A 57671-nucleotide genomic window follows, 5' to 3' on the forward strand; every position below is an offset into this window, starting at 1 on the left:
CGCCACTACTTACGGAATCTCTTCGATTTCTTTTCCTCCGGGTACTTAGATGTTTCAGTTCTCCGGGTTTGCTCCTCTTACGAGGTGACTAGTCTTCAACTAGCCGGGTTGCCCCATTCGGACATCTCGGGATCAATTCGTGTGTGCCAATCCCCCGAGCTTTTCGCAGCTTACCACGTCCTTCTTCGCCTCTGAAAGCCTAGGCATCCGCCATACGCCCTTAACGATTTCTTTCCTATTTTTAGGTTACTCAAGCACTTATAAGTGCTCGGTTTTCTCTTTGTGATGTCTTTACCGTTAATGTCAATGATCTTAATTTCTTCTTTTCCGACTGATGAACAGATGTTGTTTTTGGCTCCATCCGTAACTTTTAAATCAGTCTTCCAAAACTGTGGAGAATAAGGGAGTCGAACCCTTGACCTCCTGCGTGCAAGGCAGGCGCTCTAGCCAGCTGAGCTAATTCCCCCTCTAGTTGCTGTTGGCTTATTGCTAATTGCTTCGGGCTTTTTTGCCATAAGCTATAAGCCATTTGCCAGCCGCCTTAATTAGTAGTCTCGGGCAGGCTCGAACTGCCGACCTCTACATTATCAGTGTAGCGCTCTAACCAGCTGAGCTACGAGACTTTGTATGAGCAATGGGTGATGAGTAATAAGTAATCCTTTTCCTCCTGTCCATTTCTCAATCTCTTTCCCTTTTACTAATTTCTAGTGGGTTTTATTTTTTATATATTTATAAGTAATTAGTAATGAGTAATTTTTTACGATCCAATTACTTGGCTCTTTTTACTTTTATCTTTTTACTTATAAACCAACCAAACAAAAAACTAAAGCTTTACTTTGAATAAGTACTTTGTGTCTAGGACACTAATTTTGTTTTACGTCTAAAGACGCTCTAAAATGAGATGTTCCAGCCGCACCTTCCGGTACGGCTACCTTGTTACGACTTAGCCCTAGTTACCTGTTTTACCCTAGGCAGCTCCTTTTACGGTCACCGACTTCAGGTACCCCAGACTTCCATGGCTTGACGGGCGGTGTGTACAAGGCCCGGGAACGTATTCACCGCGCCATGGCTGATGCGCGATTACTAGCGATTCCAGCTTCATAGAGTCGAGTTGCAGACTCCAATCCGAACTGAGACCGGCTTTCGAGATTTGCATCACATCGCTGTGTAGCTGCCCTCTGTACCGGCCATTGTATTACGTGTGTGGCCCAAGGCGTAAGGGCCGTGATGATTTGACGTCATCCCCACCTTCCTCTCTACTTGCGTAGGCAGTCTCACTAGAGTCCCCAACTGAATGATGGCAACTAGTGACAGGGGTTGCGCTCGTTGCAGGACTTAACCTAACACCTCACGGCACGAGCTGACGACAACCATGCAGCACCTTGAAAATTGCCCGAAGGAAGGTCTATTTCTAAACCGATCAATTCCCATTTAAGCCTTGGTAAGGTTCCTCGCGTATCATCGAATTAAACCACATAATCCACCGCTTGTGCGGGCCCCCGTCAATTCCTTTGAGTTTCATTCTTGCGAACGTACTCCCCAGGTGGCTAACTTATCACTTTCGCTTAGTCTCTGAAGCCGAAGCCCCAAAAACGAGTTAGCATCGTTTACGGCGTGGACTACCAGGGTATCTAATCCTGTTCGCTCCCCACGCTTTCGTCCATCAGCGTCAGTTAAGACATAGTGACCTGCCTTCGCAATTGGTGTTCTAAGTAATATCTATGCATTTCACCGCTACACTACTTATTCCAGCCACTTCTACCTTACTCAAGACCTGCAGTATCAATGGCAGTTTCACAGTTAAGCTGTGAGATTTCACCACTGACTTACAGATCCGCCTACGGACCCTTTAAACCCAATAAATCCGGATAACGCTTGCACCCTCCGTATTACCGCGGCTGCTGGCACGGAGTTAGCCGGTGCTTATTCGTATAGTACCTTCAGCTTTCCACACGTGGAAAGGTTTATCCCTATACAAAAGAAGTTTACAACCCATAGGGCCGTCGTCCTTCACGCGGGATGGCTGGATCAGGCTCTCACCCATTGTCCAATATTCCTCACTGCTGCCTCCCGTAGGAGTCTGGTCCGTGTCTCAGTACCAGTGTGGGGGATCACCCTCTCAGGCCCCCTAAAGATCACTGACTTGGTAGGCCGTTACCCTACCAACTATCTAATCTTGCGCGTGCCCATCTTTATCCACCGGAGTTTTCAATATCAAATGATGCCACTTAATATATTATGGGGTATTAATCTTCCTTTCGAAAGGCTATCCCCCTGATAAAGGCAGGTTGCACACGTGTTCCGCACCCGTACGCCGCTCTCTCTGTTCCGAAGAACAAATACCGCTCGGCTTGCATGTGTTAGGCCTCCCGCTAGCGTTCATCCTGAGCCAGGATCAAACTCTCCATTGTATGTTTGTCTGACTCACTCAAAGTTTTTAACGCTTTAGTTTTTCCTTACTTGGTTGTTATATTGTATGTCAATGATCTTCCAATCTTTCGCTTTTTCCGAAGCACTCTCTCTGTCAGTGGCGCTCCGTATTTGCGAGTGCAAAAGTAAAAAATTATTTCTTTATGACCAAATGTTTTTTGAGAATTTTTTAAAGTTTTTTGATGACCTTAATTTCTTTATTTACCATTCAATCCCACTCCTGCGCTTCCCGTTTTACCGGACTGCAAAGATACAAAAATTTTTAACTCCCGCAACTTTTATTTCTAAAAATTTTTGATTGTTTCTCTTCGTATCCTAAAGTGATTTTCTTAATCTTTTTGCCCATCTAAAGGCTCTTCTGCGCTTACTGATATACTCTCGTTTTCAGTGGGGCAAAGATAAAGACTTTAACCCTACACTTCCAAACTTACTTAACATAAAATTAAATTTAAATTCATATTTGAACTTAACTAGCTGACTCCGTGACCAAATATTTTTAAACTAACGTTTAGAGGTTATGAGTAGAAAGAAAATCATGCTCAAACTAAGAAATAAAAAAAGCAAAGTTTAATTACTTTGCTTATGTTCTTTATATATTGTACTTAGAAATTCTGCGTAAGATTTCTCCAGACCAACAATATCCCCACTTTTTAAATTTAACCCTCCTCTTCCTGAGTCATCGGATTTTATTTTTGTTGAAGACATCTGAAAGTATTGATTTCCATCATTAGATCTCGGTTGCAGTTTTATAGTAGAACCTAAAAGCTTTCTGGTAGAAATAACATACACCTCTTCATTCTTAGGTTTTAAAACAAAAAAACTTCTGGGTTCTAGAATAAGGTCTTTTTTATTAATGCTTATTTTTTGCTCTTTATCTGAAGAAGCAAACAAATAAATATTTCCGGTTTGATTTAAAAGCTTGTCTCTTGAAATAAAATAAAGGTTGAATCTGTAATTAGAGGGATTAAATGATTGAGTAGAACCATCAATATTTTCGAAAAGTTTTAATGAAAAAGCGTTGGCACCGATTTCCTTTGCTTTTTTATATATTAAAGAAAACACAGCCGCATCATCTTTTGAAAAACCCTGAACTTCTATTTCTCCCAAATAAGATGCCTCTTTTATCTCGTCATTTATTTTAAATAAAGTCTGATCTGTATTATCATGTGTCTTTTCAACTTTAGTAAGAAAAACACTTTGAGCATTTACAATCTGGACAAGAGTAATAAAACTTATTATCAAAAAATTCTTCATAGTACTATTTTATTTTGTAAGAACTTCAACACAATCTTCTAAGCTATTTTCCCAATGCTTAGGTTCTATTTTATAAAATTTCTCTATTTTATCTAAACACATAGTACTTCTCTTCGGTCTTTTTGCCGGAGTTGGATATTGCTCGGTTGTCAGTGGATTTAGTTTAATACTTGATTTTGAAAATTCTGCAATTTTTTGAGCAAATTCAAACCAAGTAGTTTCGGGGTAGTTTGAAAAATGGAAGATACCAAATGTTTTGTTTTTAGTTTCGATGATTTCCATTATTGCTTCTGCCAAGTCGTTGGCATTAGTTGGCTGCCCAAACTGATCTGCCACAATTCCCAACTCTTCTTTTTGAGAAAACAAATTCAACATTGTCTTTACAAAGTTCTTATTAAACTCTGAATACAACCAGGACGTTCTTAAAATGATTGTCTTAGGATTGATATCTAGAGCTAATTCTTCTCCTTTAAGTTTCGATTGTCCATAAACTCCTATTGGATTGGTAAAATCATCTTCTGCATAATCCAGGTTGGTTTCTCCATCAAAAACATAATCTGTGGAAACATGGATAAGAACAGTTTTAAACTCGGCACAAGCTTCTGCGATATTGGCAACACCTTCCGCATTTACAGCAAAAGCTTTCTCAGGTTCTTTTTCTGCAAGATCTACTGCGGTATATGCGGAAGCATTGATACAAAAGTCCGGTTTATTATCGTAAAAGAAACTTTGTATCTGCTCTGAATTTGTCACATTAAGAGCTTGTGAATCTGTAAATATAAATTCATATTTATTTTCAAAATTCTCTGCAATATGTTTTATACAGCTTCCTAATTGTCCGTTACTGCCTATTACTAATATTTTTTTCATCTTTATATTATGAGTTTTTTGCGTTTTGAGATCTTAAAAATTTAACCCTTGATTGGAAGTCTTTTTGTTCCAGGTCCATATAGAATTTATGGAATGTTTCTTTTATGTCTTCCGGGTGTACTTCAGATCTTCTTGTTTTTACATTAAAATAAATAACAGTAACCCATAATACTGCATGAATTGTTTTTTCATCCAAACTTTTCATTAGAATTTCAACTTTGGCAGTTCTATCCTGAATATCGATTGTTTTACTGCTAATAACAACAGATGTATTGTATCTAACTTCTTTCAGATATGCTATTTCGTTCTGAATGGCGATCCAAGTACAGCCAGTTTTCTTTGTATATTCTTCATAAGTAAACCCGTAAAATGTCTCCACATGATCCTCTCTTGCATTGAACATATAATCCAAATATTTCACATTGTTTAGGTGACCTATTGGATCACAGTCGCTAAAGCGTACTTTTACCGTTGTTGATACTTCTTTTTCCATTGTGCAAAAATAAAAAAACCACCCCGATTAGAGGTGGTTGATTTTATAAATCTTTGTTAATTTCTAAAATTATTTAAGACCTAATTCTTTTTTAACATCAGCTGTGATGTCTGGACCATTTTTGTAGATAAGAGCAGACGAATTAGCATCTAATACAAAATCAATTGTGTTTGCTTTTGCTACTTTTTCAATAGCAGCATTTAATTTTGTTTCAATCGGAGCATATAAAGCATCTTGTTTTGCCTGACTGTCTTTCATTGCTTTATCCTGCATTTGAGCAATTTCTTCCTGAATTTTTTGCAATTCTGCTTCTCTTGCTTTGTTTTCTTCAGCAGTTTTTTTAGAAGCTTCTTCAGAATATTGCTTTAATTTTGCTTGACCAGCATCTCCTTTCTTTTTAATCTCAGCTTGTTTGCTATCGATAAATGTTTTTAGGTCAGCATCTGCTTTAGTTTTTTCAGGCATCGCATTAAGAACAGCCGCAACGTTTAAAGTAGCCGATTTTTGAGCTTTTGCCATACCTACAGACACAACCATCATTATTGCTGTAAATAATACACTTAATTTTTTCATAATTGGTAAATAAATAATTTAATTTTTAAGATTGCAAATTTCAATAAAAGTTAATTTCAAAACAAATTTAATTATACTTTTTAAGGAAATTCTAATTCTTTTTCTCTTTTGTTGTTGTTCCTTTTAGTAAAATATCTAAGACTTTATCTGTATAATCAAATCTTTTTTGAAGGAAAATAACATTAACGTCGTTACTTTTATCAAGAACTATGCCCAATCCATTTTTTTCAGACATCGTCTTAATCGCGTTCCAGATCTGATCCTGAAAAGGCTGAACTAGATTGGCCCTCAGCTTACTAATTTCTCCATTGGTACCAAAACGTAAGCTTGTCGTTGTTTTAATATTTTTATCCAGATCCATCACTTCTTTTTCCCTAAGCTTTAACTGATCTCCTATCAACAGAACTTTTTCGTTCTCAAAAGCAGACCTTTTTTTCTCATACTCTGCCTGAAGGTTCTGGAGATCTGTCTGCCAAGTATCAATCTGCGAGTTTAATCTCGCTTCTGCTTCTTTATACTGCGGAAGTTTATCTAATATGGCCTGAGTATCTACAACACCTACTTTTTGGGCATTTGAAATTCCAAAACATATCAGGAAAAAAATAGCGAAAATGGTCTTAAAGTTCTTCATATTATTATAAAGATTGGTTCATCAAGAAATGGGTCTTCCAGCCTGAAGGATCTGTTGAATTGATTGTTTTATCAAATCCATATGCAAAGTCAAATCCGATAAGTCCAAATGCTCCCATATATACTCTTACCCCAACTCCGACTGATCTCTTTAGCTGGAAAGGGTTATACTTACCCCAAGAGTTCCATACGTTTCCTCCTTCAGCAAAAGTAAGTGCATAGATTTTAGCCGTCTGACTCATTGAAATCGGATATCTCAATTCCAAAGTAAATCTGTTATAGATAGTTCCTCCTCCTCGTTGAGTAATATCTTCAGATGTTCCTCCGTAAGTAGATGCATTTTCATATCCTCTTAGTGGAATAAGTTCTCTACCGTCATATCTTCCTCCGAATAAACCTGTACCTCCTACATAATATCTTTCGAAAGGCGGTGCACCAAGTTCTTTGTTATATCCATCCATGAATCCCATCTCAGCAGAAGACCTTAACACAAGTTTCCCCGCAATTTCGTTATAAATATCTGCTTTGAATTTCACTTTATAAAATTCCATCCATTTATACTTATCTACAGGACTCATTGTTGAATAGTCTTTGTTACTAAACAATGAATACGGTGGTGTAAACTTAGCTGTAAGTTCTACATTTGAACCTACTGTTGGGAAAATTGGATCAATACCCGCAGAGTTTCTGCTTAATCCTAAATTTATACTGAGGTTATTTGCATTTCCATAATATTCAGTAGTATTACCAAATTCAAATGGATAATTACTAAACTTATATTTCTGATATTGTAAACCTGTATACAATGAGAAGTAATCATCCGGCCAGCCCAATCGTCTGTTAAGCCCTACTGAAGCAGAGAAAATATTCAATTTCTGAGAGTTTCCGTATGCATCACTGTAATTTACTCTAGAAGTATTCAAACTTACAGAAAGTGCAGTCGGTTTTGTTCCGAACAACCATGGCTCTGTAAATGAAATACCATAGTTTTGGAAATACTGTCCTGCCTGTGCCTGGATAGACAACGTTTGTCCGTCACCCTGAGGAACAGGTCTAAAGTCTTTGAACTTAAGGAAATTTCTTAATGAGAAATTATTGAACGTTAATCCTAATGTTCCAATGAAGCTATTTCCTCCGTATCCGGCCTGTAACTGTACCTGTGAAGATCCTTTTTCCACAAGTTTCCAACCGATATCAACAGTATTATCCTGTGGATTTGGCTGAATATCCTGTCCTACCTGCTGAGGATCAAAGAATGACATCCCGGCCAGGTCAAAATACGTTCTCTTAATATCGGATTTCCTGAATAGTTCTCCCGGTTTTGTCATTAATGATCTAAGAATAACGTGGTCATGAGTCGTTACGTTTCCACTCCAAGTTACTTTATTCCAAGTAGCTTTTTCGCCTTCGTTGATACGGATCTCAAGATTAATCTTATCTCCATCTACTGATTTTTCAACAGGAGTTACATTAGAGAATAAATATCCGTTATTCATATAGATTGACTTGATATCAGAATCATCTTCTTTACCACCGTCTTCTCCTACTTTCTTATTGAATCCTACAGCATCGTAAATATCTCCTTTCTTATATCCTAAAATTCTTTGTAAATATTCTGTTGCAAATACAGTATTTCCCGTGAAAGTAATATCCCCAATATAGTATTGTTTACCTTCACTCAATTTTACGTTGATCTCGTAATTGTTTCTTTTGTTTCTCCATACGGAATCTGAAACAATTGCAGCATCTCTATATCCCAAAGAGTTATAATAACTGATAAGGCTTTGCTTATCTTCCTGGTATTTATCTTCAACAAATTTGGAAGATTTTAGAATCCCCCCAATTCCGAATCTTTTCTGCTTCGTTTCTTTGAACGCTTTTTTTCTTAGCTTAGAATCGGTAACATTCTTATTTCCTTCAAATTCAATATGATCGATTTTGACTCTTTTTCCTTTATCAACTTCAATCGTCCAGTCCACTAAGGCAGGATCACTTGCATTTATTTTATCCTTAATGGTAATTTTAGCATCTGCAAATCCTTTCTTAACGTAATCTTTCGGAATATTTGTTTTCAAACTTGAAACCAAATTCTGTGTGATTTTAGTTCCAGGTTTTAGATTATTATCTTTAGCAAGTTTCTCGTTTTTAGACTTACCAATTCCTTTTCCTGTAAATTTTACTTCACCAAGTTCTTTTAAATCCTGCAGATAGAATTTTAAAACAATCGTTTCTCCTTCAATACTTTCAACATATACTTCCACTTCGGAAAATGACTGAGTATCCCAAAGTTTCTTTACAGCAGTACTGATCTTCTGCCCCGGAATATCTACAGACTCACCTTTCATTAATCCTGTAAATCTCAGAATTTGAGCGGGTGTATATTTTTTAACCCCATCAACGACGATATCCTTTAACGTATATGTCCCTGCTTGATTTTCTGCATGTACAGAAGAGCTTACTCTTGTACTATCCTGCGGTGTTACTTGTCCATAAAAATGTGCAGAAGCAGCAAACATTATGATGGGTAATAATCTAAACTTCATTTTATCGTAGTCTTTCTTTTCTTAATTCTTTTACTGAACGTTTATTTGTTCTCCGGTTTTCCCGTATCTTCTTTCCTTATTCTGATAATTTAAGATACATTGGAAGAAAATCTCTTTTGTAAAGTCTGGCCAAAGTATATCTAAAAACTGTAATTCAGCATAGGCAATCTGCCAAAGTAGAAAATTACTGATCCTTACTTCTCCACTTGTCCTGATCATTAAATCAACAGGTGGGAAATCTTTTGTATACAAATAGCTTTCAAATACTTTTTCATCTATTTTATCTACCTCAAGCTTCCCATTTTTCACATCGGTACTGATTTCTTTTACCGAATTCAAAATTTCATTTTGAGAGCCATAACTAATTGCAAGAATCAGATTTCCTTTTGAATTATTTTTGGTGAGTTCTATAACTCTTAACAGCTGATCTTTTACAAGTGGGGGCAATTTTTCCAAATTCCCGATCACATGCATTCTTAACCCTTTGCTAAAAATCTCTTCAGCTTCAAGCAATAAAGTTTCCATAAGTAAATTCATTAATGTATTTACTTCGTCATCTGGTCGGTTCCAGTTTTCCGAGGAAAAAGTATAGAGGGTTAAATAAGGAATATTAATTTCGTTACAAGCATTAATAGCATTTCTTACCGCATCAATGGCATTCTTGTGACCAAATGTTCTTTCTTCTCCCCGAGATTTTGCCCATCTTCCGTTTCCATCCATAATGATGGCAACATGTTGTGGGAGGTTTTCGGGATCTATTTTATCTTTTAACAACGACATATTTTGATTAATCACAATAACACGGAGGTCTTCCAAAAGAATAGGTCAATCCTAAACTGAAAGTATTCAACCAATCTCTGGAGTCTCCATCTCCGATAGTTCTAGTTCCTTTGTAAGCAGCTTCTCTTTCCTGAGACACAATGTAATAATTTCCTGTTCCCAACAGTGAACCTCCTCCCGGAGATAAGATATCAGAATTATATGTTGATTTCACATCTTTTGGTAAAACCTTACTATAATCCAACTGGTCTGTCAGAGTCAACCTGAATGTTGCTTCCGCAAAAACAGCCCAGTTATGATTGAATTTATATTTCAAACCAACTCCAAAAGGAACGTGCATTGCTATTTTCTTCCCTGTTGAATATACCGGAGTGGTAGTAAAATCCTGTTCATTAATTGGCGCTTGTGCCACTCCATCTGCATCTCTTCTGAAATCATTCACTAAAGTAGTTTTCGGAGCATCATACATAATAGCTCCTACCCCAGCAAAAATATAAGGGCTCAACATTCCCATCTGCTCATTATTCACTGGTAAAAAGTTATATTCAAAGCTTAAACTAGCCTCATAAACATTATTTTTACCAAAAGCATTTCTATTTCTTCTATATTGTTCTTTAGCAGCTTTATCGCTAAACTGAATTTGATTGTATCCCAAATCTAGTCTTACCGTTTGATAAGGGTTAAAATTAAATCTATATAATAAACCACCATAAAACGGAACTCCCCAATCAGAAACTCTATCCATACTCAACGGTTTTTGTAAAATATAATTGGTATTTCCTACATCACCTACCAGGTTACTCATACCCAGTCGGATTCCCAATTCATTTCTTTGTGCCTTCATGCTTACCATTGTTCCCATAACGGTAAGAAAGCTAAACAATAATTTTTTATTCATAAAAGAATATGGATTTATGGTTATTTTAAAAATTAATTTTTGCAAATATAAAACATTTTTATATTAATGATATTCTTAATGTTTAGTTAAAAATAAACAAAAAAACATAATTTGTTATAAAGTAAACGGCAAAGTCCTCAAATTATTTCTTTTTCTGCATAAAGAAGAAATTCATTTCAAAAATTCACTTATTACAGCATGCTAAAATATTACTTCTTTCTCAATATTTGCTGTATTTTATTTCTTATTCTAATTAATAGTGGTTCTTTATAGTTTTTATCTTCATCAAAATAACCATAACCATAGCCGTAACCATAGCCATAACCGTAGCCATAACCGTAGCCATAACCTTGTTTTGTATTATAGTCGTTATAAACAAGACCCAAATTTCCTACTTCTTGATTATGGTATTTCTCAGTAATCATCTTAAGCATATATTTTTCGGTATACTCATGACGAACTACATAAATATTAGCATCAGAATATTTCATGAGTTCGTAAGAATCTGCTACTAATCCTACCGGCGGAGAATCTATAATGATAAAATCATACATTCCTTTAAGCTTTTCAAGAAACTCAATATTTCTTTCACTCATTAAAAGTTCTGAAGGGTTAGGTGGAATAGGCCCTGAAGTAGCTACATCTAAATTAGGAATCTTTGTTTTATTAATAATCTGATCTATCGAAACCTCACCAGTAAGGTAGTTAGAAATTCCGTATTTATTATCAATACTAAAATCCCCGAAAATCTTAGGCTTTCTCAGGTCCATTCCAAGTAAAATGGTTTTTTTATCACTTAATCCTAATACAGAAGCTAAATTAATCGAAACATATGTTTTACCTTCTCCTCCAATAGAGGAAGTAATCAGGATAACCTTGCTTTTCTGGTTTTCATTTAATAAAAATCTGATATTGGCTCTTATTCCTCTAAATGCTTCTGAAACAGAAGATTTTGGAGACTGAAGAACGGTAAGCATATTTTCGTTATTATTATTACCGATTACTCCCAGCATTGGTATTTTTGTAACATTTAAAAGCTCTTTAATATTTCTAATTTTATTATCCAGAACTTCACCTACGAAAATAAACAGTAACGGTAAAAATAAAAAACCTCCTATAATTCCTAGCTCAGTTCCTTTTTTATTTGGTCCTACAGGCAATTGCCCCAAATTTTTAGCTGGGTCAATAACCGTTATATCCGACTGATTGGTAGCCACTTTCATTTGAGCTTCATTTTGTCTTCCCAACAAGCTGTTATAAGTAGCTTCAATCATGTTATACCCTCTTTCTGCATCAAGATACTTTCTTTCTTTTTCAGGATAAGCGACTAGGTCGGAATTTGCAGCTGCTACTTCTTTATCAATTTTATTAATTTCATCATAATAACGAGTGTAGTAGTTTCTCAGCGAATTTGATGAACCAGACTTAGCTTCATTAATCAGCCTGTTGATTTCAATCATAGGCTCAGAATTAGGCTTATAGATAGAAGCCATTTCTCTTCTTTTAAGATAAAGCGCTTTCAGTTCAGATATGGATGCACTAAAGAAACCATCTTCAAATCCTGCAGCTCCTGTACTGATCATTTTGTCAAAATTCTGACTATCGATCGTCGTTCTGATAGAATTCAGTGAGTTTACTTTGCTTAGAAGATCTGCCTTTTTAGATTCCAAATCTTTTATTTTATTTAAAGATTTTTCATCTCTGTCTTTAATGTCATATAATTTTTCAGATGTCTTTAAATAGTTCAGTACCAATGCACTTGAATCAAGTTTTTTCCTGATCTCGTTTAAGCTGTTCTGTAAATATAAATCTGTATTTTTATTAATAATATTTTTATCCGCCAATCTTTTTTTCTGAAGTTCAGCAACCGATTTATTCAAGAAATTAACGGTTCCATTCAGATTAAATCCTGTTTTTGTAATAATCATAATGGTATTGATTTCTTTATCAAAATCAACATTAATGGTTGAAACAATACCGTTTACCGTCTGGTTCACCGTTTCTAAATTCACAATAATATTATCCAGCTTTATGCCAGGAGTAACGGGGTTCGGTACTAATTTAAATCTTAAATTAGGAGAAGTATACCATTCATTTAATTTTATCGTTTTATTGGCAGGTTTAGGAAATTCGGAGATATTTTGGAAACCTTCTATTTCATAGTTATATAAATTCCCTGAATGACCTTCTTCCGGCAGCACAACTTCGTAAGAGTTATTTCCTTTTGGTAATAAAGTAATAGGATAATTAACCTGCTGTAAATGTTTTCTATCAATCTCTAAAAATACCGGAGAATCATTTTTATCTAAATAAGTAGATTTTAAAGTTCCTTTTGTAGAAAAGTTCACAAAAAGCCCTAATTCTTTTACCAGAAACTCATTATGAGATCTGGACAAAAGCATTTTTTTAAGATAAATCCCATCCTGATTACCTCCTTGTCCCCAGATAAAGTTGATGGACTGATTAGGGGTAAAATAACTTGCCGTATTGTTAGAAACGCTTAAGGACAGATTGGACGCATAAATATTTTGTGCATAATATTTACTATACACCCATGAAAGAGAGTATCCAATAAAAAACATCAAAACAAACCAATACCAGTTCTTTATGATCCTTCTTATGAAGTTTTCTATATCAAATAAAGAAAAAGCCCCACTTATATCTTTCGAGGAATCATTTTTCGATAGACTTACATATTTTTCGGGAATCATGATTACAGTGTTTTTATAAGTAAGTAGATTGACAAAGCCGTTGTAAGAAGAGAAACTCCTGTTGTTATAGTTTGTATAGGGTCTTTTCCAAAACCATTCAAGCTTTTCGCTCTCGTATTCAGGTAAATTTCATCACCGTTCTGAACATAATAATAGGGAGAATTCATCACATCTTCACGGGTAAGATCTATTTTAGCAATCTTGATGCCTTCCGGAAGTTTTCTATGAATCACAATTGTTTTTCTGTCAACCGTTCTGTTAAGCCCACCATTCATCGCAAGAGCTTCCGTAATGGTAAGTGTATTTTTATGGGCAACTTTTTCTCCTGTAACTCCAGTTGTTTCTACATCTCCAAGAATATAATAGGTAATACCGTCTGTATTTAAACGCACTTCAGATTTTCCATCCTGAAAATTTTCATTTACTTTCAGCTGGATTTCCTGAGTGATCTCTTCAATAGTTCTCCCTTCAGCTTTAATATAACCAATTCCAAATACATTGATATCACCTTTTGAGTCTACCTTAAGACCATTAAAATAAAAATTAAGGTTACCACCATGGCTTCCGTTACCGTTATTTATGCTTGTCATTGCATTATTTGCAATCTGCCCTGAATTTGTTCCTCCTGATGTATTATAACTCGAGTAAAACTGAGCGGCATCTCCTTTAGGAGTTGTAATAATATTCAAATTAAGGATATCGTTTTTGGTAATTCGATATACCGGTATATTGTATGGAACAAGCCCTTCTTCATTAATCACCAAACTCTCATTAGGCTGCATATATCGCACTTCTTTTGTTGTGATACAAGACGTCATAACAAAAGCCAGTAACAAAAGGAATAAATTTTTATAATTCTTCATCAGATTTAAGTTGTTTGCAAAAATAAAAATTAAAACTATTTCTTTACATTATTTCTTAAATAGTATACAAAATTTGGTAAATATGCACCAATAAATCCTAAACATAAAACAATAGTCAATAATAGACCTACATTGATATGTCTTAGGAAATTCGCAACAATTATTATGAAAAGATAGTAAGTAATAATATAAAAAGAAGATCTTCTATGGGTAAGACCAAGTCTTAAAAGCTTATGGTGAATATGGTTTTTATCTGCTTTAAACAAAGATTTCCGATTAACCAATCTTATCATCATGACGTTCAACGTGTCTACAATTGGTAAAATAAGAATTGCAACAGCAACAGCAGGAGCCGCAGGCAAATGATAACGAGGTACTGCAGGATCTGTCTTATCAATAAAAATATCTATAAAACAAATACTGGTAAATGCAAGCAGAAATCCTAACAACATAGATCCTGTATCTCCCATAAATATCTTAGTGGCTCTATAATTGGACAAATTATAATATAAAAATGCCAAAACTGACCCCACAATTACTGCCGAAAAAACAACTAAAGGATAATTATACTCTCCCAAACGATAATAACTGATCCCGAAAAGAGCACTGCATATCAAAGAATACCCTCCCGCCAAACCGTCAATGCCGTCGATAAGATTGAATGCATTAATTAATACAATAAAAGTAAGTATACTGAATACCACACTCACATAGTAATTAATTTCATAAATACCACAAATCCCAAAAAGGCTTCTGATTCTGATATCCGAGCCAATCACGATTAATGACGACACCACAATCTGTGCAATGAGTTTCTTGTAAGCTCTCATTACTACAATATCATCCATGATTCCAACATAAAGCAGTATAACCAATGATGCAAATAAAAACTTATAAAGCTCAAAGAGTTCATATGCAAAAATAGAAGCACAGACTCCGATAGAATAAAACATGGCAACTCCGCCAAGATTCGGAATCTTTCTCAGATGAGAACTTCTTATTCCAGGCTCATCCATTAAATTTTTTCTTCTGGAAATTTTTATGATGGTAGGAATAGAAAAAAAAGTAATTAAAAAAGAGAACAGGAAACCTAACCCTATTTTCACGTAAAAAATAGAAATCCCTTTCCCCACTAAGAACAGCTCAAAACTCTGCATTCTTTATTGTTCAGGCACTTACAGTATTAAAAAATCGAATTAAGATTTATATCTTGACATATTCACAATCTAATTATTACCTTCGCCTGCATTTGTGTTTATACTAATTTCCTTATCAGCTTCTTCTGGCCTGCAAAAAACAGCAGATAGAAAATTTTTTTCCTTACAGACAAAGATAAAATATAATTTCTATCAAAACGACTATAACTCAATATATCTTTAATTTTAATAGCCTTTTTTTTCCTGAAAACATCAAGCTTATCACTCATTTCATAAAATAAGTTTTCATTTTTCACAAAAGCCAGGTAAGCCAAGAAGGTATAAATGCCTTCCAAGATCTGAAAGTTTTTCAGCTCTTTTTTATTATGAGAATATATTGATTTTTCAAAAGCAATCTCCACATCTTCAACCGCCTGCAAAATATCCAGTCCTTTTTCATTATGGGTTTTTGAAATCGAATTCTGACGTTCCAGATACTGATAATGGAAATTCTGGGTCTGAGCAATCGTTTTGCACTCCAAAAGCAATTGCGGAATCAGCTGAATATCTTCAAAAGAAATTCCTTTTTTAAATCTTTTGGTTTCAAAAAGCTCTTTTTTAAATAATTTATTACAAGCAAAATAGCTAATATCTGAAAAAACTGAAAAATGAGTTTCAAGATCTATTTTTTCAGGCATATTGGGAATCTGCGTCAGTTTCTGCACCACATTTCCGCTCTCATCCACTTTCTGAAGATTGCAGATTACCATTTCAGCAGAATGCTTTTCTGCAAGATCCAGCATTTCTTCAAACATGGTTTCTACAACATAGTCATCACTATCTACAAAACCAATATAATCTCCGGTTGCGTTATCAATTCCAACATTTCGGGCATCACTTAGTCCCCCGTTTTTTTTATAAAAAGATTTAATCTTTTCCGGAAATTTTCCCGAAAAATCACTAATAATTTTCCCGGAATCATCCGTACTTCCGTCATCAACTATCAAAATTTCAATATTCTGATAGGTTTGATTCACCAAAGAATCCAGACATTTTGCCAAATAATTTTCGACATTATACACAGGAACAATGATAGAAATTTTTTGGAGAACGTTTTTCATAGATTAAATTTTCGTAAACCGGGCATTCAGCCAGCCTTTTTTGGCCTCATCAAAATCCTTTCTCGAACAAGGAATACAGTTTTCTATATTTTCATCTTCTCCAAAATACCAAAGATTGCTGAACGTATCACGCTTGAAAGCATATTGCCTGTCATCCACCAATACATAAAACACCTCATAGTGCCTTTCTTTGGGATGAGACTTTTGAATATTGATTCCTTCAATCAGATACCAGATCATTTGTGCCAAAAGCTGGTGATTCAGCTGATTTTCAGAATAAATATTATAATTAAAAATTCCTACGGATTTTAAATTTTCACTCAGCCCGATCTCTTTCATATAAGCACAGATTTCTCTTCGGTTCAAGCCATTCACCTGCGGATTCATCGAAAAAGGCTCACTGAAACTTTCTATTGCATCACAGTTAACCGTTACCAGATCCGCTTTTCTGAAGAAAGGTTCGGTTTTCTCTGTGGAATTCATCATTTCAGCAAGACGGATAATATCGAACTCCACTTCTTTGACTAATCTTACAGAATCTGCTTCATTTAAATGTTTCTGATAGCCTAAGTGATGATAATTCTTAATAGAAAAATTCTTAGCTCCGAAAATTTTGCTTAAAAAAGTATGTTCATTGATCATTTCGCCCTGTTTCAGGGAAATAATATTACTGATTTGAGTATAATTAATATTTTTTGTGTGAAAGTTAAGAGCCGAAAAAAGCGAAAAAGCAAAGTCATTAGAACCACCAATAATCACAGGAATTGCTCTTTTATAATGACAAGCAGATAACACTTCCTGTAAAATATAATGAGAATCCTGAACAGATTTCCCCGAAACCAAATCCCCTAAATCAACAACCGGAATTTCAAAATCCAGCTGTGAAAGTTTGTAAAATTCTTTTCTGATTCCTGTAAAATCCTGAACCTCTGCATCTCCATTTGCCCCTCTATAATCCGAAATAAAAAGAAGCACAATACTATCTTCTTTAATATCTTTTGTGATCTGGTTTCCTATTTGCCAGTTTTCAGTTTTGAAATTTCTTGGTGAAATGATAAAGTCTTCGAAATTCATGTATAATCCGCATTAGTTTCACAAACTTACAAAAAACCTTATCAATTTAGTCCATGCAACATTTTTATTGGTAAAAAATAACGAATTATCAATCTGATATAATTGTTAAATTTCAGATCTTAAAATCTCAAAAACAAAAGTCGTAGAAGTTTCAAATTTACCACCTTGTGTAGCCCCAAATAAAAACCTCGGCGTTTCTCCATCTTTATCCAATAAAATCATGGGACGCTCCAATCGCCCAAATCTATTTAGATTTTTTGGAGGAGCTGGTTCTGTGATATACCTTTTCATATTGAGATAGGCAATCTCCGGTTGCGACCAATGAATTCCATCTTTTGTGGTTAAATGCAAGCCATATTCATGATTAAAGAATCCCATATCACGGGAAACCATGTGATATTTTCCTTTTTGCTTCCATACAAAAGCATCTTCCAACTGAACATTATTCGGTAATGATGAGAAATCAATCACCGGATTTTCTGATATTTTTTTGTAAGGCCCCAATGGAGAATCCGCCTTTGCCAGTCCGTATTTTCTGTTTCCGCGGATTGGTCCTTTTTGTGTTTCATATTCTTTAGTATTCCATGATTTATAAAACAGCCAGTATTTTCCATCATTTCCTTTTACAAAAGCTGGATTTGTTGTACAATGATCGTCCCACGAACCTTCTTTTCCGGGAAGGAGTAAAGGCTGATCAGATCGTATCCATTCTCCATCAAGACTTTTAGATGTTGCTAATCCGATTTTTTTTGTATTGGTTTTTCCATTGGAATTTCCCATAAAAAACAGTAAATATTGGCTTCCGACTTTTTTAATTAAAGGATTATGACACGTTGTTGCATCCCAGAATCCTTCTCTTGGAGCAAGAACAACTTCCTTGTGTTCAAATTGATAGAATGGCGAATTGGCTTCTGCCCGACAAATTTCTGAACCGTTGAGCCAGCCTCCCATTCCTTTTTCTTTTTTCCAACGGGAATAGAAAAGATGAACTTTCCCATCTTCACCCCAAATCGGAGAAGAACACCAGATGTAATATTCTTCCAAAGCAAATTGTCTTCCAATTGGTTTCACATTGAAATAGGGTTTTTCTTCTGAAGATAATAAACGTGTACATGATGATCCGAAAAACACAGCAGTCATACCTAAAGCTGAAGTTTTTAGAAATTCTTTACGGGTGAAAGGTTTTTCCATTGCTATTATTTGAAAGCTAATTTAGAAGAAACGGATATAAGCAGTGTCCTGCAGTTTCAGGTTAAATAGTGAGTGCCATTGAGTCGACCATAAAAACTTATCCATCTGATTAATAACAGAAAACATACTATATACAATGTAACAAACACAAAACCAGACTACACTAATAAAAAAATAAATTCAAATGAAAACCATCAAAAAACTGATTCATTGTAAAAATGTCACAATAACAAAAAAATATTACAGGAATTTCCTTCTAGTATTATTTCTTTTGTGTGCTACCCATCACCTATCAGCAATTGCACCAAACTTTACTACTAAAAATATAAAGTTTCTAAGCGAAGGAGATATGCTTGCTGGAACAATTTTTAAACCGAAGCACATTTCTGCGGCCGTGGTAATAGTGCATGGATCCGGACAGGAAAAAAGAATGACCGAATTTGCGACATTATTGGCTGAAAATGACATTGCGGTTCTAACCTATGACAAACGCGGTGTCGGAGAATCTGCAGGTATTTATGCAGGACCGGAAGTCGGAACCAATAATGTTGACGCCTCAAATCTTACTCTTTTATCTCTGGATGCTAGTGCTGCAGTAGATGTATTATTTAAAGATTTACCAAACAATAAAATACCAATAGGTTTAATTGGCGCAAGCCAGGCTGGATGGATAATTCCATTGACTGCCATGAAAAATAACAAAGTCAAATTCATGACTATATTCAGTGGTGCATTGATAACGGTAAAGGAACAGCTTAGGTTTCAGTTTTACACTAACGGAAATTCAAATTTTTGGGCTACACATACCGAAGAAGATGCCCGAAACCACACCATGAATGATCCAGACAAATATGAGTTTACAGATACTAATCCGTTAAATGCTCTTTCCAAATTATCAATTCCGGGATTATGGATTTTTGGCGGCAAAGACATTCAGGTTCCTGTGAATTTATCAATTGAACATCTCAATACATTAATTTCCAAAGGTAAACATTATGAATACAAATTATTTCCAACATTAGGACATAATACCGCATTCTCAAACTCTAAAGAACCAATGAACACTGCTTTGGAATGGATGAAAAACATATCAATACTGAAAGTTAAAAAGCATTGAAAAAATAACTCTTACATCAACATACAGCATCTAAAAACAAAAAGCACAGATTTAGTCTGTGCTTTTTAATTATTTCTTTTTAGCAACTGTTTTCTTTGCTGTCGTTGCTTTTTTAGTCGTAGTCGTTTTCTTCGCTGCAGGTTTCTTTTTCTCTGCAAAAGCTTTCGGATCCTGATCGGTAATCCATTTTTTAACCTCATCAAGAGAAACGTCTTTCAACTCTTCACTCTCATATTTGGTATCATCCGCTTTTTTCGGAATTTTAAACATTGCTTTTCCGAACTTGATGAATGGCCCCCATCTTCCGTTTTCAATGGAGATTTTTTCTTTTTCCCACTGCTGGATATATCTGTTAGCTTCTTTTTCCAGTTTAGCATCAATCAGTTCATTGATATCGCTTTGAGAAAGATTTTCAAAATCATATCTCTTCGGAACATTGACAAAAATACTTTGGTATTTGATGAAAGGCCCGAATCTCCCCGTTCCTTTTGTTACAGGCTCCCCTTTGTATGTTGCAATCGGTGCATCTGCTACTTTCTTTTCATTGATGATTTCCTCCGCACGTTTCTGATCTACTGAAAGTGGATCTTCACCTTTCGGAATACTGATGTATGTTTCGCCCCACTTCACATAAGGTCCGAATCTTCCAACGCCAACCGAAACAGGCTGTCCGTCAACTTCATTTAAATCAAATGGAAGTCTGAATAATTCCAGTGCTTCTTCAAAAGTAATGGTTGCAATGTTTTGGCCCGCCATTAAGGATGCAAAGATTGGTTTTTCTTCATCATCCGTTTCTCCGATCTGGATCATCGCACCGAATCTTCCGATTCTCGCGTGAACATTTTTACCTGTTTTCGGATCAACACCTAAAAGTCGGTCTCCTGTTGCTCTTTCTGCATGTTCTTCTACATCTTCAATTCTCGGATGGAATTTTGAGTAGAAATTCGTCATCATTTCTTTCCATTTCTGATCACCGTTGGCAATTTCATCGAAGCTTTCTTCTACTCTTGCCGTGAAACCGTAATCTAAAATTTCTTTAAAGTTATCTGTTAAGAAATCACTTACTACTTCTCCGGTGTCCGTTGGAACGAACTTATTTTTATCCCCACCGAATTTCTCTTCAAGGACTTCTTTTTTGATTTTATCTTTTGCCAAAGAAATTTTCACCACTTCTCTTGTCTGCGGTTCGATTTCTCTTTTGTCAACATATTCACGGTTTTGAATCGTCTGAATTGTCGGTGCATACGTAGATGGACGACCAATTCCTAATTCTTCTAGCTTTTTCACCAAACCTGCTTCTGTATATCTTGCGCTTGGTCTCGTAAATTTTTCGGTTGCTGTAATTTTTTTATATTCTAAAACTTCTCCAACGCTTACTTTCGGAAGTAATTTTTCGTTGTTTTCTTCATCATCATCTTCAGTTTTCACAATTCCGTAAGCTTTCAGGAAACCATCAAAAATGATTACTTCACCCTGTGCTTCAAAATGCTGGGGAAGTTTTGCATTTCCGATTTCAATCACAGTCTTCTCAATTTTAGCATTGGCCATCTGAGAAGCCAGTGTTCTTCTATAAATTAACTGGTACAATCTGTTTAATTGAGCATCTCCGATACTTGTTACAGCAAAGTCTGTCGGACGAATTGCTTCGTGAGCTTCCTGTGCTGAAGCAGATTTTGTTGTGTAATTTCTTGGTGAAGAATATGCTGCTCCGTATTCTGAGGTGATTTGTTTTTTGGCACCTTCTATAGCCTCCTGAGAAAGGTTTACTGAGTCTGTTCTCATATAAGTAATGTATCCTTCCTCATACAGCCTTTGTGCAAGACGCATTGTATTGGTCACATTATATCCTAATCTTGAAGAAGCTTCCTGCTGCAAAGTAGAAGTTGTAAAGGGTGCAGAAGCAGAACGCGTTCCCGGTCTGGTTTCAACATTTAAAACTTTGAATTCAGCAGTTCTTGCCTGTTCTAAGAATTTTTCTGCATCTTCTTCTTTATCAAAATCTTTTTTAAGCTTTGCCGAAATTTCCTGTGCAGCTTTATTTAAGAAAATCCCATCCAGTTTAAAGCTTGCTTTGGGCACAAATTCACGGATTTCTTTTTCTCTTTCAACAATTAATCTTACCGCAACTGATTGTACTCTTCCTGCTGACAATCCGGGTTTTACTTTTTTCCAAAGTACCGGAGACATTTCGAAACCTACGATTCTATCCAAAACCCTTCTTGCCTGTTGTGCATTTACCAGATTCTGATCTATATCTCTAGGATTTTCAATTGATTTTAGAATGGCATTTTTAGTAATTTCATGGAAAACGATTCTTTTTCTGTTTTCCGGCTTCAGTTTCAACTCTTCTGCCAAGTGCCATGCAATAGCCTCTCCTTCGCGGTCTTCATCGGAAGCCAGCCAAACCATTTCGGCTTTTTTCACAGCGGCTTTCAGTTCTGTTACCAACTTCTTTTTATCTGCAGAAACTTCGTAATCGGGACTGAAGGTAGCCAAGTCAATCCCCATTCCTTTTTTAGGTAAATCTCGGATATGTCCAAAACTGGATTTCACTTCGAAATCCTTACCTAAATACTTCTGAATAGTTTTTGCTTTTGCCGGTGATTCGACGATTACTAAATTTTTCGACATTCTAAAAATTTTTTGCAAAAGTAAAGCTTTTTTATTATATAGGTCTGCTTAGAGCATTTTATTTAACAAATCCATTGGTGCTATACATATCCTGTAGAACAACCCTTCGAATGTAAAACCTCTTCCCGACATCTCTACCCGATAAATGAGTGAGAGAATTATAATAAGCAGCGTTACGTAAAATTTTTTATTTATAATTATTGTTTCTGAACTATATGCTGAGTTCGTTTTTTTCAGTAACAGACCAAAAAGAATGATGATAAACATCATATGGATATACATCCATCTTCCCCAATCAATTGCCAGATAAAAAAGAGGCAGGGAAAATAAAAAAGCTCCTATCAGGAGAATGGATATTATTTTTCTTTCTGTTAAATATTTCAGGTAAAATGCAATATGAAAAATGCTTATTCCTAAACTTAAAAAATACAGTTTATATTCATTAAAGTGCTGTATGATATACTGCCTTTCATTTATATTCCAAAAAAATATTCCTCTGGTAAATATAACTCCTCTTTCTTTTAAAATATTCAGCGATTGTCCCTCATTGATTTGTTTTCCGAAAAGCATAAGTAAAACGGCCGGAATAAATACAGCAAGAATATATTTCAAATATCTTTCAAGTTCTATCTTTCCCGTTTTTAAGTATAGTGTTATCAGAAAATACGGGATAAAAAACAAGGTAACTTCATGAAATAGGGTAGATACAAAAAGAGCTATAGAAAATCCCCACTCCCGGATTCTGGTAAGCTTGTTATTATCTATTAAGTAGACAAAGAATGCAAATAAAAAGAATACAATAAATTCTTTTTTTCCAACATAATCGACACAGTTCAGCAAGCCGACAAAACCTATTGAAGAAAGCAATAAAGAGAGATATAGAAAGGTAGCTTCTTTATATTGTATGATTTTAAAATAGTAATAAAAAAACAACGAGATGATGATCACCTGAAAAATATAGACTAAAATATTCAGCTTCACTCCCGTCATATCCTGTACAAGGAAAAAGAAACTTCCGGACAGACCTCTTCTTTTAAAACCTCCATCCTGATAATTTACCAGCCAGTCTCCTAAAATATAGCCATCTGACCGGACATTATGCAAAAAGGTAAAGGCAAGCGTATAAATTGCGGTTATTACAATGAGAAAATAAATAAAATTCTTACTGTTGAAACGAGAGATCATTTTTTCTAACACGGTCATTACTTAGGGAATTTCCACAAAAAAAAGAAACATACAGAATTTTATTTTTTAATCATACATTCCTTTCAATCAAAAGTATGAATTTAAAAACATTTTAATACTATATGTTTCCTCCTAAATAGATGAGATGTTAAAAAACTATCGTTTAATAATTTTCGTTACTGTTTCGTAATTATTGATTTTAACTAAATACACTCCAACAGGAAGAGCGGAAAGATCAGCCTGGTTATTTTTAAACTGCCCCGCCAAAACAAGTTGTCCGGCAGCATTAAATATCTGAAATTGATACAGTTTACCTGCAACTCCTTTTACATATAAGCTATTACGAACAGGATTTGGATATAAAACAAGTGTATCCTCTTCTTTATCCAGATTAGTTGTTGCTAAATTCCCGGAAGAGCCACCCACTCCAACAGTTACCATATTTTTAGGTATTACTCCCAGTTCCTCGCCATTCTGATCAAATTTCATTTTTACGCATCTGCAATTCATTCCAAAGTAAGGATCATTATTATCATGAAAAGCAATCATTCGGTTTGCAGTTGATGCGGCATCAAAAAGAATATTAACGGGTCTTCCGATATAATTGGAAGTAAGCGCATCTGTCCATACTCCGGGATACTGAAAATTGTTTACATTAAATGTTCCCTGAGCAGTTTGATTGGCCGTTACGCTTCTAAAGCCTCTAGAACCCGAGTTGGGATAATTGCCAACCTGATAGCTGGCATCATTATACATGTAGCCTATCGTGGTAGAAGTACTGTTTCGAACCCTGGTTCCTAAATAATCACTAGCAACACTATAGCTTGTTGCTACGTTCTTATCTTTTTTATACCAAGGAGAGATTCCAAAATCTTTATTACTCACTATTGTAACACCTGTCAAATCAGGAATTCTCCACCCCGCAGGACACGGATCAAAAGGAGATTTTTTACCACCTCTTCCCCATCTATCCGCAGCAAGATTAGGTTCTGTTGCAAGCCAGTCTGTTCCGTTGGTATAATTGGGAACAGAAGAATTATAGGAAGCAAAGCTACTTGGTATCATATATACCATAGGATGTCCTACCGCATAAGAAATTACTTTTGCAATTTTTTGCGAAGGCCTGTCTGTAGATAAAACATTTGCATTTGAGGCATTCGAATAAGTAGTATAAGGAACAATATAGTTACCGGCAAGATCATTATACACTGCCGGAGTAAGCGTAGTATAAGCAACAGTCCCATTGCTCGAAACACTACCTAAAAACACATTATAACCTGATCTGTTATCAGCATTTTGAAATGATGGAATAGGATCTTTTCTTCCCCATTGATACTGCAAACCTGTCGATGCACGAATTTTTGCGAGTTCAGCAGCAGTCGGAGTCAAAGGATCGGCAACCTGAGGAAAAGCATCAGTAGCTCCCAAGTTCCTGTCCATGAATTCTGTTTTTAAAATATCTCCTTTAGGAATATAATTCACATAATTAGTTGCTGTAGCGTCTGGCAATTCAGTTGTATAATTATAACTGCTTACATCCGTATCCGTCACCCAAATATGCCATGACCAGTACACAGGATTTGTAATACTTCCGTTATGCAAAGTTATAACCGCATTACCGCTCTGGTTCGGATTGATATTGACAACAATCTTGGAATTACCTAATACCGCAACTGATCCCGGAGATGGGTTTGTTACAGTTACTGTATTTATTAAAGATGTATTGGTTGTCCAAAGAACATTCGCTTTTAAACTATTAAAGTTCACGGCATTTAAAATTGCTTCATTTCCCAGCAACTGACTTTGTACAGAAAATGCCTTACTTACAGGAATTTCAACAGTAGATAAAGTATTAGATTTTACTATCTGATACGTATTGGGATTATTTAAACCCTCAACATATTCTACTGGTGCGCTGAAATATTCAGTTGGAAAGTCATAATCATCAATGACGTATAATGGATCTTTTAAACATCTGCAGGCATTCGCATCTGATGTTTTCACCGCAGATGTCGGCATATACCAATACCTCCCTTTAATATTAGGCTTGGAAGGATCCGGTACATCAGTCTGATATTGATCTGAGATCATAAACATCGATCTTGCACCTACTGCAGGAGTAGTATCAAAATGTCTCGCCATCGTAGCCGTCCACAATCCCATATGATGCTGATCTGTATACTGACCCGCTTGGGAATCTATGGTTAATTGGCCGGTTCCGGGGAAAATCCCCATATTCATTCCTCCTACATTAGAAAAATCAAAACCTACATTAGGATATACTTTTACTCCTTGTAAAAATGAAGGTACATTGGTATTATTTGGCTTGATGATATGATATCCGTTAGATTCAAATACATCCTTTCCTAAACTGGTTTGTACTCCAAAAGGAGAAAAATCTATACGAATATCGTCTACATAAGACGCCGAACCTAAATTCGCGGTTAACATAGAAGGAATTCTCCATCCATTCGGGCAAGGATCAAACGACGACTTGTCTTTGTATACCGCTGCATTATCAGGATTATTATAATCTGTTATGATTTTCCCTTCGGAATTGTCTGACCATAAATTAAGCTCAGACAATTTATTATCAGTTAGTGTAGAGGACTTTCCAAACCAATTCACCATCAAATTTGTATTGTTATTGTAATACGCAGGTCCCGAATTATCGTCCTTGTTTACATAAATTAAGCTTAAAGGATTTTTTACAGCAAGCTGGATATTATTGTTAACCGTAGCATTTGAAAGCAGTACAAATTGTCGTAGATTATCGAAGTTCGTTGCATTATCAAAATTTTTTGCCGCTCTGTGTCGAATCCTCCCTATTGTACCCGAAACTTCATAAAAATCTCCACCTTTCATTACCAAAGGAGGAATAGGATCTTTTCTTCCCCACTGATAAAGCAATCCTCCATTTCTATTCCATTCTGTTCCTGTGATAGAATTACTGACAGCTCCTAAATTCCGGTCCATCCACTTCCATTCTGAATCCGGAATTACTTCCACAGTTCCGTCATTCCTCTTTCTTTTAACTCCCGGAAAGCTTTTATAGGTTGATCCGTTACCAGGATCTTCCGTAACCCAAACGTGCCAAGACCAGAAAATCACTCCATTTACCCTAAACGCAATCACAGCGTTACCTTCTTTCGATTTATTAATGGGAATTTTGATCTTCGCATCTTCTCCAGCCCCAACTATTTCAAGACTGTAATTCGTATTGGCTTTGATCAGACCGTGAACATCTTCCCACAAAACATCTGCAGTAACAGTACCGGAAGGCACACCAGATGTACCAAAAAAAGAATTAGTCTGCCAGATTGCATATGCTTTTTTTACTGGAATATAAATCCCCCCATAAGAAGAATTCGGATCAAAAACATAACTATTGGGTGCTTTTGTCCAATCTTTCAATAAAGTCTTGGAATATTGATTGTTTTGTTTTGTTGAAACTCCTGTTTTATAATCACCCTCCTTTGAAATTCTCAATTTTAAGGAGTCATTTTTCATAGTAGAAAAACCAAAAACAGGAATCAAAAACATCGCGAATAAGGCTGCCAGCCGAATAAGCTTATTATTTCTCAAACTTATTATTCTCAAAAAAGTGAATTTTACAAGTTCTAAAATCATATATGGTAAAAATTATTAATAATTAAAATTTAATATATTTAATTTGAACAAAAACTAAACATATACATTTACTAATAAATTATTCACCACCCATGTTTGAATGCAAAAATATAATAATATTACACAGAAACAATTAATTTAAGATTAATTTTAATCCAAACAGACAAAACGAAAAAAGCGATACATTACGTATCGCCCTATTTAAAGCAAAAAGCGCAGATTTATGGTAGAAGATGATTTTTATACAGTTCAATCGTAAATCTTCCGTTTACAATATTTTTAAAACTCGAGAAAACGACAAAATTGAACATAACCAAAGCGATTATAAAAGTATAAATTGTTTTTTTAGTGTTCTCAGAAGCCACGTACATTGCATTCGGAATGATGATATAGGAGAATCCAATAAATGCACCCGCCAAACGAGAAGAAAAAATAGGGTTATTTCTAAAAATAAAGTAAAAACAGATCCCAATAACGGCATAATTCCTGTGATATTCATAGTAGGGAAAACTCTCTTTCATTTTTGTGTCGAAAAAGAAAAGGAAAAAGGTAAGAATTCCCATCATGACCTCAGGAATTCCGAATCCTCCGTTAAGCCTCTGTACTGTTTCATCAATATATCCGTTAAAACCCTCTACCAATTCACTTTGAGAAGCAATACTCGTCAAGAAATCTCCGAAAACACGATAGACTTCAAAAGGAGATAGGATTACAGAACCAACTATAAGAATGAGCATCCAGGTCTTATTGAGAGGTACACGAACCAACCAATACATGGGTAAGAAAATATAACAGACATTGTGAATACCGGCACCTATATAAATAAACAGAAGGTAATAAAACAGCTTCCTCTGTTTAATAAATTTAATGGCAAAATAGACTATAAACGATCCCAAACACTGCCTAATCTGTCCGCTTTCCCCAATAAAAAAACCGGGAATAAACATAAACAACATGAAGGTGAACGGATAAAAAGTATTATCCTCAACATATTCTACTTTAAAAAAGATCGTGAATATGGCAATCACGAAGGTAAGCATGTAAAAAGGTGCATTGAAAACATTAAGCATAATCTTATTGATCAATACAAAAAGCCATTCCAGCTCCATAGGTTGCGGCCCATCCAGATTAAGAGCCTTCATAAATATGCTTATATAATCTTTTGTTCCCGAATAAATATATATTCCCCGGTAACTTCCATAATCCGGTCCTACCTGATCTCTAAGCCCCGCGACAATAATAAGATAACCCCCTAAAAACCAAAGCCATTTCTTATCAACCCTCTTGGAAAAAACTTCCTGAAAGCTGAAGATCATCATGTAAATAATAGCAATAAGATAATATGGATGCAGGATACTCATGAAACAGTAGGGTATTTTTTCAACTCATGAGAAGCTACCACAAAGCCGGTCAGGAGTAAAGGTATAAAAAGTCTCGTTTCCCAGAAAATCCCCACAAAAGCAATCATTGCCAAATAGGGAGAGGAAAAAAGAAGATATTTTTTCAATATAATCTGTTGATTCGGTGTACAAATTTGAGACACAAAATACAATCCCAAAACCCCGAAGCATAAACCTGCCAAATTAAAAGGACTGGTAAAATTTTTAACTACATAAACACCTTCCGCAAAGGAAACCTGTTGAGGAATAAAAAATTTCAATCCAAAATAGGCCGATAAAAAAGCTACCACAAGAAAAGTAACTTCTTTTATGCGGTTAAAATCCAACTTTTTTATATTCACAAAAAGAGCCGCAAAGAAAGCAATATTCAGGCAGGCCGTTTCTCTTACAAAAGTGGAGACAAAAACCAAGACAACTAATAACAGAAAATCATTGATTTTTTTATATTGAAAATATCTTAAGCTCAAAAAAATTCCGAAAAGATAAAAAAAGACCGCTATACTATCACAATTTGTCGGCACATACTGTGTGATTACAATAAAAAAAACAGCCAGCAAATGTACAAGTCTTTTTATTCTGGTATCGTGAAAAAAAACTGAAGGATTAAGCTTAAAAATTAAAGATAAAAGAACCGAAGACAAAACAAAAAACAAGCTGTTTACAAGAAAAACGCTATGATAAAATAAGCTTCCGTGCTTTAGTAGAAAAATTTTCAGATCAGGAAATCCATTTACTATTTGAGTAAAAATATCACCTGCATGAACGCTTAAGTAATTAGGAATAACCCGGTAAGCATATACTGAAGAAAACATAAAATCCGGAGCTTTCTCCCACATTTTCATATTCACATAAGAAGATTCAAAGCCATAATATGCCATGAATAAAAGAAGGAACGGGAAAATTATGACAAATAAAAAGTCATTTATTTTTTCATCAAACAGTTTATGCATACAAAACAGTTCCTCGAATTAGAATGATTTTGTTTCAAAGTCTTTCTAGAAAGACATTATTTGCAAAAGTATAAGTTTTTTTCATTCGGGCTATAAATATTTTATTGATTTTCAAATCAAACTTTCTTAATAAAAATTTTGAACTCCCTCCTAAAAATTTAAATTTGCAAACTTGATTTTATAATGTAATGCATCGTTTCTTCATATTTTTATATTATCTCATCTCAAAAAATAAGATTCTTTCTGTATTTACTGCAGTAGGAATAGCTGTTTTATGCGTTTTTTTTGCTTCGAAAATTAATTTTGAAGAAGATATCAATCAGATAATTCCTAAAAATGAAAAATCCGATCTTACGGCAAAAGTTCTCAAGCAACTTAATTTTTCAGATAAGATCATTGTCATTATTGAAAATAAATCCAAAGAAGATCAATTTCAGCTTTCAGAAACTGCCGATTCTTTTTTAACCCAAATTGAGCCTTTACAAAAATACATTGGCTCTGTTCAGGGAAAAGTAAACGATAATGAAATTTCGGAAACCTTCGATTTCGTCAATCAGAATCTTCCTTTATTTTTAAATGAAAACGATTACATAGAAATTGAGAGAAAACTCCAAAAAGACAGCATCGCAAAGCAGGTTGAAAATAATTATGTATCGCTTGTTTCCCCAACAAGTCTGGTCACTAAAGATTTCATAAAAAAAGATCCATTGGGAATCACTTTTTTAGGTATCAAAAAACTAAATGCATTAAATATCAGTAAGGATTTTAAGCTGGAAGACAATTATATCGTTACCAAAGACGGGAAAAACCTCCTTCTGTTCATCGATCCTAAAAACAAAAGCAACGACACCAAAAATAATGAAGCTTTCGTTAATCAATTAAATGAAATAAAAAACAACCTCAACAAAAAATTCAAAGGAAAAACAGAAATCAGCTATTTCGGCTCTCCGGTGATTGCTGTTGCCAATGCCCAGCAAATCAAAAAAGACATTCAGAATACAGTCATTATTTCTATGACGGTACTTTTACTTTTGCTGATTTATTATTTCAGAAACGTTTTCACCCCCATTATTGTTTTTCTTCCCACCGTTTTCTCCGTTCTATTGGCTTTGCTGATCTTATATTTTATTAAAGATAAAATTTCAGCTATTTCTTTAAGTGTAGGAGCTATATTAGTAGGAATTACCATCGACTATGCACTTCATATTTTAACACATTATAAGCATAATAACAATATTGAAGAGCTTTACAAAGAAATCACGCAACCTATTATTTTAAGTAGCGCTACAACGGCAGTTTCGTTTCTTTGTCTGGTTTTTGTACGTTCGGAAGCACTGAAAGACCTGGGACTTTTTGCAGCAATCACAGTTATTTTATCATCCATTACTGCACTGATCATTGTTCCTCAACTCTACAAACCGAAGACAAAAGAAAAAGCGACCAACACCAACTTTATCGATAAAATAGGTGCTTATCCTTATGAAAAAAACAAGCCTTTAATTATCGGCTGTTCCGTGATTATTTTGATCTGTCTTTTCGGTTTCAGACATGTAGGTTTTAATGAAGACATTGGAGATTTAAATTATATCCCTGAAGATCTAAAAATAAGTGAAGCCAAACTGCAGAAGCTTTCAGACATTACCTCAAAATCTATTTATACCATTTCTTACGGAAATTCAGAAAGCGAGGCCTTAACCAGAAACTCTCAGCTGAGTCAGTTTTTAGAAAAAGAAAAGAAAGAGGGAAAAGTTTTAAGCTACAACTCTCTCGGGAATATTGTTCTCTCGAAAAAAGACCAGCAAAAAAAGATTGAAAACTGGAAAAAATTCTGGGACACTCATAAGAAAAATCAAACGATTTCCGAACTGATCAAAAACGGAAACCAATTCGGATTCAACAGTTCGGCATTTAATCAGTTTAATGAAAATTTAAATAAAAGTTATTCTACCTTAACCTTAAAAGACTATGAAAAAGTAAAAGCTTTACAGATTTCTGAGTTTTTAAGCAACGAAAATGGGTTTTATACCGTTTCGAATGTTGTAAAAGTAGATGATAAAAAAAGAGATGCTTTCATCAGAGATGTTGAAAAAAAGCATGATGCTTTGGCGATTGACCGTCAACAAATGAATGAAAACTTTTTAGGTCTACTGAAAAGAGATTTTAATACCCTGATCAATTATTCTTTACTGGCCATCATTATAACAATTATCATTTTCTTCCGGAATTTTGAACTGACCGTCCTCACGATGTTTCCCATTGTTTTAACAGGAGTTGTGACCGCGGGAATTCTCTATTTTTTAGGATTAGAACTCAATATTTTCAGCACGGTTGTTTGTACTCTGGTTTTCGGAGTGGGAGATGATTTCAGCATCTTCCTTACACAGGCCATGCAGAAAGAACATACCACAGGAAAAAATGAACTGCCTACTTACAGAACCTCTATTATCCTGGCTGTTTTCACCACAGTACTTTCTATTGGTTCTTTAATTTTTGCCAAACATCCCGCATTACATTCTTTGGCTTTAGTCGCATTAATCGGAATGTTCTCTGTAATTATTATTACCTCAACTTTATATCCGTTCTGGTTTAGATTATTAATTACAAACAGGGTCAAAAAAGGTCTTTCACCGATTACCTTCAGATTATTTATCAATTCTGTCTTCTCCTTTTTATATTACGGATTGGGAGGATTAATTTTCTCTGCATTCGGAAGTATTTTTGCGAAAAAATCAAAAGGAAGAACTTTAGAGATTATCAAATTAATCTTAGCTAAATTTTTAGTTTCCGTTTTATATACCAATCCTTTTGTAAAGAAAAGATTGATAAGAAATCCTAATGAAGATTTCAGCAAACCTGCCGTAATCATAGCCAATCACACTTCTTTCCTTGACACTCTTGCATTGGCGATGGCCAATCATAAAATTATTTATCTGGTTAATGACTGGGTATATAATTCGCCTATTTTCGGAAAAATGGTAAAAGCTCTTGGATTTTATCCCGTTTCTCAAGGCATTGAAAATGGTATGGATCAATTGAAAGAAAAAGTAGCACAGGGTTATTCTTTAGTTGTATTTCCGGAAGCAGAACGTTCATATACCAATGATGTAAAAAGATTCCACAAAGGAGCATTTTATATAGCACAGGAATTCGGGTTAGATATTGTTCCGGTTTATATTCATGGAAACTCGGAAGTGCTTCCAAAAGGAGACTTCATTATCTATGACGGAGCTATTACTGTAAAAATCGGGGAACGAATTCCTAAAGACAATCTGAATTTTGGGAAAACATATTCTGAAAGAACAAAAAAGATCAACGCGTATTTCAGAGACGAATTTTCAAAACTCAGAAATGAATTAGAAGGTGAAAACTATTTTAAAAAGAAATTATTTTTAAGCTTTTTATACAAAGATGCTGATGTCGTAAAAGAAGTAAAAGAAGATTTTAACAAAAACAAATCGGTCTATTTTGAACTGAATAAACATCTTCCAAAAGACGGAAACATTCTTCATATTGCTGATGATTACGGTCAAAAAGATATTTTGCTTACATTGCAACAGGCACGCAGAAAGATATCCAGTTTTATGACTGACCCGGAAAAACATGAAGTTGCACAGCATAATTATATTGTAAAACAGAGAAAGATCAAATACATTACAGACTTCTCTGAAATTGACAAAGAAATTGATACTCTTTTGATCTCTGTGGATTCTTTTGATCTTAACCGTTTAAAAGAACTTCCTCAGAAAATTATTTTTATTTGCGAAGAAAATTTTTCTTTAGAACATGAAAATTACACCTTAGAATTCAGTTCAGCATCAATAAAAATATATAGACATACATAATATACCGTTGAAAAACATATTTTTGTAAATAATAACAAACACATGAAGAAGAATATACTTGTACTCTATTATACTCAGACAGGTCAACTCGAAGATATTGTAAAGAACATAGCCCGTCCCTTCGAAGATAAAAAAGACGAGTACCATGTTACTTATTATAATATTAAGATGAAAAAGGACTTTCCTTTTCCGTGGCCGAATGATGTATTCTTTAATACATTTCCTGAATCGTATTTACAGATCCCAAGTGAAATTCTTCCGCCATCCGATGAGGTATTGAACACAAAATATGATCTTATCATTTTCGGATACCAGGTTTGGTATTTAACACCTTCTATTCCTATCATTTCATTCTTAAAAAGCAGCTATGCAGAAAAAATTCTGAAAGACACTCCCGTTGTTACCGTTTCAGGGACAAGAAATATGTGGATGTTCTCTCAGGAAAAACTGAAAGTATATTTAAAGGACATGAAAGCCAGACTGGTAGGAAATATCGCTTTGGTAGACAGACATGACAATTACACAAGCGTATTGACCGTGATTCGCTGGATGATCGGCGGACAAAAAGAAAAGTCAGGACTGCTTCCTGCAGCAGGAGTTTCAGATGAAGAGATCAACGGATCGGTGAAGTATGGGGAAATTATCGAAAAGCATTTCAGCAATAATGATTTAAATACTCTTCAGCCGGATCTGGTAAAAAACGGTGCCGTGGAAATCCGCGCATTCCTGGTAAGAGTAGAGAAAGTAGGAAATAAAATTTTCACTATTTGGTCTAATCTTATCATGAAGAAAAAAGAGAAGCGACCATTGCTGATCAAATTCTTTAAGGTATATTTGATGGCTGCGATATGGATCATTTCACCTATCGTATTGGTTTTACACTTATTAACAACACCTATCTTTTGGTTTAAAAGAAAAAAACAGAGAGAATATTTACAAGGAATTAATTTAAAATAGAATGTACGACGTATTTATAACAAAAGCATCAAAATACTTACCCAATGAGCCGGTTTCTAATGACGAAATGGAAACGTATCTTGGTTATATAAATGGCGCAAAATCTAAAGCAAAAGCCCTTATTTTAAGAAATAATAAAATCACGACAAGATATTACGCTTTAGACAAAGAAGGAAATCCTACTCATACGAATGCTCAGATCACAGCAAAAGCGATTGAGGGACTATTTGATGAAAATTTCAAAAAGGAAGACATGAAATTATTATCTGTAGGAACTACATCTCCCGATCAGATTCAGCCTTCGCACGCTTCAATGGTTCATGGTGAGCTCAACATCGGAAGATCTATTGAAATTAATACCGCAACAGGACTTTGCAACTCAGGGATGAATGCCCTGAACTACGGATTCCTTTCCGTGAAAGCAGGAGTTCAGGAAAAAGCTGTTTGTGCAGGCTCTGAAAGAATGTCGGCCTGGATGACTGCAGATAAATTCAATCATGAAGCAGAAAATCTAATTTTGCTTGAAGAGAGACCAATCATCGCCTTCAAAAGAGAATTCCTGAGATGGATGCTTTCAGACGGAGCCGGAGCTTTCTTGCTGGAAAACAAACCAAGAGAAAATGCGACCAATTTAAAAGTAGAATGGATCGATTTCTATTCATACGCTCACGAGATCGAAGCTTGTATGTACGCTGGCTGCGAAAAGCAGGAGGACGGAAGCCTGAAATCCTGGGCAGATTATCCATCAGACGAATGGCTGAAGCAATCCATCTTTGCATTAAAGCAGGACACAAAAATTTTAGATAAATATATTCTGGTAAAAGGTGCGGAAAGTTTAAGATCATCTTTCGACAAACACCAGCTTGATCCGGAGGCTGTTGATCATGTTTTGGCCCATATCTCTTCAGGATATTTTAAAGAAGGTTTAAAAGAAGAATTTGCCAATGTCGGCTTGGATTTTCCTTGGGAAAAGTGGTTCTATAATCTTTCTGAAGTTGGAAACATCGGAGCGGGATCTATTTTTATCGCTTTAGAACAATTAATGAATTCAGGAAAACTGAAAAAAGGAGAAAAAGTACTTCTTTGTGTTCCTGAGAGTGGAAGATTCGCGTATTCTTGTGCTTTATTAACGGTTTGCTAATGGAAAACAAACTACCAACATCTGACCAAAACTTTGTGGAAAGCTTAATTCCGCAGCGATTTCCTTTTGTAATGGTAAACAGCATTTCAGCCTACTCAGAAACACAATTGGTTTCAGGATTTGAAATAAAAGAGGAAAACATTTTTGTTCAGGACGGAATTTTTCAGGCTTCAGGCTTGGTAGAACATCAGGCACAGAGTGTGGCTTTGCATACCGGATACAAATATTATTTATTAGGAAAAGAAGCTCCAACCGGTTATATTGGTGCTATCAAAACTTTTGAAGCCATACAGTTACCGAAATTGGGAGACCAACTGACTTCAGAAGTGTCCATTATTAACGAAATGATGGGGGTAACTTTAGTCGACATTGTCACAAAGATCAACGATGAGGTGATTGCAAAATCGCAGATGAAAACGGTTGTAATGTAATTTATACTTTAATAGACCTCATAGGCTTTTGAAACTTATGAGGTCTGGTAAAATAAAATATAATGGAAATCAAGGAAGAAAATATCATCAATATCCACAACTTTTTGCCACATCGCGAACCGATGTTAATGGCGGATTATATCTTGGAATTAACCCAGGAAAAAGTGATCACTTCCTTTGAGATAAAAGAAGATAATGTTTTTGTTCACAATAATGAATTCGTTGAAGCAGGTTTGATCGAAAATCTAGCACAGACCTGTTCATCCATTCTCGGACAAAGTTTCTTCGAAAATCCTGATGCAGACACGAAGGTCATCGGTTTCATCACCAACATTAAGAAAATTGAAGTTTTCGCCTTACCGAAAGTGGGTGATAAGATCATTTCAAAAGCTTCTTTGATTTCTCAGTTTGAAAATATCTGCCATATCTTCTGTGAGACATTTAACAATGATGAATTGTTGATACGGGCTGAAATTAATTTGTTTATTCAAGAAGTAAAACACTAAGCCAATGAAAAAACAAGACCTTCCTCAGGATGAAAGCAATCTGAAGTCAGCCAACATGACCGAAGTGTTGTATGTGACGGATGAAAATGACAATTACACCACAGCCAACAGCATTGGTTGGGACGCCAAAAAAGCAGCACTGGAAGAATCAATGGAGCTGATTCATGAGCGTATTGAAGAAGCAAAACAAAATGTTGCCAATAATATCGTAAGTCCTATTATTTATTTCATGGAACTGAATAAAATGGATCTACAGGTTCTTGCAGCCTATGTCGGAATGTGGCAGTGGCGCGTAAAAAGACATGCAAAACCAAAAATTTTTAAAACACTAAGCGAATCCGTACTGAAAAAATATGCCGACGCTTTCGGAATTTCAGTGGATGAACTAAAAAACTTTAACGGTAAATAATTAATTTAAAATAGAAAATCATTCCGTTTTGTCATTCTGACGAAGGAAGAATCTCTACGTAATCCAGACGCAATTATTTTCCGTGATAAAAAGAGAAAAGCAAAAATGAAACTTAATTTCGAACACCATCAGACCGCACATTGCGAAAACGGTGTTGCCTCTAATTTACTGTTAAACAAAGGGTTAAATCTCAGCGAACCCATGATCTTCGGAATCGGTTCCGGATTGTTCTTTGTATATCTTCCTTTTTTAAAAGTGAATTTCGCTCCCGGTTTCAGTTATCGCCCGATGCCCGGTGCGATTTTCAGCAAAGCGGCAAAAAGACTGGGAATAAAAATTAAAAGAATTAAATTCTCAAATCCGGCAGAAGCTCAGAAAGCGCTGGAAAAAAATTTAGAAAATAATATCCCGACGGGGCTTCAGGTCGGCGTTTTTAACCTTACCTATTTCCCTGAAGAATATAAATTCCACTTCAACGCTCACAACTTAGTTGTTTACGGAAAAGAAGACGGAAAATTCCTGATCAGTGATCCTGTGATGGATTACACCACTACGCTTACCGAATCCGAACTGGAAAAAGTAAGATATGCAAAAGGCGCTCTTCCGCCAAAAGGTCATATGTACTACCCTACTTACATTCCCGAAAATGTAAATCTGGAAGAAGCGATCAAAAAAGGAATTAAAGATACCTGCAAAAATATGTTGGCTCCCGTTCCTATTATTGGAGTAAAAGCCATGCGTTGGGTAGCCAAAAGCATCCCGAAATGGGCGGCAAAAAAAGGAACAAAAACGACCAATCATTATTTGGGACAATTGATCAGAATGCAGGAAGAAATCGGAACCGGAGGCGGTGGTTTCAGATTCATTTACGGAGCTTTCTTACAGGAAGCTGCGGTGATCCTTAAAAATGATGAATTGAGAAAGCTTTCTAAAGAAATTACAGCAATCGGTGATCTTTGGAGAGATTTTGCGGTGGATATCGCACGTGTTTACAAAAACAGAAACTCGAAAAGTGATATTTACAACCAGCTATCAAAAACAATGCTTCATATTGCAGATCTGGAAGAAGCTTTCTATAAAAAACTGAGAAAAGCGATCTAAAATCACCAATAATTAAGTTTTTAAGAAGGCAATGTGGAAATTGATTAAAACTGCTTTTAAAATAATAATATTTTCTTTTTTCTTTGTTTCGTGTAAAGAAGAAAAATATAAATATGACATTTTTGATTTCAGCACTGAATTACAGCCTTCCTTAAAAAGTCTTTCAAATGAAAAATCACTTCCTTCAAAAGATACAATTGCAAGAAAATTCATTGAAAAACATGCAACAAAGGAAGAATTAATTAAATTGATGGATTCAAAAAATCCTATATTAAGAGTCATAGGATACAAAACAATTGTAAATAGACAAGAACCTGAATATTTTGATTTGTTAAAAAACCATCTAAGTGATACAGCGAAAGTAACTTGGTGGTATTATGAAGATGCTGGAAGTAAATTTAATGTGTCTGATTTGATGATTAGAAAAGCTTATGAGAAAAATGGTCTATCCCCAATTCAAAAAAAGTATTTGGTAGAAAAAGTTTTACTCGAACATCCCTATTTAGAAACTTCTACCTGGATGATTCAGGATATTAATCCAAATGAAAAGTATTATAACTTGATTAGAAAAAGAGCTAAATTAAAAAGCGCCAGATGCGGAGAACAATTATCTGCCTGTTTTGCATTAAGCAAATTTAAAAAGAAAGAAGATTTAAATTTACTCCACCAGATTTTTGAACAAAATATCAATAATGATTATTGCATAACGTGGATTCTTCGTAGTATTGAAAAATATCCCGACGAAAAATTCTTTCCGATTTTGGAAGATTATTTTAATAAAAAAATAAAAGGTAAACTTTCAGCAAAAGATAATATATTTGATGATATCCTTTATTTCTCAAGAGCTATATCCGCATATAAAAATGAAAGAGTATTAAGGATTTTAAAATATATAGAACAAAATAATACTTATATCAACAAACCATATTGGCCACCCTCAAATAAAAAATATGTCTACAAAGCTATTCTTATAAATTATGATAAAATTTATGACGATTTAATCAAACAACTTCAAAGTGAATTTAAAAAAGAAGATTTAGACAAATTAGGATTTGGACGACAATTGCTTGAATATGATGAAGAATCAGATTGGTAAAATTGTTTATTAACAACAGCTAGAAAATCAAAGATTTAAAGCTTAGTTTTTTTGTTTATTAAATATAAAAATATTGGATGTCAAATTTCATCATCGAAATAAAAAATCTTTACAAAAAGTACAAAAATGCAGAAGAGTTTTCTGTAAATAATATCTCGTTGAATATTGAAAAAGACGAAATCTACGGAATTCTCGGTCCAAACGGAGCCGGAAAAACAACGTTAATTTCCATGCTTTCGGGTTTAATAAAGCCTACATCGGGAAGTTTTAAAATCAATGGATTGTCTCCTCAAAAAGATGGTTTCAAACTAAGACAGATCATTGGAATCGTTCCTCAGGAATACGCTTTATACCCAACCTTGACCGCCAAAGAAAATCTGATGTTCTTTGGAAGCCTGTATGGTTTAAGCCATAAAAATTTAAAAAATGCTATTGATGAATCTTTGGAGATCATGGGTTTATCAAAATTTGCAGATAAAAAAGTAGAACAGTTTTCAGGAGGGATGAAGCGCCGCTGCAATCTGATCGCGGGAACGCTGCATAATCCGAAAGTTTTATTTTTGGACGAACCAACCGTAGGCGTTGATGTTCAGTCTAAAAAAGCTATCATTGATTATCTTTTGGATCTGAATAAAAAAGGAACCTGTATTATTTATACTTCGCATCACCTTTCGGAAGCGGAGGAATTTTGTACAAAAATTGCTATCATCGACCACGGAAAAATCCATGCTGTTGGAACTCCCGAAGAATTGGTGAACCGGGTGGCAAGTGCCGAAAATTTAGAAGATGTTTTCATTTCATTAACCGGAAAAGAATTAAGAGATGTTGTTGTATAAATTGTGGAGAAGTTTCGTTAAAGAAATCCTTCTGCTGAAAAGAGATATCGGAGGAATCGTCATTATTTTCGTGATGCCTTTATTGTTGATTATCACGATTACCCTGATTCAGGACTCTACGTTTAAAAATTTGGAAGGTTCAAAAATTCCAATTATTTTTATTGATAACGACAAATCAGAAGTTTCAAAAAATATAAAACAGGAACTCGAAAGCAGCAAAACATTCGAATTGCTGACCAATTTTACTGAAAAATCCGCTCAGGATGCTGTTTTTGGTGGCGATTATCAAATGGCAATTGTTATTCCTAAGAATTTAACAAAAGATATCAATTCAAATATTGATTCTAAAGTTCAGACCATCGTCAGTTCATTCGGTTTGGAAACAGATTCTTCCGCCGTGAAGAAAACGGTTTCAAAAGCGAAAGATATTCATCTGTATTTCGATCCGGCTACGAATATCGGCTTCAAAAACAATGTCATGAATGCCGTGAACAAAATGGTTTTTGAAATCGAAAACAAAAAGATTTACAAAGCTTTCCAGGATCAGCTGGGAACGACAGAAAATCTGGAAGAAAATAAAAACTTAATCAGCTTTAAAGAAATCACACCGAAAAAAGACAACATGGACGTCATGCCGAATTCCGTTCAGCACAACGTTCCGGCTTGGGCTTTATTTGCCATCTTCTTTATTGTGGTTCCTTTATCGATTAATTTAGTGAAAGAAAAAAGTCAGGGAACAAGTGTAAGAGCGAGAATCAGCCCGACTCCCTATTTTATCCATATTTTAGGAAAAACATTTACTTATCTTATTATTTGTATCATTCAGTTTTTACTGATGGTTGCGGTAGGAATTTACCTTTTCCCTTACATGGATTTACCACAGTTCGATGTTACAGGAAAAATGTTCCAGCTTATTGTTGTGACCCTATTTTCAGGTTTGGCAGCGATTGGTTTTGGTGTTTTATTGGGAACAGTAGCCGATACGCAGGAACAGTCTGCGCCGTTTGGGGCAACTTCGGTTGTTGTTTTGGCTGCTGTCGGCGGAATCTGGGTTCCGGTATTTTTAATGCCTGAATTTATGCAGACCATCGCCAAATTCTCTCCTATGAATTGGGGCTTGAATGCGTACTACGACATTATTTTAAGAAACAGCGGAATCGGCGGAATTGCCAAAGAAATCACTTTCTTATTTTTATTTTATGTAGCTATGGTCGCTATTTCATTATTTTACGAAAGAAAACAAAATGCAGTCTAAAGAAAATTTAACTTGTACAGAGGAAGTCCGCGTAAGGTTCAACGAAACAGATCCGTTGGGAATTGTCTGGCATGGACATTATATTGTGTATTTCGAAGACGGAAGAGAAGCTTTCGGAAGACAGCATGGCTTGACGTATCTTGATATTCAGAAAGCAGGTTACGTTACTCCCATCGTGAAAAGCACTTGTGAACATTTTCTTCCATTAAAATACGGGGAAACCTTTAAAATTGTAACTACTTTCGTGAATTCAAATTCTGCGAAATTGATTTACAGATACGAGCTTTTTAACGAAGACAATAAATTGGTCTGCTCAGGAGAAACCATTCAGGTTTTCCTGGATTCTGACAATAATTTATGCTTATATAATCCTGAGTTTTTTCAGGCCTGGAAAGATAAAATGGGATTATAATGAAGAAGGAAGTTTACATTACAGATTACAACTGCGTCACACCTTTAGGTTTTGATGTTTCTTCGAATTGGAATGCCCTTTTGGAAGGAAAATCAGGCGTAGCTTTACATAAAATCATAGAAAATCAGAAGCCTTTTTATGCTTCCATGATTGCTTCTGAGAAATTAAATGAAGAATTTAATAGATTCTTCGACGGAGATCAGAAATCGGAGATTCGGCGTTTAGCCAATGACAACGTAAGCTTCACAAGGCTTGAAAAAATGTTCTTGCTAAGCTTAAAACCTTTGGTTGAAAAACATCATATTTCAGACGAAACCGCTTTTATTTTATCAACTACAAAAGGGAATATCAGCTTATTAAAAAACCAACAGACTTTACCGGAAGGCGTTTTTCTTTCCAGTTTAGCTCAAAAAATTGCTGATTATTTTGGATTTAAAACAAAACCAATTGTTGTTTCCAATGCCTGTGTTTCTGGAGTAATGGCGATTGCTATTGCAAAAAATATAATTCAGGCAGGAAAATATAAAGATGCTTTTGTCATTGCGGGAGACGAAATTTCAGAATTTGTGATTTCTGGATTTAATTCTTTTCAAGCCATTGGAACAGAAATTTGCAAACCCTACGACAAAAACCGTGACGGAATCAATATTGGTGAAGCCACGGCTGCAGTTTATATAACAAGTTGTCATTGGCTAAACGCCGAATCTTCGATTTCTGACGAAGGAAGAATCTCACAAAACGAAAAATTTAGTTTTAAAATTTTAGGAGACTCTGCCATTAATGATGCTAATCATATTTCCGGACCTTCAAGAACCGGTGACGGATTGTTTGCAAGCATCAAAAATGCAGTGACAGAAGCCAATATCTCAGCAGAAAAAATAGATTTTATTTCTGCACACGGAACAGCAACCATATACAACGACGAAATGGAAGCCATCGCTTTCAACCGAATGGAATTACAAAATGTTCCTCTAAATAGCATGAAAGGTTATTATGGACATTGTTTGGGAGCATCGGGATTGTTAGAAAGCATTATTTCAATGGAAAGTGCTTTGAAGAATATTTTAATTCCGTCTAAAAATTTCGAAGAAACGGGAACTTCTCAACCTTTGAATATTATTAAAGAAAACCAACCTGCAGAAATCAAATATATTTTGAAAACGGCTTCAGGTTTTGGCGGGTGTAATGCAGCCATTGTTTTGGAAAAATGTTAAAATGAAACCATGAAGAAAACAGACATTTGCACCATAGAAAATTCAAAAATCGTTCTCAACAATGAGATCATTTTTGAAACTCCCACTGAAAATTTTTCAGATTTTGCGAAAGAAGCTTATAAAAGTTTAGCATTGAATTATCCGAAATTTCATAAAATGGATAACTTAAGCAAACTCGCTTTTCTCGCTTCTGAAATGATTTTAAAGGACGAAGACCACAGCAGAACAGCTTTGGTTTTTGCCAACAGATCATCAAGTTTAGATACCGATTTCAAATATCAAGAAAGCATCAATTCACAGCAAAATTATTTTCCGAGTCCTGCGGTTTTTGTGTATACTTTACCCAATATTTGCGTTGGCGAAATCAGCATCAAACATAAAATGCAGACAGAGAATGCTTTTTTTGTTTTGGACGAATTTGATGAAAATTTTTTAACCGATTACGCAGCGCAGATTTTGCAGTCAGGCAAGGCTCATCAAGTATTGTGTGGCTGGGTAGAACTCTATCAGGAAAGTTATAAAGCTTTTGTATATTTGCTTACGAACTAACGTAACAATTTAACAATATAACAATGTAACAATGATTCGCAGTTATCCATTAGTAAACTGGTGCACTGCTAGATTGGTACATTAAAATAATTTTTATGGAAAACTTAAGAGAAGAATTAAAGCACAAAATCATCGAAGTTCTTAATTTAGAAGACGTTGCAGTAGAAGAAATCAAAGATACAGATCCGTTATTCGGCGGAGGTCTTGGATTGGACTCTATCGACGCTCTGGAATTGATCGTGCTTTTGGATAAAGAATACGGAATTAAATTAGCCGATCCGAAAAAAGGGAAAGAAATTTTCTCTTCTATCGACACCATGGCGAAATTCATTGAAGAAAACAGAACGAAATAATTCAATCTGGCAATGTATCAATTTAACAGTTTACCAGTATTCTTACACTGTTGAATTGATACATTGTTACATTATAAAATTAAAATGGGTCAAAAAATTGCCATAACAGGAATGGGCATCATTTCCGCAATTGGAAACAATGTGGAAGAAAATTTGAGTTCGCTAAAATCCGGAAAACATGGAATTTCAGACATTAGCTTGTTTGAGACTCGTCATTCCGGAAATATTAAAACCGGCGAAATAAAATTGTCAAATGAAGAACTTATTGAAAAACTTCAGTTAAATGAAGATAATAATGCGACAAGAACTTCTTTATTAGGAATGATTGCTGCAAAAGAAGCCGTAGAAAGTGCCGGAATTTCCGACATTAATGAATATAAAACCGGATTAATTTCTTCAACAAGCGTTGGCGGAATGGACGTTACCGAAAAATATTTCTACACTTACGAAGACTTTCCTGAAAAGCAAAAATATATTGACGCTCACGATGCAGGAAATTCATCGTTATTGATTGCAGATTATTTGGGTCTAAAAGGCATGGTTTCAACGATCAGTACCGCTTGTTCGTCTGCAGCCAATGCGATTATGATGGGTGCAAAACTCATTAAAAACGGCGTTTTGGATCGCATGATTGTTGGTGGAACAGATTCTCTTTCAAAATTTACATTGAATGGATTTAATACGCTGATGATTCTGACGGATTCTTACAACACACCTTTTGACAACGACAGAAAAGGTTTGAATCTCGGCGAAGCAGCCGCTTTCATCGTTCTGGAATCTGATGAAGTCGTTAAAAAAGAAAATAAAAAAGTCTTAGGTTATCTTTCAGGCTACGGAAATGCGAACGATGCACATCATCAAACCGCTTCTTCGGAAAATGGACAGGGAGCTTATTTAGCCATGGAAAAAGCATTGAAAATTTCAGGTTTAGACAAAGAAAATATCGATTATATCAACGTTCATGGAACGGCAACTCCGAATAATGATTTGTCGGAAGGTATTGCTATGATCAGAATTTTTGGAGAAAATAAAGTTCCCGAATTCAGTTCTACGAAAGCTTTTACGGGGCATACTTTGGCAGCGGCGGCAGGAATTGAAGCGGTATATTCTTTATTGGCCATTCAAAACAATCTTATTTTCCCGAATCTGAATTTTAAAACCAAAATGGAAGAATTTGATTTAACGCCCGTGACTGAGCTCAAAGAGAAAAATATTAACCATGTTCTTTCCAATTCGTTTGGTTTTGGAGGAAATTGTTCAACTTTAATTTTCTCAAAATCATGAGTGCAGTTTACATCAACAGTGCAGCCTGTATCTCGGTTCAGGACACTTTAAACGAGAATTTTTTCCAAAATCTTAAGCTTGAAAATTCATCTCAGGTTTTAAAAGCGATCGAACCCAATTACAAGGAATTCATTCCGCCTGCAGCAAGCAGAAGAATGTCTAAAACAGTAAAAATGAGTTCCGTAGCTTCACAATACGCTTTGAAAGAAGCCGGAATCGAAAATCCTGACGCGATTATCGTCGGAACAGGAATGGGCTGTTCCCAGGATTCTGAAAAATTCCTAAAAAATGTATTGGATAATAATGAAGAGTTTCTCACTCCGACATTTTTTATTCAATCTACACACAATACTGTTGCGGGGCAAATTGCTTTAGGATTGCAATGTCACGCGTACAATTTTACATATGTCAACACCTCTTCGTCGCTGGAATTTTCGTTTTTAGACGCAAAATTACAGATCAATGATGGCGAAGCGGAAAACGTTTTGGTAGGCTCAACAGACGAACAAACCGACCGGACAATGGAATTGTACAGATTGAACAAAACCATTAAAAAAGAAGAAAATCTTCCCGTTAATTATCTGAACTCAACAACAGACGGCGTCATTTGGGGAGAAGGCGCAAGCTTTTTTGTTTTAGGGAAAAATAAAACGGAAAATTCTTATGCTCAATTGCGAGACATCCAGATCAATAGCCAATTAGATTTGGAAGAAACGGAACAATTTGTTGAAGATTTTTTAGCTAAAAATAATTTATCTGCTCAAGATATTGATGCTGTGATTTTAGGTTTCAGCGGAGATGCGAAATCGGATGTTTATTACACGAAAGCAATGAATTTGTTTGAAAATTCAGCATTGTTGTATTATAAACATTTAAGCGGAGAATTTAATACGGCGAGTGGTTTTTCAACGTTTATGGCTTGTCATATTCTTAAAAATCAGGAAATTCCGGAAGTGATAATGATTAATTCTGTGAAGAAAGAAGGGATTAAAAATATTTTGCTTTATAATCATCTTGGAGAAAGTGATCATAGTTTGGTTTTGTTGGGGAAAGTTTAAAAGCAAAACCTAACAGCTTTTTGAAACCTGTTAGGTTTGAGAATTTAGAATTTTAACATAGAGGCTCAAGATTTTATTTTAATGTTTGAAAAAATTTTTCCTTTCACTCAGCAAAATAAACAGTGTAATTGTCATTTCGACGAAGGAGAAATCTCTTAATAATCTTAACACCTAAACTGAAACTTAATGGTTAATTTTAATCTGAAACATTAAGAATTATATTTAAGGATTAAGAATATTAAGTTGAGATTCTTCATTTCGCTTTGCTCCATTCAGAATGATATTGTTGATACAATTGCGGATATTTTAAACCAAATTCAAAAACAATAAAGATGAAACATTACCCATTTATTCTATTTTATCTTTTCTGTAACGTGTTTATTTATGCGTTTCATGGGACTTTTTGGGTGTATTTGTTTTGTTTTTTATTGTTTTCTGCGGTTGTTGTTTGGGGTTCTTTCGATATTGAATTAGGATATTTTGTTAACAGCATTACTCATAAAAGAACAAAGATCAAGGAAGTGGCCCTGACTTTTGATGATGGTCCGACAGAATTTACACCGAAGTTTTTAGATCTGTTAAAAGAAAACAATGTAAAAGCTACCTTTTTCTGCATCGGGAAACAGATTGAAAAATATCCCAAAACGTTCCAAAGAATTATTGCAGAAGGTCATACGGTTGGAAATCACACTTTTTCACATTCGAACACGACAGGTTTTTTGTCAACCGCAAAAATGGTTGAAGAGATTGAAAAATGTGATGAAGTGATGTTGAAAATTGGAAACTTAAAGACGAATTTATACCGTCCACCTTTTGGTGTTACGAATCCGAATATTGCCAAAGCCATCAAAAAAACTCCCAAAAAAAGTATCGGCTGGAATGTCCGCTCTCTCGATACGATTACAGAAGATGAGAAAAAAATTTACCAAAAAGTTACCAAAGGATTGAAAAAAGGAAGTATCATTCTTCTTCACGACACTTCGGAAAAAACGTACAATGTTTTGGTAGATTTATTAGTATTTTTGAAGGATAAAAATTATTTAACTTTTACAATTGATAAATTTGAAAACCACTAAGTCCACAAGGATTTTACCAGGAACACAAGAATTATTAAATATTCAATCGTGTCCTTTGTGAAATCCATGTCATCCTTGCGGTTAAATTTAAAGACGTTAAACAATGATTAAAAATATAGCTTTAAGCACTCTTTTATTAATTTCGACTTTTGTCTTTGCTCAAAACACGGCGATGTCGGCGACAGAATCAAAAGCATTTGTAGCCAAAGTTTCTTCGGAAACCAAAGAAATAAAAACCTTACAGGCAGATTTTACCCAAACCAAAAAAATGGATTTTCTGGATAAAAGCATCGTAACGTACGGGAAAATGTCTTTAAAGACTCCGAATATGCTGAGCTGGAAGTATACGAAACCTTATCAATACAGCATTGTTTTCAAGGATAATAAAATTTTCATCAACGATCAGGGGAAAAAATCTTCTGTCGATGCGAAAAGTAAAACTTTTGAAAAAATCAATAAACTGATTGTCGGAAGTTCAAACGGACAAATGTTTAACGATCCTGAATTTTCTGTGACTTACTTGAAAAATGCCAATTTCAACATTGCAAAATTTACCCCGAAATCGGCTCAATTGCTGAAATATATTAAGCAGATCGAATTGAGTTTTCCGAAAGGACAATCAACGGTTTCTCAGGTGAATATGACGGAAGCTTCAGGTGACACGACGAATATTGTTTTCAAAAATACCAAGATCAATGCGCCGATTGCTGCTTCAGAATTCAGTTTATAGTCTGATTTTCTTACTGTTTGTTTCGTGTAAAACCTACAAACTTACGGATGCAAAACCTGTTTCTAATTCTGAAAAAACGGTTGAAAATTTATACTTTTCTTCCAATGAAGATTATGTTTATAAATGCCAGATGGATATTTATAAAAATCACGTTAGCGGAATTTTGATATTAAAAAAAATTAACGAAACGACGCATCGTGTTGTTTTAACTTCAGATTTCGGAAATAAATTAATCGATTTTGAAATTTCTGATAATGATTTTAAACTGAATTATGTTCTTCCTGATTTAGATAAAAAAATCGTCATCAACTTTTTAAAGAACGACTTTCAACAGCTTTTAAAAAGAGAATATCCTGTGACTGAAAGCTTTGAAAATGAGAATTCGAAAATTTATCTTTCTAAAGTTGATAAAAAAATCTATTATTTATTCTTTAACAAAGAAAATGGTTTATTGAAACAAATCATTTACACGAAAAATAATAAGGAAAAAATCGATTTTACTTTTGATGCAAAAAAACATATCTTCGCGGATAGTATTGATCTTCAACACAAAGATTTCAAGATCAACATAAAACTATTTCAAATAACTGAAACAGAATAACATGCAGACCATTCTTACAGATTTTTATACTTTGCAATCATACGAACAGGCGGAAAACGGAAGTTATATTGCCAACATTTCCCTTAATAAAGATCATGATATTTTCAAAGGTCATTTTCCGGGAAATCCGGTAACACCGGGAGTTTGTATGATGCAGATCGTAAAAGAACTTTCTGAAGAATTCACAGGGTCGCCTTTATTTTTAAAAACGGCATCCAATGTGAAATTTATGGCGATCATCAATCCGTTTGAAACGCCGGAACTGAAACTGCAACTCGATATCACTCAGACCGAAGAAGAAGTAAAAGTAAAAAATACGACGTCTTTTGGCGAGACTATTGCATTAAAAATGTCAGTAAACTACCAAAAAACATCAAAATGAAGCTCATTTTTTCATTCTTAACGGCTTTTATTCTTTTTTTCCAATCAGGTCTTGAATCTTTGAGAGAAAGCTACGCAAAGGCCAATTCGTCCAATGCAAATACGGAAGAATTTATCAATATTGCAGAAAAAACATCCGGATCAGATGCTGTAATTCAGGGCTATAAAGCTGCAGCCCACATCATGGAAGCCAAAATTACCAAAAACAATCGAAAAACTTTGGTAAAATCCGGCGCAACAAGTCTTGAAGCGATTATTAAAAGTAATCCGAACAACGTTGAATTGAGAGTGATCCGAATGAGCGTTCAGGAAAATATTCCTAAAATTGTAGGATACAGAGGAAGTCTTAAAGATGATAAAGCTTTTCTTTTAAATAATTACAGCAAACAAAACACTGCGCTGAAAAGTTATATCAAAAGATTCGCCGCACAATCCAAAACGATGACCGAAGCCGAAAAAGCAACCTTTAAATAAAACAATGACCCTGCCTGAAGTACAAAATGCAATCTCTGAAAAAAAGATCTGCGTTTTAATACCTACTTACAATAATGAAAAAACTCTGAAAAGAGTGATCGACGGTGTTTTAGAATACACAGAAAATATCATTGTTGTCAACGACGGCTCTACCGATTCTACAAAGGAAATTTTAAGCCAACATCCCCAAATTGAAGTCATCAGCTTACCTGAAAACAAAGGAAAAGGAAATGGTCTAAAAATAGGCTTCAGAAAGGCAAAAGAACTCGGTTATAACTATGCGATAACAATCGATTCTGACGGACAGCATTATCCCGATGATATTCCTGTTTTTGTGGAAACTTTGCTTAATGACAATGAAGATGTTCTTTTAATTGGAAACCGAAATATGTCTCAGGACGGAATTCCAAAGAAAAGCAGCTTTGGAAACCGTTTCTCTAATTTTTGGTTCTGGTTTGAGACCGGAATTAAGCTTGAAGATACGCAATCAGGCTATCGATTGTATCCTTTACACAGAATTCCGAAGAAATATTTCACTCCAAAATTCGAGTTCGAAATTGAAATTATTGTACGAACAGCATGGCGACACGTTCCTGTGAAAAATGTTCCGATAAAAGTTCTGTATGATCCTGCGGAAAGGGTTTCGCATTTCAGGCCATTTAAAGATTTTACGAGGATCAGCATTCTCAATACCATTTTGGTAACGATCACTTTGCTTTACATTATTCCTCGAAACTTCGTGAATAATTTCAAAAAAAAAAGCATTAAACGCTTCATCAAGGAAGATGTCTTAGAAAGTGACGGAACCAACCGCAATAAGGCGTTTTCCATAGCTTTAGGCGTTTTTATAGGATTATCTCCTTTCTGGGGATTTCAGACCCTACTGGTAATTTCTTTAGCCGTTCTTTTCAAATTAAATAAAGTCTTGGCTTTTGTGGCTTCCAATGTAAGCTTGCCACCATTTATTCCTTTTATTATTGCTGCTTCATTGTTTTTGGGAGCACCTTTCGTACATGGCGACAGCAGCATTTTAAGCCAGGAACTGAATTTTGACCTCGTAAAAAATAACCTTCTGCAATATGTGATCGGAAGTATGATCTTAGCAAGTACAGCTTCGGTTATTTCTGGTGTTGCAACGTTTTTATTTTTGAATCGGGTAAGTCCGGAGATTAGCTGATTTTTCTGAATTCGTTACTGGTTTGTTTGTTTCGGCGGCGGCTTTGCCGCCGCCGAAACCTTGAAACTACCTCAATTTCTTCAACGTTTTCTTCAAATATTTTTCGACGTTTTCTTTATCGGGAACCGTTGTAATCTCTTTAGTCAAAGCTTTTTCAAACTCTATTTTTGCTTTGGAATATTCTTTTTTATTAAAATAATATTTCCCGGACTCATAATACACCACCCAAAAATCCGGGTTTAAAGACCGATAATGAGGCAGAAAATCATCCGCAAGCATTACATTTTTATCATCAATTGCATGATTCACCTCAGAGCTGGCAAATTTATATTCTTCGTAATTCTTAAATTCCTTAGAATCTACAAAAGGGTCTTTAGCAATATTTAAATCTGACTTTGCAAATTCACCACTTTTCAATCTTTTATCCGAAAAAATCTCATTTAAATCATAGCAAACAAATTCTCCCAACTGATAAGGATTTGAAGACACCCAAACCAGTTTTTTCTGAGGCGAAAAAATTACCGCGTGATGCGCTAAAAGTTGGTTGATCGCCTTTTCATTTCCATAGCCGATCTTTTCTCCTTTCAAGCCCGATCTATCTCTTAAAATTACTGCCATTTTTTCAGGATTAAGCTTCTTATTTACTTGCAAGAGTTCCTGTAATTTTTCGTAACGGTACTCAGAATGACTTTCTGTAATATGCTTTTGGTTTCTTTTATCATTTTTGTAAGCATCCGACTGGAAATGGTTTGTACAAAAAACACGGCTTATATTTTCCACTTTGTACACTCCAAAATTATCCGGAGAGACTTCGATAATTACGGCATTTTTATCATTCGCGCTTCCCACCAAAATCGATTCTGAAACGAAAACTTTCCGATTTTTGGCAATGGCAATCGCTTCATCAATGTTTTTGGCATATTGTAAAATCTCTCTTGTTACCAGAGAAATCGGCGTTTTTGCCGTCAGCGGAATTTTAGATTTTCCGGCATTGATCGTTACTGTAATTCCTTCCTTATTCATCCCTGAAACGACACCGATCATTCCCGGCCAGCTTACGGCCAGATAAGGAAATCCTTCTTCCGGCTCTACAAATTCAATCAATTTATTTTTAGAAAAATCATCGCCTACGTAAAAATCAAAATTCCTCCCGATCAGTAAATCTCCATCTTCTGTATTTTCATTCCAAACTGCGAGAGAAGTACAGCCAACCACCATCAAATCCTGCATCGCGTGACCAATGTCGTGCGCTCCGTGCAGATACATGCTTCGCAAAAATTTCGGAGCAATAAAATCATATTTATCCGATGAATATTGGGATAAACCGTACAATTCAGCCTGATAATCTTCGCGGATGTTCAGATACATTTTCCGGTTGTACCATTTTAAGAAGCCTCGTAATAAATCTTGCTTAAACTTCGATGGAACAAAACCTTCTACTTTTGAAAAGAATATTTCTTCCTGCTTCTGCATCAGATTTTGCGTCAAAGCTCCGTTATTGTAACCTAGCTGTAAAGGATTTCCTTTAATATACAATTCCCAAAGCTGCTGTTTATTTTTCGTCAAATAATTCTGATTAAAACTAAAAGTCGAATCATTAATCTTGTTTACTTTTGGAATTTCAAGCGAATATTGTTTTACGTCAGGAACATGTTTGATGGATTTTCGAATACCACACGACGTAAAACTTGCAATAAAAAGAATACTAAATAAAAATTGCCAAATGTCATTCGGACGATAGAAAGAATTTCCGTTTTTTAATTTAGATTCTTCATTGTGTCCCACTTCATTCAGAATGACAAAAGACTGTATATTATTTTTCTTTTTCACTTTTATTAATCATTTGTGTTAGTCTTTCATCAATCACCTCTTTTCCCAGAATCTCTGCACAAGTATTGAATCCACCAATGGTACAGCCCAAAATTCCGTGCATATTTACAGATTGTCCAGTAAGGAACAGATTATCGATCTTTGTACGGGGAGAAACCATTGTTTTTAAAGGATTTTCGGAGGTTTTGGCATATCCGTACATATTTCCGTCAAAACTTCCGATATAATCACGATAGGATAAAGGAGAAGAAGTATACACCTTTTTTATAGCATTTCTCAAACCGGGAATTTTCTGTTCAAGAGCAGCAATCATTTTTTCAGCTTTTTCTAATTTGAATTGTTCATACAACTGTCCTCTTTCATGCTCATCTGCAACTGTATTAAATGTTTTTTCCCATTCTTTTACCTCTTCAAAATCCATATAAGAAATTGCAGTTAAACTTTCTGCAAATTCAGGATGATGTTTAGAGGGTGTTGTGGAAAGCATATAGGTTTCCGGCCATAGACTTTTGTCATAGCGATAGGCATTCCAGACCAATTCTTCAGATGAGTAATGGTAAATATTATAATCGTAGTTCAGAATCGAATTCGGTTTAAGCACCAAATACACACTGAAACAGGAAGAAACAGGTTCCCAACTCAGAACACGATTCAGGAAAGATTTTTTCAATCTTTCTTTTCCAATTAATGGGATCAATGAACGGATTTCAATATTTGAAATAAACTTCTTAGCAAAATATTCTTTTCCCGACTTGGTTTTTACTGAAGTCAAAATATTGTCATTGTTAAATATCATTTCAGAAACTTCAGAATGACGATGAATCTCTGCTCCATATTCGCGGAGTTTTTTCACCAAGAGTTTTGAAATCTGACTTCCACCTTTCACACATTTGTAAGCGCTTTGGATATAGGAATTCACCGTTAAAGCATGCACATAGAAAGGAGTATTTTCTGAGTCTCCGGCATAAAGGAAATTAGAGCCCAGCAATACCGCCTGTAATTTTTCATTCGAGGTGATTGACTCTATAAATCTTCTAGTATTTAAGTGGAGAATTTCTTCATTATAATTGTCTTTTCCAACGACATTATATCTTGGGAAATAATTACAGATTTCCTGAATCTCCTCACAGTAGGTTTCCAAATTCTGTCTTTCTTCAGGAAAAAAATGAGCCAATTGATTAACAAAATTCTCATAGCCTTGAGCATGGGGATATTCTGTTTCATCTTCTCCAAATGTAATTCTGTCATACCCATCTTCATTCATTTTATGAAGCTGAAGCTCATCCATAATTTCCAAATAAGAGAAAAACCGGTTAAGATTCTGCCCCTCTGAAAGTCCTCCAATATAATGAACACCAGTATCAAAGATTAATTTGTCCCGTGAAAAGGTCTGTAAGTTCCCTCCGAATTGATTATTTTTTTCCAACACACCCACTTTCTGTCCTTCTTTAGCCAGAATAAGAGCCGAAACAAGACCTCCCAATCCGCTTCCGATCACAAGTATGTCAAATTCTTTTTTCAAAGGAGAAAAGCTGTGTTTTATTTTGATTGTGGAATTATTTTAACATTAAATGCAATTTCTTTTAAGAATAAAGCTTTAATTCCTCAATAAATTAATGGTTAAGTTTTAATTTTTTAGAAAGTAAAAGTATGGAATTAATCAATATCATCCCAAAAATCAAAATAATTGAACCATTGAAGTGGATATTTTCTTAACGTGGATTCAAGATTCTGGGTATATGAATTCAAAAGCCCTTGTGAATCACGCTTTTTGATATTTTGAGCCACTCTTGCATATAAATGGTAATGAAGATTTTTTTCTTTCATTACATAGACATACACAACCGGAACTCCCAATCTGGAAGCAATAAGGAACGGACCTGCAGGAAATTTTGCCGCTTTCCCAAGCAGCTCTCCTTCCAGATATTTTGAACCTTCAAAGTAACGATCTCCGGTAAAGCAGATCAGTTCATTCTTGGATAAAGCATCATTAATATCGAAAATATGCGACATATCTTCTTTCACATAGATGAACTTAATAGAACTCTTACTGACCGCTACACTTTCGAGGTATTCTTTAATCACGGTAACTTCCTGATCTGTAGTCACCAAATTGATCTGACAATCAAAATCAATATCTGCAAAAAAACGTTCGGCAATTTCAAAATTTCCGATATGAGCACTTATTAATACTCCTCCTTTTTTTTCTGCCAAAAGGTTTTTAAGGTTCCCAATGCCGTCAAATTCGTACGTATATTTATTTCTAAGCCCAGCAGAAATAGCGGTTTTATCAATTAGCACCTGACCAAATGTAAAATAGCTTTTAAATACTGAAAGTTTTGTTTTCCAAGAACTGTAATGAAGTCTTTTATGAAAGTAATAAGAAATGTATTTATTGCTTTTTTTCAGAAATAAAAAATAATAGGCAGCAACAAAGTATAAAACAAGATATGAACTCCGGATCCCTATATTTTTAATACACCAGACGAATATTTTATATCCTAAAATACTGCCTTTGGATTTACCTTTCCACTTGTTCATAGTTCTAATTTAGCAATACAGTATTCTAACAATGTAACAATATGTTAAACATTGAAAACTGTCAGATAGCTATATTGTTACATTTTAGAGTAGATTTTAATCGATAATTATGCGTTTTTTTCAGTGATTTTATTTTCGATGGTCGTATAGAAATCATCAAATGTCACCATTTGCTTAAAGTCTGCTTCTCCTAATTTCACTCCGAAGTTAGATTCTATTACGACTACAAGATCAATATAATCCAGACTATCTAAACCAAGGGTTTTCTTAAGATTAGCCTCTCCGCTGATCTCATCTCCATCTACTTCGAATTCATTAATCAAAAAATCATTTGCTATAGCAATAATTTTTTCTCTTTCCATGTTTTTAATCAAATTTTTTAACTATTAATGCAGAATTGGTTCCCCCAAATCCGAAAGAATTCGACAAAAATACATCAATTTTTTGACTTTTTGTTTTGGAGATCAGATTTATCTTTTGAGCGTCTTCGTCAGGAGTTTCTAAGTTGATGTTCGGAGCGATAAAATCATTCTGCATCATCAGGATGGAATAAATCACTTCACTTGCTCCTGCCATCCAGCATTCATGTCCCGTCATTGACTTCGTAGAACTTACCGGAACTTCACTTCCGAAAATTTCGTGAATAGCTCTTGCTTCATTAGCGTCTCCAATAGGTGTAGAAGTCGCATGAGCATTAATATAATCAATATTTCCGGCTTCTAATCCTGATTGCTTCAAAGCTCTGTTCATTGCTAAAGCCGGTCCGTCAACATTGGGTGTGGAAATATGTCCTCCGTTGGATGAAAATCCATAGCCAACAATTTCTGCGATGATATTTGCACCTCTTTTCTGTGCAGATTCTAAACTTTCAACAATTAAAGTTGCCGCTCCTCCACTCGGAATAAGTCCATCTCTGGCTGAGTCGAAAGGTCTTGAAGCTTTTGTGGGCCCATCTTCTCTTACTGAAAAAACACCTAACCCGTCAAAACTAGCCATTGAATATTTATTGGTTTCCTGCGCTCCACCGCAAACAATCATGTCCTGAAAACCGTTTTTGATCATCATATAAGCCAACCCAAGGGAATGCGATCCACTTGCGCAAGCTGCACTTATCGTAAGATTAATTCCTCTCAACCTGAATATCGTTGAAAGATTCATCGTAACGGTAGAATTCATCGATTTGAAGATGGCTCCGGATCCCATCAGTGTTGTATCTTTCTTTTCTCTGGCAATGTCAATAGATTCTACGACCGCCTGAGAAACACTATCATTTCCATATAAAATACCAACTTCATGGGCATCCAGGAAATCCTGACCCAAATTGGCCTGTTTAAGTGCATCAATAGTCGCAAGATAAGCGTATTCGCTTTCTTCTCCCATGCTTACACGTTGTCTCCTGTTCAATAGATTTTTCAGATCCGGCTTCGGAACGACTCCTGTAAGTCCCGATCTGAATCCGAATTCTTTTCTTTCTTTATCTAAAATAATACCGGATTTACCTTGATATAGGGATTCTCTGACTTCTTCCAGAGAAGTTCCGATGCAAGAATAAATTCCCATTCCGGTAATTACAACCCTATTTTCCATGCTTTTAAAATTTAGCAATGTATCAGTTTATCAATGTAACAATTTTTAAATCGAATTCAATTGCTACATTGTTAAATTGTTACATTATTTAAGAGTAGATTCCTCCATTAATATTAATTACTTCTCCCGTAATGTAAGAAGATTTTCTTGACGCCAGAAATGCAACTAAATCTGCTACTTCTTCAGCTTCTCCAAATCTGTTGGCAGGAATCATTGTTTTCAATTCATCTTCATTAAAATCCTGCGTCATATCTGTTCTGATAAATCCAGGTGCTACTGCATTTACCGTAATATTTCTCTTTGCCACTTCCTGGGCCAACGCTTTTGTAGCGCCTACCAAAGCTCCTTTTGCTGCAGAATAATTGGTTTGTCCGGCAGTACCTTTCACCCCGGAAACAGAAACCATATTGATAATTCTGCCATATTTGTTACGCAACAATTTCTGAATAAAGAAATTAGTTACATTATAAAAACCATTTAAACTTGTATTGATCACAGAATTCCAGTCTTCACTCGGCATCCACATAAATAATCCATCTCTTGTGATTCCTGCATTATTTACAATAACTTCAACTACAGCGCTTGGATTGCTTTCCTGCCATTCTGTTAAAACCTGTTGAGTTTCTTCAGCATTTCCTACATCAAATTTCAGAATTTCTCCGGTTGTTCCCAACTCTTCTATTGCAGCCAAGGTTTCTTTTGCCGCAGCTTCATTGGAAGTGTAGTTGATAAGGATATGATAATTTTTTTCTTCTGCGAGTTTCAAACAGATTGCTCTTCCGATTCCTCTGGAGCCCCCTGTTACAATAGCACATTTCATGGTATTTTTAATCTTAATTTATATAGTATTGACAAGTAAACCTCATCAATAATTACATGTTCTTGAAATATTTTTTAACTTCTTCAAGATAAGGATACATAATCATATCTTCTGAAAAAGCAGGAACGATCTTCCTGATATCATCATACAACGCTTTCGTCGCAGAAGAAACTTCATCCTGATATCCAAGATATTCGATCGCCTGAACAATCGTGATCGCTTCAATAGAAAGAACCTCAAATGCGTTTTCGATCACCTTTCTGCAAATTACCGCTGCATTTGTTCCCATACTCACAATATCCTGGTTATCATTATTATTAGGAATACTGTGAACATACATTGAATTTGACAGCATCTGGCTTTCCGCTGTTGTAGAGGTTGCTGTAAACTGAACTCCCTGCATCCCAAAATTAAAACCTAATTTACCTAAATTTACAAAAGGTGGTAAAATTTCATTGATCTTAGCATTTAAAAGATAATTAAGCTGTCTTTCAGCCAACATGGTCAGTTTGGTAACCACAATTTTAAGT

At 35.0% G+C, this 57671-nt stretch carries 49 protein-coding genes, 2 tRNA genes and 2 rRNA genes (2 of these 53 only partly in view); 23 read left to right on the plus strand and 30 right to left on the minus strand.

Annotation, left to right across the window (positions count from 1 at the left end; genetic code table 11):
- From P0Y62_11625 to P0Y62_11710, 18 genes are all read right to left on the minus strand, one after another.
- A 23S ribosomal RNA gene (locus P0Y62_11625) occupies window positions 1–234 on the minus strand (it extends 2519 nt beyond the left edge of the window).
- A 158-nt stretch (window positions 235–392) separates the two neighbouring features.
- A tRNA-Ala gene (locus P0Y62_11630) sits at window positions 393–466 on the minus strand.
- 83 nt (window positions 467–549) lie between these two features.
- Window positions 550–623: transfer RNA gene (locus tag P0Y62_11635), tRNA-Ile, on the minus strand.
- A gap of 271 nt (window positions 624–894) precedes the next feature.
- Window positions 895–2411 (minus strand): 16S ribosomal RNA (locus tag P0Y62_11640).
- Together the 16S and 23S rRNA genes with 2 tRNA genes alongside form the textbook arrangement of a ribosomal RNA operon.
- Before the next feature lie 586 nt (window positions 2412–2997).
- Window positions 2998–3684, minus strand: coding sequence for a hypothetical protein (locus P0Y62_11645; protein WEK68503.1), 687 nt, complete (start codon window positions 3682–3684; stop codon window positions 2998–3000).
- 9 nt (window positions 3685–3693) lie between these two features.
- Complete coding sequence (gene rfbD / locus P0Y62_11650) at window positions 3694–4554, minus strand: dTDP-4-dehydrorhamnose reductase (GenBank protein ID WEK68504.1); 861 nt, start codon at window positions 4552–4554, stop codon at window positions 3694–3696.
- Window positions 4555–4561: 7 nt separating this feature from the next.
- The gene (locus P0Y62_11655; GenBank protein ID WEK68505.1) at window positions 4562–5047 is read right to left on the minus strand and encodes an acyl-CoA thioesterase; all 486 of its coding nucleotides are present in this window, start codon (window positions 5045–5047) and stop codon (window positions 4562–4564) included.
- A gap of 69 nt (window positions 5048–5116) precedes the next feature.
- The gene (locus P0Y62_11660; protein WEK68506.1) at window positions 5117–5620 is read right to left on the minus strand and encodes an OmpH family outer membrane protein; all 504 of its coding nucleotides are present in this window, start codon (window positions 5618–5620) and stop codon (window positions 5117–5119) included.
- 91 nt (window positions 5621–5711) lie between these two features.
- Window positions 5712–6251: an OmpH family outer membrane protein gene (locus P0Y62_11665; protein WEK68507.1), complete on the minus strand. Its 540-nt coding sequence runs from the start codon at window positions 6249–6251 to the stop codon at window positions 5712–5714.
- A 4-nt stretch (window positions 6252–6255) separates the two neighbouring features.
- Window positions 6256–8793 carry an outer membrane protein assembly factor BamA gene (bamA, locus tag P0Y62_11670; GenBank protein ID WEK68508.1) on the minus strand — a complete coding sequence of 846 codons (2538 nt, stop codon included), beginning with the start codon at window positions 8791–8793 and terminating at the stop codon, window positions 6256–6258.
- 30 nt (window positions 8794–8823) lie between these two features.
- Window positions 8824–9573, minus strand: coding sequence for a polyprenyl diphosphate synthase (uppS, locus tag P0Y62_11675; protein WEK68509.1), 750 nt, complete (start codon window positions 9571–9573; stop codon window positions 8824–8826).
- Window positions 9574–9580: 7 nt separating this feature from the next.
- Window positions 9581–10471: a DUF6089 family protein gene (locus P0Y62_11680; protein ID WEK68510.1), complete on the minus strand. Its 891-nt coding sequence runs from the start codon at window positions 10469–10471 to the stop codon at window positions 9581–9583.
- 209 nt (window positions 10472–10680) lie between these two features.
- Window positions 10681–13182: a polysaccharide biosynthesis tyrosine autokinase gene (locus P0Y62_11685; protein WEK68511.1), complete on the minus strand. Its 2502-nt coding sequence runs from the start codon at window positions 13180–13182 to the stop codon at window positions 10681–10683.
- 2 nt (window positions 13183–13184) lie between these two features.
- A complete protein-coding gene (locus P0Y62_11690; protein WEK68512.1) occupies window positions 13185–14045 on the minus strand; it encodes a polysaccharide biosynthesis/export family protein in 861 nt (286 codons plus the stop codon).
- 35 nt (window positions 14046–14080) lie between these two features.
- On the minus strand, window positions 14081–15202 hold the full coding sequence (locus tag P0Y62_11695) for an MraY family glycosyltransferase (GenBank protein WEK68513.1): 1122 nt from the start codon (window positions 15200–15202) through the stop codon (window positions 14081–14083).
- A gap of 98 nt (window positions 15203–15300) precedes the next feature.
- Window positions 15301–16302 (minus strand): glycosyltransferase, encoded by a 1002-nt coding sequence (locus P0Y62_11700; protein WEK68514.1) that lies wholly within the window; start codon window positions 16300–16302, stop codon window positions 15301–15303.
- 3 nt (window positions 16303–16305) lie between these two features.
- Window positions 16306–17376: a formimidoylglutamase gene (locus tag P0Y62_11705; protein ID WEK68515.1), complete on the minus strand. Its 1071-nt coding sequence runs from the start codon at window positions 17374–17376 to the stop codon at window positions 16306–16308.
- A gap of 105 nt (window positions 17377–17481) precedes the next feature.
- Complete coding sequence (locus P0Y62_11710; protein ID WEK68516.1) at window positions 17482–18567, minus strand: glycoside hydrolase family protein; 1086 nt, start codon at window positions 18565–18567, stop codon at window positions 17482–17484.
- A gap of 184 nt (window positions 18568–18751) precedes the next feature.
- On the opposite strand from P0Y62_11710, the gene P0Y62_11715 reads away from it, so the two are divergent.
- Entirely contained in the window at window positions 18752–19684 is a 933-nt protein-coding gene (locus tag P0Y62_11715) for an alpha/beta hydrolase (protein WEK68517.1), read from the plus strand.
- A gap of 69 nt (window positions 19685–19753) precedes the next feature.
- Here the strand turns inward: P0Y62_11715 and topA are convergent, their stop codons facing one another.
- From topA to P0Y62_11740, 5 genes are all read right to left on the minus strand, one after another.
- The gene (topA, locus tag P0Y62_11720; GenBank protein WEK68518.1) at window positions 19754–22315 is read right to left on the minus strand and encodes a type I DNA topoisomerase; all 2562 of its coding nucleotides are present in this window, start codon (window positions 22313–22315) and stop codon (window positions 19754–19756) included.
- 48 nt (window positions 22316–22363) lie between these two features.
- Window positions 22364–23518 (minus strand): hypothetical protein, encoded by a 1155-nt coding sequence (locus P0Y62_11725; GenBank protein WEK68519.1) that lies wholly within the window; start codon window positions 23516–23518, stop codon window positions 22364–22366.
- A 138-nt stretch (window positions 23519–23656) separates the two neighbouring features.
- Entirely contained in the window at window positions 23657–27100 is a 3444-nt protein-coding gene (locus P0Y62_11730; GenBank protein ID WEK68520.1) for a T9SS type A sorting domain-containing protein, read from the minus strand.
- Between the two features lie 251 nt (window positions 27101–27351).
- The gene (locus P0Y62_11735; protein ID WEK68521.1) at window positions 27352–28491 is read right to left on the minus strand and encodes an EpsG family protein; all 1140 of its coding nucleotides are present in this window, start codon (window positions 28489–28491) and stop codon (window positions 27352–27354) included.
- Window positions 28488–29480: a hypothetical protein gene (locus P0Y62_11740; GenBank protein ID WEK68522.1), complete on the minus strand. Its 993-nt coding sequence runs from the start codon at window positions 29478–29480 to the stop codon at window positions 28488–28490. Before P0Y62_11740 ends, P0Y62_11735 begins: the two co-directional genes overlap by 4 nt.
- Window positions 29481–29668: 188 nt before the next feature.
- Here P0Y62_11740 and P0Y62_11745 point away from each other — a divergent pair, with 188 nt between their 5' ends.
- From P0Y62_11745 to P0Y62_11850, 22 genes are all read left to right on the plus strand, one after another.
- Window positions 29669–33322, plus strand: coding sequence for an MMPL family transporter (locus P0Y62_11745; GenBank protein WEK68523.1), 3654 nt, complete (start codon window positions 29669–29671; stop codon window positions 33320–33322).
- Window positions 33323–33364: 42 nt separating this feature from the next.
- Complete coding sequence (locus P0Y62_11750; GenBank protein ID WEK68524.1) at window positions 33365–34279, plus strand: dialkylresorcinol condensing enzyme DarA; 915 nt, start codon at window positions 33365–33367, stop codon at window positions 34277–34279.
- A gap of 1 nt (window position 34280) precedes the next feature.
- Window positions 34281–35420, plus strand: coding sequence for a beta-ketoacyl-ACP synthase III (locus P0Y62_11755; GenBank protein WEK68525.1), 1140 nt, complete (start codon window positions 34281–34283; stop codon window positions 35418–35420).
- Entirely contained in the window at window positions 35420–35851 is a 432-nt protein-coding gene (locus P0Y62_11760; GenBank protein ID WEK68526.1) for a hypothetical protein, read from the plus strand. The genes P0Y62_11755 and P0Y62_11760 overlap by 1 nt, the downstream gene beginning before the upstream one ends.
- A gap of 62 nt (window positions 35852–35913) precedes the next feature.
- Window positions 35914–36357, plus strand: a complete 444-nt coding sequence (locus P0Y62_11765; protein WEK68527.1) for an ABC transporter permease — start codon at window positions 35914–35916, stop codon at window positions 36355–36357.
- A gap of 4 nt (window positions 36358–36361) precedes the next feature.
- Complete coding sequence (locus tag P0Y62_11770) at window positions 36362–36766, plus strand: hypothetical protein (protein WEK68528.1); 405 nt, start codon at window positions 36362–36364, stop codon at window positions 36764–36766.
- Window positions 36767–36871: 105 nt separating this feature from the next.
- Entirely contained in the window at window positions 36872–37867 is a 996-nt protein-coding gene (locus P0Y62_11775) for a BtrH N-terminal domain-containing protein (GenBank protein WEK68529.1), read from the plus strand.
- Between the two features lie 31 nt (window positions 37868–37898).
- The gene (locus P0Y62_11780) at window positions 37899–38963 is read left to right on the plus strand and encodes a hypothetical protein (GenBank protein WEK68530.1); all 1065 of its coding nucleotides are present in this window, start codon (window positions 37899–37901) and stop codon (window positions 38961–38963) included.
- 77 nt (window positions 38964–39040) lie between these two features.
- Complete coding sequence (locus P0Y62_11785; protein WEK68531.1) at window positions 39041–39799, plus strand: ABC transporter ATP-binding protein; 759 nt, start codon at window positions 39041–39043, stop codon at window positions 39797–39799.
- Entirely contained in the window at window positions 39786–41054 is a 1269-nt protein-coding gene (locus tag P0Y62_11790) for an ABC transporter permease (GenBank protein WEK68532.1), read from the plus strand. The genes P0Y62_11785 and P0Y62_11790 overlap by 14 nt, the downstream gene beginning before the upstream one ends.
- Entirely contained in the window at window positions 41044–41466 is a 423-nt protein-coding gene (locus P0Y62_11795) for an acyl-CoA thioesterase (protein ID WEK68533.1), read from the plus strand. The genes P0Y62_11790 and P0Y62_11795 overlap by 11 nt, the downstream gene beginning before the upstream one ends.
- Window positions 41466–42680, plus strand: a complete 1215-nt coding sequence (locus tag P0Y62_11800; protein ID WEK68534.1) for a beta-ketoacyl synthase N-terminal-like domain-containing protein — start codon at window positions 41466–41468, stop codon at window positions 42678–42680. Before P0Y62_11795 ends, P0Y62_11800 begins: the two co-directional genes overlap by 1 nt.
- Window positions 42681–42689: 9 nt before the next feature.
- On the plus strand, window positions 42690–43229 hold the full coding sequence (locus tag P0Y62_11805; GenBank protein ID WEK68535.1) for a 3-oxoacyl-ACP synthase: 540 nt from the start codon (window positions 42690–42692) through the stop codon (window positions 43227–43229).
- A 95-nt stretch (window positions 43230–43324) separates the two neighbouring features.
- Complete coding sequence (locus P0Y62_11810; protein WEK68536.1) at window positions 43325–43582, plus strand: phosphopantetheine-binding protein; 258 nt, start codon at window positions 43325–43327, stop codon at window positions 43580–43582.
- A gap of 84 nt (window positions 43583–43666) precedes the next feature.
- Window positions 43667–44866, plus strand: a complete 1200-nt coding sequence (locus tag P0Y62_11815; protein WEK68537.1) for a beta-ketoacyl-[acyl-carrier-protein] synthase family protein — start codon at window positions 43667–43669, stop codon at window positions 44864–44866.
- Window positions 44863–45924, plus strand: coding sequence for a beta-ketoacyl synthase N-terminal-like domain-containing protein (locus tag P0Y62_11820; GenBank protein WEK68538.1), 1062 nt, complete (start codon window positions 44863–44865; stop codon window positions 45922–45924). Before P0Y62_11815 ends, P0Y62_11820 begins: the two co-directional genes overlap by 4 nt.
- A gap of 332 nt (window positions 45925–46256) precedes the next feature.
- The gene (locus P0Y62_11825; protein WEK68539.1) at window positions 46257–47000 is read left to right on the plus strand and encodes a polysaccharide deacetylase family protein; all 744 of its coding nucleotides are present in this window, start codon (window positions 46257–46259) and stop codon (window positions 46998–47000) included.
- 103 nt (window positions 47001–47103) lie between these two features.
- Window positions 47104–47730, plus strand: coding sequence for an outer membrane lipoprotein carrier protein LolA (locus tag P0Y62_11830; GenBank protein ID WEK68540.1), 627 nt, complete (start codon window positions 47104–47106; stop codon window positions 47728–47730).
- Window positions 47696–48331, plus strand: a complete 636-nt coding sequence (locus P0Y62_11835) for a hypothetical protein (GenBank protein WEK68541.1) — start codon at window positions 47696–47698, stop codon at window positions 48329–48331. The genes P0Y62_11830 and P0Y62_11835 overlap by 35 nt, the downstream gene beginning before the upstream one ends.
- 1 nt (window position 48332) lies before the next feature.
- Window positions 48333–48713 carry a 3-hydroxyacyl-ACP dehydratase gene (locus P0Y62_11840; GenBank protein ID WEK68542.1) on the plus strand — a complete coding sequence of 127 codons (381 nt, stop codon included), beginning with the start codon at window positions 48333–48335 and terminating at the stop codon, window positions 48711–48713.
- Window positions 48710–49186: a hypothetical protein gene (locus P0Y62_11845; protein WEK68543.1), complete on the plus strand. Its 477-nt coding sequence runs from the start codon at window positions 48710–48712 to the stop codon at window positions 49184–49186. The genes P0Y62_11840 and P0Y62_11845 overlap by 4 nt, the downstream gene beginning before the upstream one ends.
- 4 nt (window positions 49187–49190) lie before the next feature.
- Window positions 49191–50363: a DUF2062 domain-containing protein gene (locus P0Y62_11850; protein WEK68544.1), complete on the plus strand. Its 1173-nt coding sequence runs from the start codon at window positions 49191–49193 to the stop codon at window positions 50361–50363.
- Window positions 50364–50429: 66 nt separating this feature from the next.
- Here P0Y62_11850 and P0Y62_11855 read toward each other — a convergent pair whose 3' ends face one another.
- From P0Y62_11855 to P0Y62_11885, 7 genes are all read right to left on the minus strand, one after another.
- Complete coding sequence (locus tag P0Y62_11855) at window positions 50430–52088, minus strand: C45 family autoproteolytic acyltransferase/hydrolase (protein ID WEK71802.1); 1659 nt, start codon at window positions 52086–52088, stop codon at window positions 50430–50432.
- Window positions 52089–52176: 88 nt separating this feature from the next.
- A complete protein-coding gene (locus tag P0Y62_11860; protein ID WEK68545.1) occupies window positions 52177–53715 on the minus strand; it encodes an NAD(P)/FAD-dependent oxidoreductase in 1539 nt (512 codons plus the stop codon).
- A gap of 134 nt (window positions 53716–53849) precedes the next feature.
- Window positions 53850–54734, minus strand: a complete 885-nt coding sequence (locus P0Y62_11865) for a lipid A biosynthesis acyltransferase (GenBank protein WEK68546.1) — start codon at window positions 54732–54734, stop codon at window positions 53850–53852.
- 107 nt (window positions 54735–54841) lie between these two features.
- Window positions 54842–55096 (minus strand): phosphopantetheine-binding protein, encoded by a 255-nt coding sequence (locus P0Y62_11870; GenBank protein ID WEK68547.1) that lies wholly within the window; start codon window positions 55094–55096, stop codon window positions 54842–54844.
- A 4-nt stretch (window positions 55097–55100) separates the two neighbouring features.
- On the minus strand, window positions 55101–56321 hold the full coding sequence (locus P0Y62_11875) for a beta-ketoacyl-[acyl-carrier-protein] synthase family protein (protein WEK68548.1): 1221 nt from the start codon (window positions 56319–56321) through the stop codon (window positions 55101–55103).
- An 88-nt stretch (window positions 56322–56409) separates the two neighbouring features.
- Entirely contained in the window at window positions 56410–57141 is a 732-nt protein-coding gene (gene fabG, locus P0Y62_11880; GenBank protein WEK68549.1) for a 3-oxoacyl-ACP reductase FabG, read from the minus strand.
- A gap of 52 nt (window positions 57142–57193) precedes the next feature.
- On the minus strand, window positions 57194–57671 hold the final stretch of the coding sequence (locus P0Y62_11885) for an aromatic amino acid ammonia-lyase (GenBank protein WEK68550.1). The gene runs 1043 nt beyond the window's last position; 478 of the gene's 1521 nt are visible here — the last part of the coding sequence; its start codon lies off the right edge, out of view; the stop codon is at window positions 57194–57196.

Origin of the sequence: Candidatus Chryseobacterium colombiense (assembly GCA_029203185.1) — a bacterium.
GTDB lineage: Bacteria > Bacteroidota > Bacteroidia > Flavobacteriales > Weeksellaceae > Chryseobacterium > Chryseobacterium colombiense.

Excerpts from the sequence above, each read along its gene's own strand:
- P0Y62_11680 (WEK68510.1), bottom strand. The coding sequence starts at position 10,471 with ATGAATAAAAAATTATTGTTTAGCTTTCTTACCGTTATGGGAACAATG.
- P0Y62_11745 (WEK68523.1), top strand. The coding sequence starts at position 29,669 with ATGCATCGTTTCTTCATATTTTTATATTATCTCATCTCAAAAAATAAG.
- fabG (WEK68549.1), bottom strand. The coding sequence starts at position 57,141 with ATGAAATGTGCTATTGTAACAGGGGGCTCCAGAGGAATCGGAAGAGCA.
- P0Y62_11725 (WEK68519.1), bottom strand. The coding sequence starts at position 23,518 with ATGACCGTGTTAGAAAAAATGATCTCTCGTTTCAACAGTAAGAATTTT.
- P0Y62_11735 (WEK68521.1), bottom strand. The coding sequence starts at position 28,491 with ATGAGTATCCTGCATCCATATTATCTTATTGCTATTATTTACATGATG.
- P0Y62_11790 (WEK68532.1), top strand. The coding sequence starts at position 39,786 with ATGTTGTTGTATAAATTGTGGAGAAGTTTCGTTAAAGAAATCCTTCTG.
- P0Y62_11805 (WEK68535.1), top strand. The coding sequence starts at position 42,690 with ATGAAGAAAACAGACATTTGCACCATAGAAAATTCAAAAATCGTTCTC.
- P0Y62_11715 (WEK68517.1), top strand. The coding sequence starts at position 18,752 with ATGAAAACCATCAAAAAACTGATTCATTGTAAAAATGTCACAATAACA.
- P0Y62_11685 (WEK68511.1), bottom strand. The coding sequence starts at position 13,182 with ATGATTCCCGAAAAATATGTAAGTCTATCGAAAAATGATTCCTCGAAA.
- P0Y62_11875 (WEK68548.1), bottom strand. The coding sequence starts at position 56,321 with ATGGAAAATAGGGTTGTAATTACCGGAATGGGAATTTATTCTTGCATC.
- P0Y62_11690 (WEK68512.1), bottom strand. The coding sequence starts at position 14,045 with ATGAAGAATTATAAAAATTTATTCCTTTTGTTACTGGCTTTTGTTATG.
- topA (WEK68518.1), bottom strand. The coding sequence starts at position 22,315 with ATGTCGAAAAATTTAGTAATCGTCGAATCACCGGCAAAAGCAAAAACT.
- rfbD (WEK68504.1), bottom strand. The coding sequence starts at position 4,554 with ATGAAAAAAATATTAGTAATAGGCAGTAACGGACAATTAGGAAGCTGT.
- P0Y62_11795 (WEK68533.1), top strand. The coding sequence starts at position 41,044 with ATGCAGTCTAAAGAAAATTTAACTTGTACAGAGGAAGTCCGCGTAAGG.
- P0Y62_11665 (WEK68507.1), bottom strand. The coding sequence starts at position 6,251 with ATGAAGAACTTTAAGACCATTTTCGCTATTTTTTTCCTGATATGTTTT.
- P0Y62_11780 (WEK68530.1), top strand. The coding sequence starts at position 37,899 with ATGTGGAAATTGATTAAAACTGCTTTTAAAATAATAATATTTTCTTTT.
- P0Y62_11750 (WEK68524.1), top strand. The coding sequence starts at position 33,365 with ATGAAGAAGAATATACTTGTACTCTATTATACTCAGACAGGTCAACTC.
- P0Y62_11830 (WEK68540.1), top strand. The coding sequence starts at position 47,104 with ATGATTAAAAATATAGCTTTAAGCACTCTTTTATTAATTTCGACTTTT.
- P0Y62_11710 (WEK68516.1), bottom strand. The coding sequence starts at position 18,567 with ATGGAAAAACCTTTCACCCGTAAAGAATTTCTAAAAACTTCAGCTTTA.
- P0Y62_11760 (WEK68526.1), top strand. The coding sequence starts at position 35,420 with ATGGAAAACAAACTACCAACATCTGACCAAAACTTTGTGGAAAGCTTA.
- P0Y62_11815 (WEK68537.1), top strand. The coding sequence starts at position 43,667 with ATGGGTCAAAAAATTGCCATAACAGGAATGGGCATCATTTCCGCAATT.
- P0Y62_11850 (WEK68544.1), top strand. The coding sequence starts at position 49,191 with ATGACCCTGCCTGAAGTACAAAATGCAATCTCTGAAAAAAAGATCTGC.
- P0Y62_11840 (WEK68542.1), top strand. The coding sequence starts at position 48,333 with ATGCAGACCATTCTTACAGATTTTTATACTTTGCAATCATACGAACAG.
- P0Y62_11870 (WEK68547.1), bottom strand. The coding sequence starts at position 55,096 with ATGGAAAGAGAAAAAATTATTGCTATAGCAAATGATTTTTTGATTAAT.
- P0Y62_11740 (WEK68522.1), bottom strand. The coding sequence starts at position 29,480 with ATGCATAAACTGTTTGATGAAAAAATAAATGACTTTTTATTTGTCATA.
- uppS (WEK68509.1), bottom strand. The coding sequence starts at position 9,573 with ATGTCGTTGTTAAAAGATAAAATAGATCCCGAAAACCTCCCACAACAT.
- P0Y62_11845 (WEK68543.1), top strand. The coding sequence starts at position 48,710 with ATGAAGCTCATTTTTTCATTCTTAACGGCTTTTATTCTTTTTTTCCAA.
- P0Y62_11785 (WEK68531.1), top strand. The coding sequence starts at position 39,041 with ATGTCAAATTTCATCATCGAAATAAAAAATCTTTACAAAAAGTACAAA.
- P0Y62_11705 (WEK68515.1), bottom strand. The coding sequence starts at position 17,376 with ATGAATTTCGAAGACTTTATCATTTCACCAAGAAATTTCAAAACTGAA.
- bamA (WEK68508.1), bottom strand. The coding sequence starts at position 8,793 with ATGAAGTTTAGATTATTACCCATCATAATGTTTGCTGCTTCTGCACAT.
- P0Y62_11865 (WEK68546.1), bottom strand. The coding sequence starts at position 54,734 with ATGAACAAGTGGAAAGGTAAATCCAAAGGCAGTATTTTAGGATATAAA.
- P0Y62_11755 (WEK68525.1), top strand. The coding sequence starts at position 34,281 with ATGTACGACGTATTTATAACAAAAGCATCAAAATACTTACCCAATGAG.
- P0Y62_11775 (WEK68529.1), top strand. The coding sequence starts at position 36,872 with ATGAAACTTAATTTCGAACACCATCAGACCGCACATTGCGAAAACGGT.
- P0Y62_11695 (WEK68513.1), bottom strand. The coding sequence starts at position 15,202 with ATGCAGAGTTTTGAGCTGTTCTTAGTGGGGAAAGGGATTTCTATTTTT.
- P0Y62_11770 (WEK68528.1), top strand. The coding sequence starts at position 36,362 with ATGAAAAAACAAGACCTTCCTCAGGATGAAAGCAATCTGAAGTCAGCC.
- P0Y62_11655 (WEK68505.1), bottom strand. The coding sequence starts at position 5,047 with ATGGAAAAAGAAGTATCAACAACGGTAAAAGTACGCTTTAGCGACTGT.
- P0Y62_11825 (WEK68539.1), top strand. The coding sequence starts at position 46,257 with ATGAAACATTACCCATTTATTCTATTTTATCTTTTCTGTAACGTGTTT.
- P0Y62_11765 (WEK68527.1), top strand. The coding sequence starts at position 35,914 with ATGGAAATCAAGGAAGAAAATATCATCAATATCCACAACTTTTTGCCA.
- P0Y62_11820 (WEK68538.1), top strand. The coding sequence starts at position 44,863 with ATGAGTGCAGTTTACATCAACAGTGCAGCCTGTATCTCGGTTCAGGAC.
- P0Y62_11810 (WEK68536.1), top strand. The coding sequence starts at position 43,325 with ATGGAAAACTTAAGAGAAGAATTAAAGCACAAAATCATCGAAGTTCTT.
- P0Y62_11700 (WEK68514.1), bottom strand. The coding sequence starts at position 16,302 with ATGAAAAACGTTCTCCAAAAAATTTCTATCATTGTTCCTGTGTATAAT.
- P0Y62_11835 (WEK68541.1), top strand. The coding sequence starts at position 47,696 with ATGCGCCGATTGCTGCTTCAGAATTCAGTTTATAGTCTGATTTTCTTA.
- P0Y62_11645 (WEK68503.1), bottom strand. The coding sequence starts at position 3,684 with ATGAAGAATTTTTTGATAATAAGTTTTATTACTCTTGTCCAGATTGTA.
- P0Y62_11660 (WEK68506.1), bottom strand. The coding sequence starts at position 5,620 with ATGAAAAAATTAAGTGTATTATTTACAGCAATAATGATGGTTGTGTCT.
- P0Y62_11800 (WEK68534.1), top strand. The coding sequence starts at position 41,466 with ATGAAGAAGGAAGTTTACATTACAGATTACAACTGCGTCACACCTTTA.